General features: G+C 60.7%; 57 protein-coding genes and 2 pseudogenes (1 of these 59 running past the window's edge). 37 read left to right on the top strand and 22 right to left on the bottom strand.

The window, feature by feature from the left end; genetic code table 11:
* Positions 1-109, bottom strand: partial view of a dermonecrotic toxin domain-containing protein gene (locus AC2CGW_RS06130; RefSeq protein WP_484573698.1) — the start only. 3,350 nt of this gene lie to the left of the window's left edge; the window shows 109 of its 3,459 coding nt (coding positions 1-109); the start codon lies at positions 107-109; its stop codon lies beyond the left edge, outside the window.
* A 70-nt stretch (positions 110-179) separates the two neighbouring features.
* Positions 180-1,148: a LysR family transcriptional regulator gene (locus AC2CGW_RS06125; protein WP_484573697.1), complete on the bottom strand. Its 969-nt coding sequence runs from the start codon at positions 1,146-1,148 to the stop codon at positions 180-182.
* 246 nt (positions 1,149-1,394) lie between these two features.
* On the opposite strand from AC2CGW_RS06125, the gene argH reads away from it, so the two are divergent.
* From argH to AC2CGW_RS06100, 5 genes are all read left to right on the top strand, one after another.
* Positions 1,395-2,822, top strand: a complete 1,428-nt coding sequence (gene argH, locus AC2CGW_RS06120; RefSeq protein WP_484573696.1) for an argininosuccinate lyase — start codon at positions 1,395-1,397, stop codon at positions 2,820-2,822.
* Positions 2,823-2,910: 88 nt separating this feature from the next.
* Entirely contained in the window at positions 2,911-3,789 is an 879-nt protein-coding gene (locus tag AC2CGW_RS06115; RefSeq protein ID WP_288375024.1) for an amino acid ABC transporter permease, read from the top strand.
* 23 nt (positions 3,790-3,812) lie between these two features.
* The gene (locus tag AC2CGW_RS06110) at positions 3,813-4,577 is read left to right on the top strand and encodes an amino acid ABC transporter ATP-binding protein (RefSeq protein ID WP_186665400.1); all 765 of its coding nucleotides are present in this window, start codon (positions 3,813-3,815) and stop codon (positions 4,575-4,577) included.
* 33 nt (positions 4,578-4,610) lie between these two features.
* The gene (locus AC2CGW_RS06105; RefSeq protein WP_186707796.1) at positions 4,611-5,435 is read left to right on the top strand and encodes an ABC transporter substrate-binding protein; all 825 of its coding nucleotides are present in this window, start codon (positions 4,611-4,613) and stop codon (positions 5,433-5,435) included.
* 88 nt (positions 5,436-5,523) lie between these two features.
* Entirely contained in the window at positions 5,524-6,720 is a 1,197-nt protein-coding gene (locus tag AC2CGW_RS06100; RefSeq protein WP_288375025.1) for an MFS transporter, read from the top strand.
* A 1-nt stretch (position 6,721) separates the two neighbouring features.
* Here AC2CGW_RS06100 and metC read toward each other — a convergent pair whose 3' ends face one another.
* From metC to AC2CGW_RS06070, 6 genes are all read right to left on the bottom strand, one after another.
* Complete coding sequence (gene metC, locus AC2CGW_RS06095) at positions 6,722-9,421, bottom strand: cystathionine beta-lyase (protein WP_186720571.1); 2,700 nt, start codon at positions 9,419-9,421, stop codon at positions 6,722-6,724.
* A gap of 131 nt (positions 9,422-9,552) precedes the next feature.
* Positions 9,553-10,143 (bottom strand): cysteine dioxygenase family protein, encoded by a 591-nt coding sequence (locus AC2CGW_RS06090; RefSeq protein WP_186720573.1) that lies wholly within the window; start codon positions 10,141-10,143, stop codon positions 9,553-9,555.
* Positions 10,144-10,172: 29 nt separating this feature from the next.
* On the bottom strand, positions 10,173-10,991 hold the full coding sequence (locus AC2CGW_RS06085) for an amino acid ABC transporter ATP-binding protein (RefSeq protein WP_186720575.1): 819 nt from the start codon (positions 10,989-10,991) through the stop codon (positions 10,173-10,175).
* Complete coding sequence (locus tag AC2CGW_RS06080; protein WP_288375029.1) at positions 10,981-11,661, bottom strand: amino acid ABC transporter permease; 681 nt, start codon at positions 11,659-11,661, stop codon at positions 10,981-10,983. The genes AC2CGW_RS06085 and AC2CGW_RS06080 overlap by 11 nt, the downstream gene beginning before the upstream one ends.
* Positions 11,651-12,385 carry an amino acid ABC transporter permease gene (locus AC2CGW_RS06075; RefSeq protein WP_288375031.1) on the bottom strand — a complete coding sequence of 245 codons (735 nt, stop codon included), beginning with the start codon at positions 12,383-12,385 and terminating at the stop codon, positions 11,651-11,653. Before AC2CGW_RS06075 ends, AC2CGW_RS06080 begins: the two co-directional genes overlap by 11 nt.
* The gene (locus AC2CGW_RS06070; RefSeq protein WP_186707807.1) at positions 12,385-13,224 is read right to left on the bottom strand and encodes a transporter substrate-binding domain-containing protein; all 840 of its coding nucleotides are present in this window, start codon (positions 13,222-13,224) and stop codon (positions 12,385-12,387) included. Before AC2CGW_RS06070 ends, AC2CGW_RS06075 begins: the two co-directional genes overlap by 1 nt.
* Before the next feature lie 273 nt (positions 13,225-13,497).
* Here AC2CGW_RS06070 and AC2CGW_RS06065 point away from each other — a divergent pair, with 273 nt between their 5' ends.
* The 7 genes from AC2CGW_RS06065 (at position 13,498) to AC2CGW_RS06035 (ending at position 20,821) form a co-directional block, all read left to right on the top strand.
* A complete protein-coding gene (locus tag AC2CGW_RS06065; protein WP_186664022.1) occupies positions 13,498-14,355 on the top strand; it encodes a LysR substrate-binding domain-containing protein in 858 nt (285 codons plus the stop codon).
* A gap of 65 nt (positions 14,356-14,420) precedes the next feature.
* Positions 14,421-14,789 (top strand): glyoxalase superfamily protein, encoded by a 369-nt coding sequence (locus tag AC2CGW_RS06060; RefSeq protein ID WP_288375036.1) that lies wholly within the window; start codon positions 14,421-14,423, stop codon positions 14,787-14,789.
* Between the two features lie 205 nt (positions 14,790-14,994).
* Positions 14,995-15,387 (top strand): hypothetical protein, encoded by a 393-nt coding sequence (locus AC2CGW_RS06055; RefSeq protein ID WP_288375038.1) that lies wholly within the window; start codon positions 14,995-14,997, stop codon positions 15,385-15,387.
* A gap of 482 nt (positions 15,388-15,869) precedes the next feature.
* Entirely contained in the window at positions 15,870-17,450 is a 1,581-nt protein-coding gene (locus tag AC2CGW_RS06050) for an ATP-binding cassette domain-containing protein (RefSeq protein ID WP_288375040.1), read from the top strand.
* 127 nt (positions 17,451-17,577) lie between these two features.
* On the top strand, positions 17,578-18,594 hold the full coding sequence (locus AC2CGW_RS06045) for a branched-chain amino acid aminotransferase (RefSeq protein WP_054891515.1): 1,017 nt from the start codon (positions 17,578-17,580) through the stop codon (positions 18,592-18,594).
* Positions 18,595-18,783: 189 nt separating this feature from the next.
* Complete coding sequence (locus AC2CGW_RS06040; RefSeq protein ID WP_186664016.1) at positions 18,784-19,464, top strand: response regulator transcription factor; 681 nt, start codon at positions 18,784-18,786, stop codon at positions 19,462-19,464.
* Complete coding sequence (locus AC2CGW_RS06035) at positions 19,442-20,821, top strand: sensor histidine kinase (protein ID WP_288375042.1); 1,380 nt, start codon at positions 19,442-19,444, stop codon at positions 20,819-20,821. The genes AC2CGW_RS06040 and AC2CGW_RS06035 overlap by 23 nt, the downstream gene beginning before the upstream one ends.
* Positions 20,822-20,905: 84 nt before the next feature.
* Here AC2CGW_RS06035 and cysS read toward each other — a convergent pair whose 3' ends face one another.
* Positions 20,906-22,288, bottom strand: coding sequence for a cysteine--tRNA ligase (gene cysS, locus AC2CGW_RS06030; RefSeq protein WP_186664012.1), 1,383 nt, complete (start codon positions 22,286-22,288; stop codon positions 20,906-20,908).
* 9 nt (positions 22,289-22,297) lie between these two features.
* Complete coding sequence (locus tag AC2CGW_RS06025; RefSeq protein WP_186664010.1) at positions 22,298-23,998, bottom strand: glutamine--tRNA ligase/YqeY domain fusion protein; 1,701 nt, start codon at positions 23,996-23,998, stop codon at positions 22,298-22,300.
* A 246-nt stretch (positions 23,999-24,244) separates the two neighbouring features.
* Between AC2CGW_RS06025 and AC2CGW_RS06020 the strand changes: the two genes are divergently transcribed.
* Together AC2CGW_RS06020 and AC2CGW_RS06015 are read left to right on the top strand one after the other, a co-directional pair.
* A complete protein-coding gene (locus AC2CGW_RS06020) occupies positions 24,245-24,745 on the top strand; it encodes a peptidylprolyl isomerase (protein ID WP_186664009.1) in 501 nt (166 codons plus the stop codon).
* Positions 24,742-25,464 carry a UDP-2,3-diacylglucosamine diphosphatase gene (locus AC2CGW_RS06015; protein ID WP_186664007.1) on the top strand — a complete coding sequence of 241 codons (723 nt, stop codon included), beginning with the start codon at positions 24,742-24,744 and terminating at the stop codon, positions 25,462-25,464. The genes AC2CGW_RS06020 and AC2CGW_RS06015 overlap by 4 nt, the downstream gene beginning before the upstream one ends.
* A 51-nt stretch (positions 25,465-25,515) precedes the next feature.
* Here the strand turns inward: AC2CGW_RS06015 and pvdQ are convergent, their stop codons facing one another.
* The gene (pvdQ, locus tag AC2CGW_RS06010; protein WP_484573695.1) at positions 25,516-27,858 is read right to left on the bottom strand and encodes a bifunctional acylase PvdQ; all 2,343 of its coding nucleotides are present in this window, start codon (positions 27,856-27,858) and stop codon (positions 25,516-25,518) included.
* A 171-nt stretch (positions 27,859-28,029) separates the two neighbouring features.
* Between pvdQ and AC2CGW_RS06005 the strand changes: the two genes are divergently transcribed.
* A complete protein-coding gene (locus AC2CGW_RS06005; RefSeq protein ID WP_186720588.1) occupies positions 28,030-28,404 on the top strand; it encodes a fe2+ zn2+ uptake regulation protein in 375 nt (124 codons plus the stop codon).
* 35 nt (positions 28,405-28,439) lie between these two features.
* On the opposite strand, the gene AC2CGW_RS06000 is transcribed toward AC2CGW_RS06005, so the two are convergent.
* On the bottom strand, positions 28,440-28,628 hold the full coding sequence (locus AC2CGW_RS06000; protein ID WP_186665399.1) for a hypothetical protein: 189 nt from the start codon (positions 28,626-28,628) through the stop codon (positions 28,440-28,442).
* A 149-nt stretch (positions 28,629-28,777) separates the two neighbouring features.
* On the opposite strand from AC2CGW_RS06000, the gene AC2CGW_RS05995 reads away from it, so the two are divergent.
* The 4 genes from AC2CGW_RS05995 to AC2CGW_RS05980 all read left to right on the top strand — a co-directional run bounded on the left by AC2CGW_RS05995 (position 28,778) and on the right by AC2CGW_RS05980 (position 31,223).
* Positions 28,778-29,239 carry a hypothetical protein gene (locus AC2CGW_RS05995; RefSeq protein WP_288375051.1) on the top strand — a complete coding sequence of 154 codons (462 nt, stop codon included), beginning with the start codon at positions 28,778-28,780 and terminating at the stop codon, positions 29,237-29,239.
* 231 nt (positions 29,240-29,470) lie between these two features.
* Positions 29,471-29,851: a Mor transcription activator family protein gene (locus tag AC2CGW_RS05990; RefSeq protein ID WP_186663999.1), complete on the top strand. Its 381-nt coding sequence runs from the start codon at positions 29,471-29,473 to the stop codon at positions 29,849-29,851.
* A 42-nt stretch (positions 29,852-29,893) separates the two neighbouring features.
* Positions 29,894-30,535, top strand: a complete 642-nt coding sequence (locus AC2CGW_RS05985) for a DUF2589 domain-containing protein (protein ID WP_186663997.1) — start codon at positions 29,894-29,896, stop codon at positions 30,533-30,535.
* 115 nt (positions 30,536-30,650) lie between these two features.
* Positions 30,651-31,223: a DUF2589 domain-containing protein gene (locus AC2CGW_RS05980; protein WP_186663995.1), complete on the top strand. Its 573-nt coding sequence runs from the start codon at positions 30,651-30,653 to the stop codon at positions 31,221-31,223.
* On the opposite strand, the gene AC2CGW_RS05975 is transcribed toward AC2CGW_RS05980, so the two are convergent.
* Genes AC2CGW_RS05975 through AC2CGW_RS05965 form a run of 3 tightly spaced genes read right to left on the bottom strand, consistent with a single transcriptional unit; the run spans position 31,205 to position 37,312 of the window.
* The gene (locus tag AC2CGW_RS05975) at positions 31,205-34,876 is read right to left on the bottom strand and encodes a translocation/assembly module TamB domain-containing protein (protein WP_288375054.1); all 3,672 of its coding nucleotides are present in this window, start codon (positions 34,874-34,876) and stop codon (positions 31,205-31,207) included. The two genes, AC2CGW_RS05980 and AC2CGW_RS05975, sit on opposite strands and share 19 nt — an antisense overlap.
* The gene (locus AC2CGW_RS05970) at positions 34,876-36,618 is read right to left on the bottom strand and encodes an autotransporter assembly complex protein TamA (RefSeq protein ID WP_186663991.1); all 1,743 of its coding nucleotides are present in this window, start codon (positions 36,616-36,618) and stop codon (positions 34,876-34,878) included. The genes AC2CGW_RS05975 and AC2CGW_RS05970 overlap by 1 nt, the downstream gene beginning before the upstream one ends.
* A gap of 52 nt (positions 36,619-36,670) precedes the next feature.
* Complete coding sequence (locus AC2CGW_RS05965) at positions 36,671-37,312, bottom strand: GNAT family N-acetyltransferase (RefSeq protein ID WP_484573694.1); 642 nt, start codon at positions 37,310-37,312, stop codon at positions 36,671-36,673.
* Between the two features lie 161 nt (positions 37,313-37,473).
* On the opposite strand from AC2CGW_RS05965, the gene xthA reads away from it, so the two are divergent.
* Positions 37,474-38,286: an exodeoxyribonuclease III gene (xthA, locus tag AC2CGW_RS05960; RefSeq protein ID WP_186663987.1), complete on the top strand. Its 813-nt coding sequence runs from the start codon at positions 37,474-37,476 to the stop codon at positions 38,284-38,286.
* Between the two features lie 6 nt (positions 38,287-38,292).
* On the opposite strand, the gene AC2CGW_RS05955 is transcribed toward xthA, so the two are convergent.
* The 4 genes from AC2CGW_RS05955 to AC2CGW_RS05940 all read right to left on the bottom strand — a co-directional run bounded on the left by AC2CGW_RS05955 (position 38,293) and on the right by AC2CGW_RS05940 (position 40,482).
* Positions 38,293-39,165, bottom strand: a complete 873-nt coding sequence (locus tag AC2CGW_RS05955; protein WP_288375056.1) for an alpha/beta fold hydrolase — start codon at positions 39,163-39,165, stop codon at positions 38,293-38,295.
* A gap of 20 nt (positions 39,166-39,185) precedes the next feature.
* A complete protein-coding gene (locus AC2CGW_RS05950; protein ID WP_054891533.1) occupies positions 39,186-39,806 on the bottom strand; it encodes a LysE family translocator in 621 nt (206 codons plus the stop codon).
* Between the two features lie 101 nt (positions 39,807-39,907).
* Positions 39,908-40,111: a helix-turn-helix transcriptional regulator gene (locus AC2CGW_RS05945; RefSeq protein ID WP_054891534.1), complete on the bottom strand. Its 204-nt coding sequence runs from the start codon at positions 40,109-40,111 to the stop codon at positions 39,908-39,910.
* Positions 40,108-40,482 (bottom strand): hypothetical protein, encoded by a 375-nt coding sequence (locus AC2CGW_RS05940; RefSeq protein WP_153772723.1) that lies wholly within the window; start codon positions 40,480-40,482, stop codon positions 40,108-40,110. The genes AC2CGW_RS05945 and AC2CGW_RS05940 overlap by 4 nt, the downstream gene beginning before the upstream one ends.
* Before the next feature lie 132 nt (positions 40,483-40,614).
* Between AC2CGW_RS05940 and AC2CGW_RS05935 the strand changes: the two genes are divergently transcribed.
* A complete protein-coding gene (locus AC2CGW_RS05935) occupies positions 40,615-41,094 on the top strand; it encodes a GNAT family N-acetyltransferase (RefSeq protein WP_186663981.1) in 480 nt (159 codons plus the stop codon).
* Positions 41,095-41,626: 532 nt separating this feature from the next.
* On the opposite strand, the gene AC2CGW_RS05930 is transcribed toward AC2CGW_RS05935, so the two are convergent.
* Complete coding sequence (locus tag AC2CGW_RS05930) at positions 41,627-42,154, bottom strand: MgtC/SapB family protein (RefSeq protein ID WP_288375058.1); 528 nt, start codon at positions 42,152-42,154, stop codon at positions 41,627-41,629.
* 179 nt (positions 42,155-42,333) lie between these two features.
* Here AC2CGW_RS05930 and AC2CGW_RS05925 point away from each other — a divergent pair.
* The 5 genes and pseudogenes from AC2CGW_RS05925 to AC2CGW_RS05905 form a co-directional block, all read left to right on the top strand.
* Positions 42,334-42,615: pseudogene (locus tag AC2CGW_RS05925) on the top strand (hypothetical protein); the annotation flags it as partial.
* Positions 42,616-42,617: 2 nt separating this feature from the next.
* On the top strand, positions 42,618-42,839 hold the full coding sequence (locus tag AC2CGW_RS05920) for a hypothetical protein (protein ID WP_346655469.1): 222 nt from the start codon (positions 42,618-42,620) through the stop codon (positions 42,837-42,839).
* Positions 42,840-42,856: 17 nt separating this feature from the next.
* Positions 42,857-43,009 carry a hypothetical protein gene (locus tag AC2CGW_RS05915; protein WP_346655470.1) on the top strand — a complete coding sequence of 51 codons (153 nt, stop codon included), beginning with the start codon at positions 42,857-42,859 and terminating at the stop codon, positions 43,007-43,009.
* 354 nt (positions 43,010-43,363) lie between these two features.
* Entirely contained in the window at positions 43,364-43,657 is a 294-nt protein-coding gene (locus AC2CGW_RS05910; protein WP_189665166.1) for a hypothetical protein, read from the top strand.
* A gap of 341 nt (positions 43,658-43,998) precedes the next feature.
* Positions 43,999-44,364 carry a histone-like nucleoid-structuring protein, MvaT/MvaU family gene (locus AC2CGW_RS05905; protein ID WP_186663977.1) on the top strand — a complete coding sequence of 122 codons (366 nt, stop codon included), beginning with the start codon at positions 43,999-44,001 and terminating at the stop codon, positions 44,362-44,364.
* 371 nt (positions 44,365-44,735) lie between these two features.
* Here the strand turns inward: AC2CGW_RS05905 and AC2CGW_RS05900 are convergent, their stop codons facing one another.
* Both AC2CGW_RS05900 and AC2CGW_RS05895 read right to left on the bottom strand, forming a co-directional pair.
* Entirely contained in the window at positions 44,736-46,568 is a 1,833-nt protein-coding gene (locus AC2CGW_RS05900) for a CocE/NonD family hydrolase (RefSeq protein WP_288375061.1), read from the bottom strand.
* A gap of 102 nt (positions 46,569-46,670) precedes the next feature.
* Positions 46,671-47,588 (bottom strand): LysR family transcriptional regulator, encoded by a 918-nt coding sequence (locus tag AC2CGW_RS05895; protein WP_186720595.1) that lies wholly within the window; start codon positions 47,586-47,588, stop codon positions 46,671-46,673.
* Positions 47,589-48,067: 479 nt separating this feature from the next.
* Between AC2CGW_RS05895 and AC2CGW_RS05890 the strand changes: the two genes are divergently transcribed.
* The 11 genes and pseudogenes from AC2CGW_RS05890 to tnpC form a co-directional block, all read left to right on the top strand.
* On the top strand, positions 48,068-48,829 hold the full coding sequence (locus tag AC2CGW_RS05890) for an ABC transporter permease (RefSeq protein ID WP_288375062.1): 762 nt from the start codon (positions 48,068-48,070) through the stop codon (positions 48,827-48,829).
* 4 nt (positions 48,830-48,833) lie between these two features.
* A complete protein-coding gene (locus tag AC2CGW_RS05885; RefSeq protein WP_186663969.1) occupies positions 48,834-49,883 on the top strand; it encodes an ABC transporter ATP-binding protein in 1,050 nt (349 codons plus the stop codon).
* 11 nt (positions 49,884-49,894) lie between these two features.
* Complete coding sequence (locus AC2CGW_RS05880) at positions 49,895-50,758, top strand: ABC transporter permease (RefSeq protein ID WP_186663967.1); 864 nt, start codon at positions 49,895-49,897, stop codon at positions 50,756-50,758.
* Positions 50,759-50,760: 2 nt separating this feature from the next.
* Entirely contained in the window at positions 50,761-51,225 is a 465-nt protein-coding gene (locus tag AC2CGW_RS05875) for a hypothetical protein (protein WP_186663965.1), read from the top strand.
* Positions 51,226-51,262: 37 nt separating this feature from the next.
* Positions 51,263-52,312 (top strand): ABC transporter substrate-binding protein, encoded by a 1,050-nt coding sequence (locus AC2CGW_RS05870; RefSeq protein WP_186720597.1) that lies wholly within the window; start codon positions 51,263-51,265, stop codon positions 52,310-52,312.
* A 200-nt stretch (positions 52,313-52,512) separates the two neighbouring features.
* Positions 52,513-52,749 carry a transcriptional regulator gene (locus AC2CGW_RS05865; RefSeq protein ID WP_353886866.1) on the top strand — a complete coding sequence of 79 codons (237 nt, stop codon included), beginning with the start codon at positions 52,513-52,515 and terminating at the stop codon, positions 52,747-52,749.
* Positions 52,750-52,775: 26 nt separating this feature from the next.
* A complete protein-coding gene (locus AC2CGW_RS05860; RefSeq protein WP_288375064.1) occupies positions 52,776-53,489 on the top strand; it encodes an OprD family outer membrane porin in 714 nt (237 codons plus the stop codon).
* Complete coding sequence (locus AC2CGW_RS05855) at positions 53,452-53,724, top strand: OprD family outer membrane porin (RefSeq protein ID WP_272979738.1); 273 nt, start codon at positions 53,452-53,454, stop codon at positions 53,722-53,724. Before AC2CGW_RS05860 ends, AC2CGW_RS05855 begins: the two co-directional genes overlap by 38 nt.
* Positions 53,725-53,784: 60 nt before the next feature.
* Positions 53,785-53,979 (top strand): annotated as a pseudogene (locus AC2CGW_RS05850) (transposase); the annotation flags it as partial.
* 77 nt (positions 53,980-54,056) lie between these two features.
* Positions 54,057-54,416, top strand: a complete 360-nt coding sequence (gene tnpB / locus AC2CGW_RS05845; RefSeq protein ID WP_054913089.1) for an IS66 family insertion sequence element accessory protein TnpB — start codon at positions 54,057-54,059, stop codon at positions 54,414-54,416.
* Between the two features lie 18 nt (positions 54,417-54,434).
* On the top strand, positions 54,435-55,655 hold a 1,221-nt coding region (gene tnpC, locus AC2CGW_RS05840; protein ID WP_484573693.1), incomplete at its 3' end, for an IS66 family transposase.

The following is a 55,655-nucleotide window of genomic DNA, read 5'->3' as shown; positions in this document are numbered from 1 at the left end:
CCCGGTGCAGTGCGTCCAGTTGTTCGGGCGTGGCTGCACTCAACCAATTGGGCAGACGGCTGGCGATCAGTGTATCGATCGTTTCATCGGGAAGGGATCGGGTCGGCATGATGCTGCTCCATGGCATTGAAAACGCGCATGAAGCCAGCGAGTGCAGGGACGCACGTGGTAGCTATTTCTCAAGTCCCGGACAAACGCAGGTTTACCCCCATGGCCTGGGCGAAGGTTTTCACCAGTGGGCTGCGTGGGGTGTTGTGGCGCAGGATCAGGCAGAACGGTGTGTGAAAACGCACCACCTCGGCATGGATCACACGCAGGCGGCCCTGGCTGACCAGCGATTGTGCATAGTGGCACGGCAGAAAACCGATGAAGTTGCCGGTGAGCAGCAGCATCGCCACCGCCTCGACCTGGGTGGCCGACGTCTGGTTGTTCTCCTGCTCGAAGAACTGCCATTTGGCCGTGTGCATGGCATAGCGGTGGTGGACGAAGTTGTGTTCGCGCAGGCTGTCGAGGGGGATGTCGGCATCGCTTCGGGCGAACAATGGATGGCCTTCGCCGCAATACAGCGCCGAGGCTTCCTGGTACATCTCGAAATAGTCGAACTCTTCCCGGCGCTGGTACAGCGGGACAATGCCGGCAATGAACCGACCCTCGATGACGCCGCGCTCCACCTCGTCCAGTTGCGCCACGTTCAGGCGTACACGCACCTTCGAATGATCGCTGGAAATTTGCCGGATCGCGGCGATCAGGGGCGAGCTTCGGTCGGACAGGGTGTTGTCGATGGCGCCCACGCCCAGTTCGCCGATCAGCTCATTCTGGGCACTGCTGATGCGGTCGCGAAAGTTGTCGACCGAGTTGAACAGCTCGATCGAGGCCTGGTACACCACCTGCCCCTCTTCGGTCAGGCTGAAGCCTTCCCGCCCGCGGCTGCACAAACGCATGCCGATACGGATTTCCAGATCGGAAATCTGCTTGCTGATGGCTGCCAGGCCCACGTTCAATTCGTTCTGCGCGGCGCTGAAGCCTCCTGCCTCGACCACTGCCTTGAACACCTTGAGCAATTTGAAGTCCTGGCCACTCAAGGCCAGTGGCGCACGAATCCGGGTTTTTTCCGGCAGGTTTCCCGCAGTGGAAAGTGAGGTTTCCATTGTAAGTATTTACCTCGCGCTCGGCTTTCAACAGGCTGGATAGCACAACAAGAAATCAGCCGATCTCGCCATCATGACCCTATGCAACGGCATATTGCAAGACTCTCCAAACTTTCTATTTCAGTCGCAAGCGATTGATTTAATTCATTTTTATACCCTGCCCCAGCCTATGTGAAACCTGCCTTAGCAGGCGTCATGACGTCCCGAACCTGCTGACACAAGATTCTCCTTCGAGGAACGACAACAATGACTCAGCCCACCGACCGCCTCTGGGGCGCCCGCTTCGCCTCAGGCCCGGCAGCCGCCCTCGCCGCCCTGTCGCGCTCGCCACAACGCTACTTCCAGATGGCGCCCTACGACCTCGCAGGCTCCCGTGCACATGCCCGTGAGCTGCAGCGCGCAGGCCTGCTGGACAGCGACGAGACCGCGCGCATGCTGGCCGCCATCGACACCCTCGATGCCGACTTTCGTGCCGGCCGCGTGCAGCCGATCGAGGACGACGAGGACGTGCATACGTTCCTCGAGCGCGTGCTGACCGAGCGTCTCGGCGCGCTGGGCGGCAAACTGCGCGCCGGGCGCTCGCGCAATGACCAGGCGGCCAACGACCTGCGTCTGTTCCTGCGCGATCACGCACGCAAGCTCGCCGAACAGGTGCTGGCCCTGCAGGACGCCCTGGTGAGCCAGGCCGAACAGCACGTCGACACACTGTGCCCAGGCTTCACCCACCTGCAACAGGCGCAACCGATCAGCTTCGCCCATCAGTTGCTGGCCCATGCGCAAGCGATGCTGCGCGACGTGCAACGCCTGGTCGACTGGGATACGCGCACGGCCCTGTCACCCCTGGGCGCTGCGGCGATGGCCGGTTCGGCCATCGCCCGCCAACCACAGCAGTCAGCGCTGGAAATGGGCTACAGCGGCCCGTGCGAGAACTCCATCGACGCCGTGGCCAGCCGCGACCATGTCGCCGAGTTCCTGTTCATCGCCAGCATGCTCGGCATCAACCTGTCGCGCCTGTCCGAGGAATTCTGCCTGTGGTCGTCGCGCCAGTTCCGCTGGGTCGAGCTGGACGATGCCTATGCCACCGGCAGTTCGATCATGCCGCAGAAGAAGAACCCGGACATCGCCGAGCTCACCCGTGGCAAGGCCGGGCGCCTGATCGGCAACCTGACCGGCCTGCTGTCCACCCTCAAGGCCCTGCCGCTGTCGTACAACCGCGACCTGGCCGAGGACAAGAGCGAGGTGATGGACACGCTCGACACGCTAGGCCTGGTGCTCCCCGCCATGGCCGGCATGGTGCGGACCATGCAGGTGCGCGTGGACGAACTGCGCCGCCAGGCGCCGCTGGGCTTCACCCTGGCCACCGAGGTCGCCGACTGGCTGGCCATGCGCGGCGTACCGTTCAAGGAGGCCCACGAGATCACCGGAGCCTTGGTGCGCGCCTGTGAGGCGCAGGACATCGAGCTGTGGCAGGCGAGCCCTGCGATGCTCGCCGACATCGACCCGCGCCTGACACCCGAGGTGCGCGAGAGCCTCACCCTGGAAGCGGCCATCGCCATGCGCAGCGGCCACGGCGGTACTGCGCCACAACGCGTGCGCGAGCAGATCGCGCGCCTGAAAGTCGCCCTTGAAGCACAACAGGCCTGGGCTGCCCATTACCAAGGGCCGCGCACCTGAAGACCTGTGGGCAGCGGTTTCGCAAGGACCCGCTGCCCGCCACCGATCGACACGCCCAGGCGCCCTGCGCCGACTGCGGAGCCACACCATGAGTCAGATACACGCCAAACGCCTCGCCGATGAGCGCAGGCAACAGGAAAACGAGTTCGACATCAGCCGCTACGAACATGTCCCGCGCCGTTACTACGGGCGCATGTTCTTCGCCACGCTGATCGTCGTGCTGTTGCTGGGGCTGGCCAATGCCTTTGCCAACGGCAAGATCGAATGGGCCTTCGTCGGCCAGTTCCTGACCTCCGAGGCGATCCTCTGGGGCCTGGGCAATACCATCGTCATGTCGGTGATCGCCATGGCCTTGGGCATCGTCTTCGGCGTCATCACCGCAGTGATGCGCATGTCGCAGAACCCGATCCTGCAGTACGTGGCGCTGGCCTACACCTGGCTGTTCCGGGGTACGCCGCTGATCCTGCAACTGCTGCTGTGGTTCAACCTGGCGCTGATCTTCCCCACCATCGGCATTCCTGGCCTGTTCCAGTTCGACACCGTGACGCTGATGACCCCCTTCGTCGCCGCGCTGCTGGGCCTGAGCATCAACCAGGGCGCCTACACCGCCGAGGTGGTGCGTGCCGGCTTGCTGTCGGTGGACACGGGCCAGTACGAAGCGGCCAAGTCGATCGGCATGCCGCGCCTGCAGGCGCTGCGCCGGATCATCCTGCCCCAGGCCATGCGCATCATCATCCCTCCGGTGGGCAACGAGTTCATCGGCATGGTCAAGATGACCAGCCTGGCCAGCGTCATCCAGTATTCGGAGCTGCTGCACAACGCGCAGAACATCTACTACGCCAACGCGCGGGTGATGGAGCTGCTGATCGTTGCCGGCATCTGGTACCTGGCAGTGGTGACCCTGCTGTCGTTCGGCCAGAGCCGCCTGGAACGTTACTTCGCCAAGGGCGCCGGCAAGCGCTCCTGATCGGTCCTAGAGAGAACATGCCCATGAGAAGCATCGTCAAGGCCGTTGGCCTGCAGAAATACTACGGCGACTACCACGCGCTGAACGACATCAACCTGGAGATCGAGCAAGGCGAAGTGCTCTGCGTGATCGGCCCCTCGGGCTCCGGCAAGAGCACCTTCCTGCGCTGCATCAACCAGCTGGAAAAGGTCGATGGCGGCGGTCTGTGGGTCGACGGCGAGCTGGTCGGCTACCGCATGGCCGGCCACAAGCTGCACGAACTGACCGAATCGCAGATCGCCCGCCAGCGCCTGGCCACCGGCATGGTGTTCCAGCGTTTCAACCTGTTCCCCCACCTGACCGTGCTGCAGAACATCATCGAAGGGCCCTGCCAGGTGCTGCGCCGCTCGCCCAAGGAAGCCACCGAGGATGCCCTCGAACTGCTGGCCCGGGTCGGCCTGAGCGACAAGCGCGACCACTACCCCATCCAGCTTTCCGGTGGTCAGCAGCAGCGTGTCGCCATCGCCCGCGCCCTGGCCATGCGCCCGAAACTGATGCTGTTCGACGAACCCACCTCCGCGCTGGACCCCGAGCTGGTCGGCGAGGTGCTGTCGGTCATGCGTGACCTGGCCAAGTCCGGCATGACCATGGTCGTGGTCACCCACGAGCTGGGCTTTGCCCGCGAGGTGTCCAACCGAGTGGTGTTCATGGACGCCGGACAGATCGTAGAAGCAGGAAGCCCCGAAGAGGTGCTCCTGGCCCCCCAGAACCCGCGGACCCAGAACTTCATTTCCGCGGTTCGTACCTGACTGCCGCCCACAACCATAAAGAGAACCCTAGGCATGAAAAAAACCCTTCTTGCGTGCAGCGTACTGACCGCCCTGGCCTTCAACGCCCAGGCCGCCGTGGAACTTCCGGCCTCGATCAAGGCCAAGGGCGAAATCGTCGCCGCAATCGTCCCCAACTACCCACCGATGGACTTCAAGGACCCGGCCACCAACCAGCTGACCGGCGTCGATGTCGACCTGGGCAACGCCCTGGCCGCACGCCTGGGGGTGAAGATCAAGTGGCAGGAGACCGCCTTCGAGCAGATGATCAGCGCCCTGGTCACCAAGCGCGTCGACATCATCCTTTCGGGCATGACCGACACCAAGGAACGCCAGCAGGTGGTGACCTTCGTCGACTACTTCACCAGCGGCCCGCAGTTCTACACCCTGCAAAGCCGCGGCGAGATCAACGAGATGACCGACCTGTGCGGCAAGAAAGTCGGCACCAGCCGCCGCACTACCTGGCCCAACGATGTCGCCACCTGGAGCAAGGCCAACTGCGAAGCCAATGGCAAGCCGGCAGTGATCGTGCTCGGTTCCGAAGGCAGTGCCGATGCGCGCGCGCAACTGCGCCAAGGGCGCCTTGATGCCGCCGTGCAAGGCAGCGAAACGTTGCCTTATATCCAGGACCTGGAGAAAGGCACCTTCAAGATTCTGGGTACCCCGCTGACCACCCAGCTCACCGGGCTGGGCGTGGCCAAGGATAACGCTGCGCTGTCGGCTGCGATCCGCAGCGAACTGCAGGCGATGGTCGACGATGGCAGCTACCGCAAGATCCTGGAGAAATGGGGCGCAGCCGATGGCGAGCTGAACCCGATCACCATCAACGGCGGGAAGTGATTCGACAGGTTGAAATTGCGGCGTACTTTTCGCGGGTGAACCCGCGAAAAGGCCCATACCGACATTTCCCAATGCCCGAGAATGGACTGTGGCCACCTACTCCCCCGTCATCCGCCGCCTGATGCTGAGCTCGCTGACCCTGGTGATCAGCCGCTCGCTCACCAGCCCCCTGTTGGCGTTGTTCCTCACCACACAACTGGGCATGGCCCAGCATGACGTGGGGCTGCTGATCAGTGTCGCCGCACTGTCGGGCACCGTGTTCGGCCTCTACGGCGGCTACGTGATCGACCGCTTCGACAAGCGTCGCCTGCTGGGCCTGGCGATGCTTTCGACCGCGATCGGCTTCCTGCTGCTGACCTTCGCCCAGGACGCCTGGCAGGCCGCGCTGACCCTGGTGCTGACCGAGTCGGCCTCGGCACTGTTCGTCATTGGTTCCAAGGCCATGCTCGGCGAATACCTGGCGATCGAGCAGCGCGCCAAGGCCTTCTCCTTGCGCTACACCCTCACCAACATCGGCTACGCCACCGGCCCCATGCTCGGCGTGGTGCTGGTCGGGCTGCACCCGCTGGCGCCCTTCTGGACCGCCAGCGCGGTGGCCCTGCTGAGCCTGTGGGTGATGAGCGCGGTGCCCGCCAGCACGGCGAACACCACCCTTACCACGCAGCCGCCAACGCGCTTCATGGCCGTACTGGCGGCGGTGCGCAGCGACCACATCCTGCTGCTGTTCACCGCGGGCAGCTTGCTCAACGCCCTGGTGCACGGACGCTTCACCATCTACCTGTCGCAGTACCTGCTGGTGAAGTACCCACCGGCGCAGGCCATGACCACCCTCTCGGCGCTGCTGGCCTGCAACGCCCTGGTGGTGATCGTCCTGCAATTTCAGTTCGGCCGGCTGCTCAGCCGCGACAACCTGGGGCGCTGGATGAGCATCGGTGCGGTGCTGTTCATCGGCGGGCTGGCGGGGTTCCTGTATGCCGACAATCTGATCAGTTGGTGTCTGGCAATGTTCGTCTTCACCCTCGGCGAAATGATCCTGTTGCCCAGCGAGTTCCTGTTCATCGACAGCATTGCCCCTGAACACCTCAAGGGCAGCTACTACGGATTCCAGAACCTGGCGGCAGTCGGCGGCGCACTGAGCCCGGTACTGTGCGGCTACCTGCTGGGGACAGGCATGCCCGGCAGCATGTTCATCGCGCTGATGGTCACCGCCGCGTGCGGCGGCGGATTGTGTGCTGCGGCATGCCTGTGGGCGCAGCGCCGGCGTGAGGGACCGCCGATGCTCTGACTCAACGCGCCCGCCGCAGGGCCTGGTCCAGATCGCGTTGCAACGAACGCACGTCCTCCAGCCCCACGTGCAGGCGCACCAGGGGCCCGACCAGGGTTGGCGCACACTGGCGCTCGCGGGTCCCGGCCAAGGTCACCAGGCTTTCGTAGCCGCCCCAGGATGCACCGATCCCGAACAGGCGCAGGCCATTGACAAAGGACTCGGCGCTCGCCAGCGATGGGTTCGCCAGGGTGAAACTGAGCAAGCCATTGCTACCGCTGAAATCGCGCTGCCACAAGGCGTGCCCAGGGTGCTCCGGCAAGGCTGGATGGAACACCTGTTCCACCTCCTCGCGCTGCTGCAACCAGCGCGCGATGTCCAACCCCTGACGCTCGTGCACAGCCATGCGGCTGGCCAGGCTACGCGCACCACGCAACACCAGCCAGGCATCGTCGGGGCTTACGGTGCAGCCGCAGTTGTCGCTCATGCGCGAGAGCGCGGCAAAGGCTTCGCGGGTGGTACAGACACTGCCCATCATCACGTCGCTGTGTCCGCCCAGGTACTTGGTCAGGGCCATGACCGAAATGTCAGCGCCCAAGGTCAGCGGCCGGTGCAGGTAGCCCGAGCCCCAGGTGTTATCGACGGCCAACAGCACGCCGCGGGCCTTGCACAGGGCAGCCATGGCCGGCAGGTCGTTGAGCTCGTAGAGCAACGAGCTGGGGCTTTCGCTGTAGACCATGCGTGTTTCGGCGCGCAGCACCTGCTCCAGGTCACGGCCGTCGGCAGCGAAGTACTGCACCTGCACGCCGAAGGGTTCGAGCAGCTCACGCGCCAGGCGCCGCACCGGATCGTAGACACCATCGCTGATCAGCAGATGATCTCCCGGACGCAAGTAGGCCAGGAACGTCTGGGCGATTGCCTGCAGGCCGGTGGCGTACAGGCGGGTGCGATACCCCCCTTCCAGCTCGCTGACCAGGTCTTCCAGGGCAAAGGCCGTGGGGTTGCCACGGGCTCCGTAGCTGAGCACACGCTCCTGGTCGCGGCGGCTGCGGGCCTGGCGCATGTCGGCGACGCTGTCGAACAGCACCGTGCTCAGGCGGCTCACAGGCGGATTGACCCCATGCGCACCTGTACCCGGCTCGCCCCGACCACCGTGCACCAGGCGCGTGGCCACCGGGTCGACAGGGGTCAACGGACTGAAGCTTGCGGTTTCGGCCTCGTTCATCTGGGCGATCAGGCCGGTTTCCCAGGCCAGGTACTGTCGAGCCGCGTCCTTGTTGCCGCTGTGCCGGTCATGGACGAAGAACAGGAAGTCGATACAGGCTGCATCCGGCAACGACAGGTCATTCTCCACCTGCGGCCAGTCGTTCAGCGATGCACGGGGGAACAGGCGTGCGGCCTGTTGCTGAGCAGGTGTCAGCTCGGCGAGCGCCAACTGCGCCACGCGCGGATCGTCGGCGATGAACACCAGGCGCTGCCCAGCCCCGCCCACCTGCTGCGCCAGCTGCGGACGGATCGACCACCGGGCGCCTTGCAGGTGGCGCTTGCGGTAGGCGGTGCTGGAGCGCAGGTCGATCAGCAACGCGTCTGCAAGCTCATCGACGCGGGCTTCGGCGAGGGTCACCGGCAATGGTGCAGCCACGTCCAGAGCCAGGCCGCTGTCCAGGCCCCCTTCGAGCACATGGGCCTCGTGGCCCATCTGGCGCAGCCAACTGGCGACCACTGGCGCGCGCACGCCATCCGTGTCGAACAGCACCACACGGGCCTTGCGCACACCGATATACAGGTCGGTGCCCTGGATCAGCTGGCCACCAGGGCAATGCTGTGCGCCCGGCAGGCTGCCGGCGGCGAACTCTTCGGGGGTGCGCACGTCGCAGAGAAACAGGCTGCGCCCGGCGTCGGCGGCCCACTGTCGGACCTGCTCTGCATCCACCCAGGCGACCCCCGCCTGCTGGGCCAGTTGCCGCGCCCGCGCACGTTGCCTGGTCAGCGCGGCGCCGCTGTGCTCGGAGTACCCACGCTGGCTACCGTGATCCAGCGGCAGATCCACCAGGTACCAGCCTTGGGTGCCGTTCTCCAAGGCATAGACCGGGTTGTCTATGCCCAGGTTGATCAGCGTCTGCGCACCGATGATGCTGCGGGTGCGGCCGGCGCAGTTGATCACCACCGGGGTGTGCGGGTCGCTCACCAGGTCTTCCAGGCGATAGCCCAGCTCGCCATTCGGGCAGCAGGTGGCGCCGGGGATGCTCATCTTGGCGAACTCCTCCAGCGGGCGACCATCGAGCAGCACCAACGGCTTGCCCTGGCGCTGCCACTCAGCCAGCTCCTGGGCGCTGATGCGCGGGGTGTGGCAGGCATGCTCGACCAGCTCGCCGAAGGCCTTCGAAGGCAGGTGCACACCGGCGAACAGCTCGAAACCGGCGCGCTGCCAGCCCAGGCTGCCGCCCTCCAGGCAATGCACGGCGGTATAGCCCAACGCTTGCAGACGCTCGGCTCCGCGTTGGGCCAACGCACCGCTGGTCTCATCGTAGACCACCACACGCACCGCAGGATTGGGCGCCAGGCGCGGCGCTTCGAGCTCAAGGCGGCTGTAGGGCAGATTGACGGCGTAGAACAGGTGGGCCTCGCCGTATTGACCGTGCTCGCGCAGGTCGAACAGGGCAATTTCCTGGCCGTCGAACAGCCAGGTGTGCAGAAGCTCGGGGGTGATGCTGGGGATCATGGGACGCAGTCCGTGGTCGTTGGTGGGGGGCAGCGCTGGGAGATCGTGTCGTTCCTTTCGCGGGCAAGCCCGCTCCTACAGGTGCCTTAGATGTAGGAGCGGGCTTGCCCGCGAAAAGCGCGACACCGATCTCAAAGCCCGTAAGCCTCGATCGAAGGCGCCATCTGTGATTTGTTGTAGTTCACCACGCTACCGTCATCCTTGACGCCGTAGCGGTGCTCCAGAGACTCCAGCGGGCGGCCATAGAGGTGGAAGTGCAGCGTCGGGCTGTCGCCCTCGACGCGGATGCCATGCAGGTCCTCGCCAAGGAAGGCCACCGAGGTTCCCGGCTGCACCACGATCTCGCGCTCCAGCGCCAGGGTGGCACGGGCCGGATCGCTGCCGTCGTCTTCGCGGCGGTACACGCGGTTGAGCTCTTGGCCCTCGACGGCGACGATGATCGCCCAGGTCTCGTGGTTGTGCGGCAGGGTCGCCTTGCCTGGCAACAGCGAATTGACGTACAGGGTCGGCGACTCGCCGTCGTCATTCAGGCGATAGCGAAACTGGGTTTCGCCGGTGGCGGCATCCGGGGCCGGAAAACGCTCGAAGTTGAACAATTCGCGGCGCTCGGCCAGGCGCTCGAGCAGCTTGACGATCTGCTGCAGGGCTGCACGGTCGACGCCGCGCGCATGGATGGCACGCACTTGCGCAAGGAACGGCTGGATCACGGAATCACGGGACATGGTCGGTCTCTCTTGGCTGGAGGCTGAAATCACACGCTGAGGCTGTAGCGCCCCAGGTTGGTCAATACATCGGGCGCCGGGCGGCTCGGGCGCTGGCTGCCCTCGCCCAGCGCGTGCTGGAGGAAGGCCTGGGTGCGCGCATGGGTCGGGGCACGGAACACCTGCTCGGCGCTGCCGTGCTCGACGATGCGGCCATGCTCGGTGAAGTACACCTGGTCGCTGATCTCTTCGGCAAAGCGCATCTCATGGGTGACCAGCACGCAGGTCATGCCCTCCTCGGTCAACTCGCGGATCACCGCCAGCACCTCGCCGACCATCTCTGGGTCGAGCGCCGAGGTCACTTCATCGAACAGGATCAGCTTGGGCCGCATGGCCAGGGCGCGGGCAATCGCCACGCGCTGCTGCTGGCCACCGGAGAGCTCACCCGGGAACGCCGTGGCCTTGTGCCCCAGGCGAACCTTGTCGAGCAGCGCCAGGGCCTCGTCGCGCACAGCCTGGCGCGGGCGGCCGAGCACCTTGGTCGGGGCGATCAGCAGGTTGTCGAGCACACTCAGGTGGGGAAACAGGTTGTACTGCTGAAAGACGAAACCGACCTGCTTGCGCAGGGCGATCAGCCCGGCTTCGCCCTGCAACTGCTCCACCGCGGTATCCCCTATGCGGATGTTGCCGTGCTGCGGGCGCAACAGCCCGGTCATGCAGCGCAGGATGGTCGATTTGCCTGAGCCGGACGGGCCGATGATCGACACCGCCTGCCCGGCCTGCACGTCCAGGTCGATACCGCGCAGCACCGGATTGTCGCCAAAGGCCAGGTGCACATCGCGAAGCTGGATCAAAGGTTCAGAAGGCATAGCGACGCTCCAGGCGTTGGGTCAGGCGGGCAATCGGGTAGCAGTAGAAGAAGAACAGCGCCAGCACACTGAAATACACCAGCACCGTGAAACCGCTGCGGTTGACGGTGTTGGCAGCGATCTGCGCACTGTCGATCAGGTCGTGCACGCCCACCAGCGAAGCCAGCGCGGTGCCCATGGTCACCACCGCGTACAGGTTCATCCACGGCGGCAACATGCGCCGCAGGCACTGCGGCAGAATGATCGAGGAGAAAATCTGGCCACGGCTGAAGGCCAGCGAACGCGCGGCCTCCCACTGAGTGGCCGGAATCGAAGCGACCGCGCCGCGGAAGATCTCGGCTACGTTGGCGCTGGCTGGCAGTGCAAGGCCCACGGTGACCTTGAGCCAGTCGGGAAAGGCCACCCAGGCACCGGCGATCTGCACATCGAACGGGAATACATAGGAGGTAAAGTAGATCAGCACCAACCAGGGTGCATTGCGAAACACCTGCACCCACAACCGCGCCACGCCGCGCAGGGGGCGCAGCGGCGACAGCAGCAGGATCCCCACCAGCAGCCCCAGCAGCGTGCCCAGGCCAATGGCGCCGACGCTGATCTGGATATTCTGCAGCAGGCCTGACCCCAGGGTGGGCGACCACTGCCAGAGCGTGGCGAAATGCTCAATGGCCATAACCCGGCATCCTCAGGCGCGCTTCCAGGGCGCGACCGATACAGTTGACTGCAAAGCTGAGCAGTCCGAAAAAGGCCAGGATCAGCAGCATCAACTCGATGACGTTGTCGCCCTGGGTCCAGATCATGATCGACGCATAGGTAATGTCGTTGACGGCGATGGCCGAGGCCACCGCGGTCATCTTCACCAGGTCGATCAAGTTGTTGACCAGCGCCGGCAAGGCGAAACGCACGGCCAGCGGCAGTTGCACCTGCAGCAGTTGCTGGCGACGGCTGAAGGCCAGCGAGCTGGCCGCTTCGAGCGTCACCGCCGGCACGGCTTCGATCCCGGCGCGCAGGGCTTCGGCGTGAAAGGCGCCCTTGTGCAGGGAGATCACCAGCACCACCCAGGCGAACGGGGTCATGGGGTTGGCACTGCCCAGGCTCTGGTTGATCAGCATGTTCAGCACCAGGAAAGCGCAATACAGCTGCACCAGGGTCGGCGTGTTACGCGTCACCTCGATGAAGGCCCGCGCCGGCCAGGCCAGCCAGCGCTGCCCGGACGTGACCGCAGCAGCCAACAACACCCCCACCAGCAGGCTGCCGACGATGCTGAACAGGCACAGACCGAGGGTGGTCAACGCACCGCCGAGCAGCTTGCCGCTGGCATAGGCGTCGAGCAGGAACGCGTAGTTCAGGCCGAGATGGGCAAGCTGCCCCACCAGCCAGTGCAGGCTGTCGCTCATCAGGCGCCTTCGCCCTGCAGCTTGGCACGCAATTCCACCAGCGCCGGCGAGGCCGGGGTGATGTGGTTGGCCTGCTCACGCTCGATCAGCCAGCCACTGCGGTGCCACTGCTTGACGAAGGGGTCCAGGCGCTGCTGGGTATCGGTTTCGCCCAGGCGGGTCCAGATCACCGAGGGCGCGGGGTTCAGTTCCGGGGCCAGGGCACGATAGCCGCTCCACTCTCCCCCCTTGGCCAACAGCGGATTGATCAGCGTGGCGTCATGCACCGCGGCCACGCAGTTGTTGCCGCGCAGGGCCAGCAGGGATTCGGCGGAGGTCTTGAAGGCCTTGAGGTCGGCGCCCAGGTCGATCAGCGCCTGGGTGTAGCTGCTGCCCTGGGAGGTGCACACCGGCTGGCCCTTGAGGTCGGCCCAGGTCTTGACCGGGCTGTCCTTGGCCAGCGCGGCGGTGCCGCCGACCCGGTAGAACGGCGTGGGCACGTGGCCCAGCAGCTTGTCGCGCTCAGGTGTCCATTCCATGTTGGCGATCAGCAGATCGACCTTGCCCTGTTGCAGGAACTGCACGCGGTTGGCCGGCTGTACGGCGACCAGATCGACCTCGACGCCCAACTGGCGTGCCAGGTCGCGAGCCAGGTCGACGCTGAAACCGATTGGCTCGCGGGTATTCGGGTCGATGGCCCCGAAGGGGCCACCGGAAAGCACCACACCCACCGCCAGCTTGTGGCGCTGCTGGATCTTGTCCAGGGTGGCATCGGCCTGGGCAAGGCCGCTGGCGGCCAGGCCGGTGGTGGCGAGCAACGCGGCAAAAAGGCCGCGACGGGCAACGGTGGACAGCGACATGGTGGGCTCCTGATCCCGGCAGCCGGAACACCCGGCCAATGAGGGCGCATCCTAGAAACTTGGCAGGATCAGGGGAAATGCAAATATTGCCTATCGTTATAACTTTGATCGCGTGATCAGCAGCTTTATTTGGCATAAGCAGCGAAAACAAAGGGGATTTCACCCAGACATTGCAAATCCAGGCCAACAAAACATAATGTTTCTTTATCGTTTATTGATCGACAGTAATGTAAAAACAGGCGATCCGCCCCCATTCCAACCGCAGGCCCGCCCATGACCACACCCGCCCTGGACCTCGATTTGCTGCGCACCTTCGTCGCCATCGTCGATCACACAAGCTTCGCCGAAGCGGGTCGTCACCTGGCCCGCACCCAGGCCTCGGTCACTCAACACATGCAACGCCTGGAACAGCAGGTGGGCGTGGCGCTGCTGCGCAAGCAGGGCCGGCACAAAGCCCTCACCGACGCCGGCCGGCAGCTGCTGCGCCATGCCCGGCAGATGCTCGCACTCAACGACGAAGCCCTCGCCGGCCTGCGCCAGGACGGCCTGAGCGGCGTGCTGCGGATCGGTTCGCCGCACGACATCGCCGACACCATCCTGCCACCGCTGCTCGGCCATATCGCCCGTTCGGCGCCGAACCTGCGCCTGGAGATAGACGTCGGCCGTAGCCCGTTCCTGATGGACGACCTGCAGCGTGGCAAGGTCGACATGGTCATTTCCACCGTCAACGCCCCCGGCGTCGAGGGTTTCGCCTTGCGTACCTCGCCGGTGTGGTGGATCTGTGCAGCGCAGTACCAGCACATCCCCGGCGAACCGCTGCCGCTAGTGCTGGTGGACGAACCGAGCCTGTATCGCCGACTGGCCCTGGACGCCCTGGAACAGGCCGGCATCCCGTGGCGCCAGGCCTACCTGGCGTCCAACCTGATCGGCATCAAGGCTGCGGTGCGCGCAGGCTTGGGCATCACCGCGCGCAGCCAGGAAATGGTCGGCCCGGACATGCGTGTGCTCGGCCAGAGTGATGGCCTGCCGCCGTTGCCTGACGTCACCTATCACCTGTGGGTGCGGGCCAACACGGTCAACCCCCTGGTACGCCAGGCCTATGCCATGGTACGCGCCAGCGTGGGGCTGTGAGCCAATCGCCACGGCCGACCGCGATGCGCTAGAGTGGCGACCTCTCACCCGGTAAGGATGCCCCCATGCAATTCGCCCCCGCCATTCCCGTGCTGCGCATCTTCTCGGTCGACAAGGCCAAGGAGTTCTACCTCGACTTCCTGGCCTTCAGCCTCGACTGGGAACACCGCTTCGCCCCCGACCTGCCGCTGTACGCGCAAATACACCGCGACGGGCTGATCCTGCACCTGTCCGAGCACTATGGCGACGCCACGCCGGGCTCTACCGTGTTTGCCCGGGTCGAAGATCTAAAGGCGCTCGAAAGCGAACTGCAGGCCAAGCGGTACGGTTATTCACGCCCCGAAGCCGAGCGGGTGGACTGGGGGCTGCAAATGCAGATCCGTGATCCGTTCGGCAATTTGCTGCGGTTTTGTCAGCAGATTGGGGATGAATAACATTGCTGAAATCTCCCACACACTGTTTAGACACCCCTGAATAGGCTCAGCAGCGAAAGTTCTGCATTGTGCGCGCATCTGAAACAGATTCGGCACCAGTAAGGGACTTCGCTTGCAGGCTACAAGTACATATCACGTCGTCGATCATCACGGGATCACGTTCCAAATCAATGAAGTGACCGTCCAACCCTCAGATCGAAGTCGCTTGAACCAGCTTTGCTTAACTGCAGCCCGTCAAGACAACTATCGGGTTATCGACCTCATCCTCGAGGTCTACGATCGCATGCAGGCAAATGACAGACCATGCTGGCTGCGCGTAGCTATCTCCTCCCCCATTTCTCGAAGCCAGGCTGACCTGCTGAACGAGCAGCGCAACAGCGCCGGCGCTTTGTTCGGAAGCGCGGTCAGCACCCCCATCGGAACCATTACGCCAATAGGCGGCTTTGTAGTAGGGGGCCTGGTCGGCTCCTATGTCACCAGCCGCATCCCTACATTCCATTCCGGCGACAGAATCGTCAGTATTCAAGCCCAAGTCCAAGGCGGCATAGGACCCCAGCGCACCATCAAGAGCCTGATCATCAACAGCCGAGCAGCATGATGAACGATCTGATCAGCATCGCCTTCTTGTCACTGATTGCGTTCCTCACAGACAGAACCCTTCGTCGTCCAAACAGGCGCAAGTGGACGGGCATCGTTCTAATGTCATGCTCCATTGCAAGCCTTTTCTTTCTCGGACATGTGACATTGCTGGGCATCCCAGGATTTCTATGGCCTATATTTCTGGCCGCCACAGGAATCCACTTGCTTACCAATCAGACGAAATATTGTTCCGATGTAGATCCGTGATCCGTTCGGCAATTTACTGCGGTTTTGTCAGCAGATTGGGGACCACTGAACAGCACGCAGAGCAGCGATCCGGGTTGAGCCCTTTACCTGGGCTCTCCTGACCATTACCCTTGGCACCGCTACTCATTCACGAGGTGTTCGTCCAATGCGCCACTAATGCCGCCGTCCCCTTCGACGGCCAATCTTCAGCCCCTGCTTACAGGTGGGGATGTTGTGGCATGCGTGGAGTTACCCATGACGAATACGTCGATCCTGACGCTCGAGAGCGTCTCCCTGGCCTTGCCCGATGGCAGGTTGCTGTTTTCCGAACTCAATGAATCCTTCGACCAGCGGCGTACCGGGTTGGTCGGACGCAATGGCGTGGGCAAGAGCCTGCTGGGGCATATCCTTGCCGGCCTGCGCGCGCCCACTTCAGGGCGCTGTCGACGCATCGGCCGCGTCCACCATCTGGACCAGCAGAGCATCCACCGCAGCGCGACGGTTGCCGAGTTGGCCCAGGTCGCCCCGGTAGTCCAGGCCCTCGAGCGCATCGAGGCAGGCAGCACCGCCCCCAACGACTTCGACCTGGTCGCGGATCGCTGGGATGTTCGCGAGCGCTTTCGGGCATTGCTCGACCGACAAGGCTTTGCCAGCGTCGACCTGCAGCAAGCCCCAGCCACGCTCAGCGGCGGCCAGGCGATGGGCATCGCCCTGCTCGGTGCGTGGGCCAGTGATGCCGACTTCCTGATCCTTGACGAGCCCAGCAACCACCTGGACCGCTGCGCTCGCGCCAATCTCCTGGAAATGATCCAAGCTTGGGACAAAGGCCTGCTGGTGATCAGCCATGACCGCACACTACTGGCCTCCATGGAACGTATCGTGGAGCTTTCATCGCTCGGGCTGCAGGCATTCGGCGGCAACTACGCGTTCTACGCCGAGCAGAAAATGCACGCCCAAGCCCGGGCCGAGCAGGCGCTTGCGCGTGCCAAGCAGCAACAGCAACGCCAGGCCCGCGAACTGCAACGCCAGCACGAAAATCTCGTGCGGCATCAGGCGCAAGTGGGGCATCAAGCCAAGCATGCCAACCAGGCGAAGATCCTCATTGATCGCCAGCAGCAACGTAGCCAGGTGAGCGCCGGCAAGCAACGACGCGACCAGCAGGCTACACATCAAGCGCTGCACGAACAGGTCCGGGAGGCTGCGCGACAGGTCGAGCGACACACGGCGATCACCCTGCACGCGCCGACACCCGCACGTCATCGCGGGCGCGGAGTACTGCGACTAGACGCGCTGTGCCTGCCACGGGGCACAGCTACCCCGCTGAGCCTGAGCCTGTCACTTGGTGAGCGCCTGGGGCTGCTTGGGGCCAATGGCAGCGGAAAGTCCACGTTATTGAGGCTGCTGGCCGGAGAGCTACAGGCCACAGCAGGCACCCTGCAAATCAGCGGCGACGTTGTCCTGCTCGACCAGCATTGCAGTCAGTTGAAGCCTGGGCTGTCGCTGCTCGAGCACCTGCGCCAGGGCAACGCCGCCCTTTCACAGTCACAGATGCGAACCCGTCTTGCCCAACTGGGCCTGGACGCCGCCCGAATAGAGCTGCCCAGCACACTGCTCAGTGGCGGGGAGCGCATCAAGGGTGCGATGGCTGCAGTGCTGTACCGCGAACAACCGGTGGACCTGTTGCTGCTCGACGAACCCAACAACCACCTGGACCTGCCTTCGCTGCAGGCACTGGAAACCATGCTGGAGCAGTTCTCTGGCGCCCTGCTGGTCGCCTCCCACGACAGCGTATTCCTTGAATGCCTGCACCTTGATGGATGCCTCGACCTGGGCTGAACGACGAAGCATCCAGGGCAATTCATGACTGGCCGTTCCCCATCCTCTGCGGATGTATTATCGTGGCGAGGTGCGCATTTAAAAGCAGCCCGAGCGATCGGGCCTCTGCAAGACAATAGAGGGTGTCATGAGCAACGAGATCAACTGGGACAAGCTGGGCTTCGACTACATCAAGACCGACAAGCGCTACCTGTCCGTGTGGCGCAACGGCGAGTGGGACAAAGGCACCCTGACCGACGACAACGTGCTGCACATCAGCGAAGGCTCGACTGCCCTGCACTACGGCCAGCAATGCTTCGAGGGCCTGAAGGCCTACCGCTGCAAGGATGGCTCGATCAACCTGTTCCGCCCGGACCAGAACGCCGCCCGCATGCAGCGCAGCTGCGCCCGCCTGCTCATGCCGCACGTGCCGACCGATGTGTTCATCGAGGCGTGCAAGCAGGTGGTCAAGGCCAACGAGAAGTTCGTCCCGCCGCACGGCAAGGGTGCCTTGTACCTGCGCCCGTTCGTGATCGGCACCGGTGACAACATCGGCGTGCGTACCGCGCCGGAGTTCATCTTCTCGGTGTTCGCCATCCCGGTAGGCTCGTACTTCAAAGGCGGCATGAAGCCGCACAACTTCCAGATCTCCAGCTTCGACCGTGCCGCCCCTCAGGGCACCGGTGCAGCCAAGGTCGGGGGCAACTACGCCGCCAGCCTGCAACCGGGTTCCGAAGCGAAGAAAGCCAACTTCGCCGACGCCATCTACCTGGATCCGCTGACCCACACCAAGATCGAGGAGGTCGGTTCGGCCAACTTCTTCGGCATTACCGCCAACAACGAGTTCGTCACGCCAAAATCGGCCTCGGTACTGCCAGGTATCACTCGCCTGTCGCTGATGGAACTGGCGCAATCGCGCCTGGGCCTGACCGTGATCGAAGGCGATGTCGAAATCAGCAAGCTCGATCGCTTCATCGAAGCGGGCGCTTGCGGTACGGCCGCAGTGATCACCCCGATCGGTGGTATCGAGTACAACGGCAAACTGCACGTGTTCCACGACCTGGAAAAGGTCGGCCCGGTCACCCAGAAGCTCTACAACGAGCTGACCGGCATCCAGAGCGGTGACGTCGAAGCGCCGGCGGGCTGGATCATCAAGGTCGCCTGAGGCGTCGCCTTGCAATGAAAACGGGGCGTGTCAGCGATGGCACGCCCCGTTTTCATTGCTGTCAGGGCCAGTCTCTGTGCGGGAAAAGCCGATACTGGCACCATGCCCCCGATAGATGAATTTTTCTTAAATCGCCGTTTGTCTATTCTTTGGCACAATCAGTCATCCAATCGCCGCCCAGGTACTAGCATGCCCCGCGTACTGACCATCGAAGACGACGCCGTCACCGCCCAGGAAATCGTCGCCGAACTTTCCAGCCACGGGCTGGAAGTCGACTGGGCAGACAATGGCCGCGAAGGCCTGGCCAAGGCTATTGCCGGCGGCTATGACCTGATCACCGTGGACCGGATGCTCCCGGAAGTCGACGGCCTGACCATCGTCACCACCCTGCGCAGCCTGAAGATCGCCACGCCAATCCTGATGATCAGCGCCCTGTCCGATGTCGACGAACGCGTGCGCGGCCTGCGTGCCGGCGGCGACGACTACCTGACCAAACCTTTCGCCTCTGACGAAATGGCGGCCCGTGTCGAAGTGCTGCTGCGGCGCAACAGCGTGCCCATGACCCAGACCCGCCTGCAGGTCGCCGACCTGGAGCTGGACCTGATCAGCCATGAAGCCCGACGCGGCGAGAGCAGCCTGAACCTGCTGCCAACCGAATACAAACTGCTCGAATTCCTGATGCGCCACTCCGGGCAGGTCATCACTCGCATGATGATCTTCGAGGAAGTCTGGGGCTATCACTTCGATCCAGGCACCAACCTGATCGACGTCCACATCGGTCGTCTGCGCAAGAAGATCGATCCACCCGGCCAGACACCGCTGATCCGAACCGTACGGGGCTCCGGTTATGCCATTGCTGAACCCGTCTAAAGGCTGGAGCTCCTCGACCAGCCGCCTGCTGGCGCTGTACAGCTTCCTGTTCGTGGCCTGGAGCAGCATCCTCATGGGGGTGCTGTACTTCGAGGTCACCAGCTATCTGAACAAGCTGACCCGCCACTCCATGCTGCAACGCCAGCACCTCTTCGCGCACATGACCGGCAAGCAGCTGGACGATGCACTGATCGCCAGCCAGGCCTTCGAAGAACGCAGCTTCGACGCCTACGGCCTGTTCGACCCGCAACTCAACCCCATCGGCGGTCGTATCCGCTCGATCCCGGCGGAGTTGGGCCTGGATGGCAAGGTTCACGAACTCAAGCGTTGCCTGGATGCCGACGATCCGCACTTGCCGCGCGACAGCTGCGATGCCGTGGCGATCCATATCCCCGATGGCCGCTGGCTGGTGCTGGTGCGCGACAACGGCTCGTTGTTCGTGGTGACTCGGATCATTCTGCACGCACTGCTCTGGGGGATTTCACTGACGCTGATTCCCGGTTTCGCCGGCTGGTACCTGCTACGCAGGCGCCCGCTCAAGCGTATCCGCGCGGTACAGGCCAGCGCCGAGCTGATCGTCGCCGGCGATCTCACCCACCGTTTGCCGCTGTCGGCACGACGAGACGAGCTGGACATGCTGGCCGCGATCGTCAACGCCATGCTCGACCGCATCGAACGGCTGATGCACGAGGTCAAGGGTGTCTGCGACAACATTGCCCACGACCTGCGCACGCCGCTGACCCGCCTGCGGGCCCAGCTCTACCGCATTCGCCAGCAGAGTGGAGCGAACTCGCCGCAAGCCGAAGCGCTGGATCAGGCCATCAGCGAGACCGACACCCTGATGGCACGCTTCCGCGGCCTGCTGCGCATCAGCGAGCTGGAAGACCGCCAGCGCCGCGCAGGGTTCGTCGAGCTTGATCCGCACAATTTGCTGGTGGAGCTGCACGACTTCTACCTGCCGCTTGCAGAGGATGGCAGCATTCGACTGCAATTGGAGCAGCCTGCGCAACTGCCCGCGCTGCACGGCGACCGGGAGCTGCTGTTCGAGGCCTTGGCCAACCTGGTCGGCAATGCCATCAAGTTCACCCCAGAGGGGGGGCAGGTACGGATCCAGGCACGGCGGGACGACGATGGCGTGCATATCGCCATCGAGGACAGCGGGCCAGGGATTCCGGAACAGGAGCGGGCGGCGGTGCTCAAGCGCTTCTATCGCAGCGAGGAAGGCCATCGTCACCCAGGGTTCGGGCTGGGGTTGTCGATCGTCGCAGCGATCGTCGACCTGCACGGGTTCAGACTGGAAGTGGGCAGTAGCGAGCTAGGCGGGGCGAAGTTGGTACTGCACTGCTCGACTGCCTGAAAAGCATCGCGGGACAAGTCGGAGCGGCGGTTCGGCGCCCCGACATGTCCCGCTCGAGGGCTGCAGGGCAGCCCTCGAGCTGTATCAGTCAGCCAGACGCCAGGTGGTGGTGCCTTTGCTGTCTTCCAGCACCACACCCATGGCAGTCAGTTGATCGCGAATGCGATCGGACTCCGCCCAGTTTTTGTCCGTACGCGCCTGCAGACGCGCCTGGATCAAGGCTTCGACCTCGGCAGCATCGACACGGCCTTCGGCACCGGCACGCAAAAAGTCGTCGGCATCCAGTTGCAGCACACCCAGCACATCACCCAGCTCACGCAGGCGACCGGCAAGACCTGCCGCTGCATCAGCGTCGCTGTCGCGCAGGCGGTTGATCTCTCGCACCAGGTCGAACAGCACGGCACAGGCTTCGGGGGTGCCGAAGTCATCGTTCATCGCCACACTGAACCGCTCGACGAACGCCTCGCCACCCTTGGCAGCTACGCGCGGCAGGCCACGCAGTGCGTGATAGAAACGCTCCAGGGCGCCCTTGGCATCGCGCAAGCTGTCTTCGGAGTAATTGATGGCGCTGCGGTAGTGGCTCGCCACCAGCAGATAACGCACCACCTCCGGGTGGTACTTCTCGAGCACGTCGCGAATGGTGAAGAAGTTGTTCAGCGACTTCGACATCTTCTCGCCATTGATGCGAATCATGCCGCAGTGCATCCAGGCCGCCGCATAAGGCTTGCCGGTGGCCGCCTCGCTCTGGGCGATCTCGTTCTCGTGGTGCGGGAACTCGAGATCGCTGCCACCACCGTGGATGTCGAAGCTCTCGCCCAGGCAGCAGGTGGACATCACCGAGCACTCGATGTGCCAGCCCGGACGGCCCGGGCCCCAGGGCGAATCCCAGCTCGGCTCGCCCGGCTTGGCGCCCTTCCACAGGACGAAGTCCAGCGGATCCTGCTTGGCCTCGTCGACCTCGATGCGAGCGCCGATGCGCAGGTCTTCGATCTTGCGTCGCGACAGCTTGCCGTAGCCGACGAACTTGCCGACGCGGTAGTACACGTCGCCATTGCCCGGTGCGTAGGCATAGCCCTTGTCGATCAGGGTCTGGATCATCGCGTGCATGCCAGGAATGTGATCGGTGGCACGCGGCTCCAGGTCCGGCTTGAGGATGTTCAGGCGCCGCTCATCCTCGTGCATGGCATCGATCATGCGCGCAGTCAGCTCATCGAAGCGCTCGCCGTTTTCGTTGGCGCGGTTGATGATCTTGTCGTCGATGTCGGTGATGTTGCGTACGTACGTGAGCTCATAGCCGCTCTTGCGCAGCCAACGGGTAATCAGGTCGAACGCCACCATGCTGCGACCATGGCCCAGGTGGCAGTAGTCGTACACGGTCATGCCGCAGACGTACATGCGCACCTTGTTGCCATCCAGGGGTTTGAAAACTTCCTTGGTCTTGCTCAGGGTGTTGTAGATGTTAAGCACGAGGATTCCTTAGCTGCCCCACGAATCGCGCAGGGTCACGGTGCGGTTGAACACCGGGCGACCCGGCTGGCTGTCTTTCAGGTCGGCGCAGAAGTAGCCTTCGCGCTCGAACTGGAAGCGATCTTCTGGCTGGGCCTGGCCCAGCGAAGGCTCGGCACGACACCCCGTCAGCACCTGCAGCGATTGCGGATTGATGTTTTCAAGGAAGCTGCCGCCCTCATCGGTTTTCTCCGGGTTGGGCGAGCGGAACAGGCGGTCGTACAGGCGCACCTCGCATTCGACGCTGGCGGCGGCCGGCACCCAGTGGATCACGCCCTTGACCTTGCGGCCCTCGGGGTTCTTGCCCAGGGTGTCCGGATCGTACGAGCAGCGCAACTCGACGATATTGCCCTCGGCATCCTTGATCGCCTCGTCGGCACGAATCACGTAGCTGCCGCGCAGGCGCACCTCGCCGGCTGGCTCCAGGCGCTTGTACCCCTTGGGCGGCTCTTCCATGAAGTCATCACGGTCGATGTACAGCTCACGGGCGAACGGCAGGACGCGCACGCCCATGTCTTCCTTCGGGTGGCGCGGCAATTCGAGTTGCTCGACCTGGCCTTCTGGATAGTTGGTGATCACCACCTTCAGCGGACGCAGTACGCACATGGCGCGCGGCGCGGTGCGGTCGAGGTCGTCACGGATGCTGAACTCGAGCATCGACATGTCGACCACGCCATCGGAGCGGTTGGTGCCGACCATGTCGCAGAAGTTGCGGATCGAGGCCGGGGTGTAGCCACGACGGCGGTAGCCCGAGAGCGTGGACATGCGCGGATCGTCCCAGCCCTCGACGTGCTGCTCGTCCACCAGTTGCTTGAGCTTGCGCTTGGAGGTGATGGTGTAGTTCAGGTTCAGGCGGCTGAACTCGTACTGGCGTGGATGCGCCGGTACCGGCAGGTTGTCGAGGAACCAGTCGTACAGCGGACGATGGCCTTCGAACTCCAGGGTGCAGATCGAGTGGGTGATGCCCTCGATGGCGTCCGACTGGCCGTGGGTGAAGTCGTAGTTGGGGTAGATGCACCACTTGTCACCGGTCTGGTGGTGGTGGGCATGGCGGATGCGGTAAAGAATCGGGTCGCGCAGGTTCATGTTCGGCGAGGCCATGTCGATTTTGGCACGCAGCACACGCTCGCCGTCCTTGAACTCGCCGGCCTTCATGCGTGCGAACAGGTCGAGGTTCTCCTCGACGCTGCGCTCGCGGAACGGGCTGTTCTTCCCGGGCTGGGTCAGGGTGCCGCGATACTCCTTGGCCTGCTCGGGGGTGAGGTCGCACACGTAGGCCTTGCCGCGCTTGATCAGCTCGACCGCCCAGTCGTGCAACTGGTCGAAATAGTCGGAAGCGAAGCGCACCGGACCTGTCCACTCGAAGCCCAGCCACTTGACATCACGCTGGATGGCGTCGATGTACTCCTGGTCCTCCTTGGCCGGGTTGGTGTCGTCGAAACGCAAGTGGCAGGCGCCACCGAACTCCTGGGCCAGACCGAAGTTGACGCAGATCGACTTGGCGTGGCCGATGTGCAGATAACCGTTCGGTTCCGGCGGGAAGCGGGTGACGATACTGCTGTGCTTGCCCGAGTCCAGGTCAGCCTGGACGATCGGTCGCAGGAAGTTCGCAGGGACGGCGGGGGCGCCTTTGGCAGCGGCGTTGGTCGCGTTGTCGGTGGGCTTGCTCATAGGATCCTTGAATGCAGATGTCCGGTCCGGGTAGGCCGATTGAATCAAAGGGCCTATCATAGCCGAAGCAGTCAAGCTGCTGACAGCCGGGCACCGACAAACTGGCGCGATTTCTCGCAGCGTTTTGTCGCCAGCTGGCAAAATGGCCGCCGCGCGCCTTGTGTCGCCGCCGCCAGATCCTGCGTCAGGTACAGTACGCGACCTGTGCACCCTATTCTCGAATGCCTTGAAAGAGCGAATTTCAGCATGTCCAAAGTCAAACTGAGCACCAACCACGGCGACATCGTTCTGCAACTGAACGCCGAAAAAGCCCCGAAAACCGTCGAGAACTTCGTTCAGTACGTCAAGGACGGCCACTTCGACGGCACCGTCTTCCACCGTGTGATCAAGGGTTTCATGATCCAGGGCGGCGGCTTCGAGCCTGGCATGAACCAGAAGAAAACCCGCGCCAGCATCGAAAACGAAGCCGACAACGGCCTGAAGAACACCAAGTACAGCATCGCCATGGCCCGCACCATGGAGCCGCACTCGGCCTCGGCGCAGTTCTTCATCAACGCTTCCGACAACGACTTCCTCAACCACAGCGGCAAGAACGTGCAGGGCTGGGGCTACGCGGTATTCGGCGAAGTGACCGAAGGCCGTGAAGTGGTCGATGCCATCGAGAAAGTCGCCACCGGTTCCAAGGCTGGCCACCAGGACGTGCCGAAGGACGACGTGATCATCGAGAAAGCCGAGATCATTGAGTGATCCTGCTGATCTCCGATCTGCACCTGCAAGAAGAACGCCCGGACATTACCCGGGCGTTTCTAGATCTGCTCGATGGGCGGGCGCGGCACGCCAAGGCGCTGTACATCCTTGGCGACTTCTTCGAAGCCTGGATCGGCGACGATGCCATGACGCCCTTCCAGCAATCGATCTGCCAGGCACTGCGCACGCTGTCAGACAGCGGCACAGCCATCTACCTGATGCACGGCAACCGCGACTTTCTCATCGGGCAGGACTTCTGCAAGGCCGCTGGCTGCACCCTGCTGGCCGACCCCAGCGTGGTTGAGCTGGGCGGTGAGCCGGTACTGCTGATGCATGGCGACACCTTGTGCACCCGCGACGTCGCCTACATGAAGCTGCGCCGCTACCTGCGCAACCCGCTGAGCCTCTGGATCCTGCGTCACTTGCCGCTGTCCACGCGCCAGAAGCTGGCACGCAAGCTGCGCAGTGAAAGCCAGGCGCAGACGCGGATGAAGAACACCGAAATCGTCGATGTCACCCCCGACGAAGTGCCCAAGGTGATGAGCGAGCACAATGTGCGTACGCTGATCCACGGCCATACCCACCGCCCTGCCCTGCACAAGCTGGTGGTCGAAGGCCAGCCGGCGCGACGCATCGTACTGGGAGACTGGGATCGCCGAGGCTGGGCGCTGCAGGTGGACGACCAGGGCATGCACCTGGCGCCATTCGAATTTTCCTGATGTGCAGCGGCCCTGAGGTGGTTTGCGCCACCGCAGGGCCACTGATTCCGCCTATTTTCCCGTGCTGACCAACGCCTGCTCATCCCGTTCGCGCACGACATACTGGCGATACTGAGGATCGGACGTGATCTGCGCCTCGGTAAACGGAATCGGCGCCAATTGCCCGGCAGCAAAGGCACGCGTCTGGTCGAAGGCATGCACCGAGGCCGACTCGCTCGACAGTGAAAACGCCAGCAGCCCCTGAGCCTGAGGCCCCTGTTCGGTGAAGCTGACCAGTTGCAGGTAGCTGGTACCACTGACCACCAGACGCTTCCCTGCCCCATGAGGCACACTGACCATGGCGTTATAGATCCCCAGCTCCTGCGGGCCACCAGGCACCGGCGTGCCGTCCAGCGCCTGCTGGACCTGCCCCCACTGCTGTTCTTGCACCATGCCGCCTTCCTGAACCTGCGCCAACGAAGCCAGCGCCGCCTCGCGGAGCAGCTTGCGCACTGCCGCTTGCTCTACCGCAAGACCGCGCGGCGTGTGCTGCGGATCGGCCGGATCGAACGCCACACGCCAGATGTGTGGTTGGCCGCCCAGCGTCTCCATGATGTTGGCAAAATGCACAAGCCCCATGCCGCTATCAGTGCCGGCCTTGCCGTTCCAGGCCTTGAGGCTCGCGCACAGCGTCTGCAGCTCGCTTTCGGCACCTTTGCACCAGTCCAGCAGCTCTGGCAGCACCTGACTGGCCAGATACACCTCGTCGTCCATCACCATTCGCTGCAGCTCCGGCACACCGAGCTTGTCGCGGCCTTGCAGGCGCTGCAAGGCAAAGCGGGTGCGCATGCCCAAGGGCTGGTCTTCACGGCTGACCAGCGGCGAGAAGCCGGTCAGTGGCTGGGCCGGGTTGACCTGCCAGGCCGAGTCGTTGGAGTTCTGCACGAAGTCCCCGCGCTCAAGGCTTGGTTGCATGCGCGCCGGAAAGATTCCAGGTTGTGCGGCGTCGGCGTCGATCTTCCACTGGCATGCGCTGCGCGAACCATCCAGGACCACCAACGGCCCCGCCAGCGACGGGTCGCTGCACTGGGCAAGCAGGGCCTTGTCGACATACGGCACCACCGACTGATTCAGGTACAGCGCACGGCCACCGGCATCCACTGCCAGGGTATTGACCCAGGGAATACCCTGCAGCTTGGCCACCGAGGCCTTGAGGCCATCGATGTCCTTGGCGCGGTTGATCCCGTACCACTGCTCGAGCACTCGCGTGTTATCGAGATTGGCATCGCGCAGGCTGTAGGCATAGTGGCTATCCCAGTCCAGGCGCCCCGGCCACTGCACCACAGGTCCGAACTTCGAGACATGGACCTGGCGCTGCACCTGACTGAGCGTTCCATCTACCCCCCTCACCGCAACAGTGATGGTCTGCTGTTCGAGCGGCAGCGACTGGCCATCAAGCAGGTAGCGGGTGGGATCCTTCGGATCGAGCTGCAGGCGGTAGAGGGTGAAGTGCTTGGAGGTGTCGACCGTGTGGGTCCAGGCCAGGTCGCGGTTGAAGCCGATATTGATCACGGGCAACCCCGGCAGCGCCGCCCCCATGACATCGAGTTGCCCAGGAATGGTCAACTGCATCTGGTAGAACCGCAGGCCTCCCACCCAAGGGAAGTGCGGGTTGGCAAGCAACAAGCCGCGCCCATTGGCCGAACGCTGTGCACCGACGGCCACGGCGTTGCTGCCGCGCTCGCTGGCGAACGCCTGCTGGCGCGCCAGGGCCACGCTGTAGTCGGCCTTGGGCCTGTGCATGGCAAGGCTCGGCGGCGTCGCCGCGACCACCGCTTCGGCGAACTGGCCGATGCCCCCTTCAGCCAGCAGTCGGCGGGTCAGCTTCACCAGGTCCAGGCTGGTGATTGGCCTGACCCAGTCGCCCGCCCCGCATTCCACCGGCAGCCCCTGGGCCTTGCGCTCGGCAAGCGCTCGGTTGTAGCCGGCAGCGTAGCCCTCCAGACGATCGCGAATTGACGCCGACTGCGCCTGGAGGAATCCGTTGACCGCCACATTGTCGTTCAGCCAGGTGAAGAACAGGTCACTGTCGAGGTTGTCGCGCTGCTCGACCGTCTTGCCTTCGACACCGAAATACTTCGACCGCTCACCATTGACCGTAAGCACTTCGCCAGCCAGCAGGCACAGGTTGTCCTGGGCGTAGGCGTAGCCGATGCCATAACCCAGGCCACGCTCGTCGCTGGCCAGGATGTGCGGCACACCGAAGCTGGTGCGACGGATCTGCGCCGAAGCATCGCCGGCAACTTCCCGCGCCTGCACGCCGGCGGCAGCGGTGGCGAGCACGATGGCCAGGCCAAGGCAGGACAAGGGACGCGATAGTGTGATCACGGGCACTCCTGGGGAATGAGAGGTCATCCCGATCAGACGAGCGGCCGGATGAAAATTTTACGTATTGCGCTGCGCGAGAACGTCTTGAAAAGGACGTGGCAGTTTTTTTTCAGCAAGAACTGCAGTTTTCCCGCGCTCATTCGTCCTAGTAGTTAGGTACTCATGATTTCGGGACAGTCCACGAAAAGGAGCATTCACATGTACAACCCGCAACTGCAGCCGCAGCGCCAGCGCACCGCTGACCGTGCAACGCCGCAAGACAGCGCTGGCGCACAGGAACGGATCGGCAACGAACAGATCCGCGAGCTGCTGCGCGCCTACGGTCTGCGCACCAGCCTGATCCGCCTGAAGGTCATCGATGCGCTGCATTCGGCCGATCGCAGCGGGCGCAGCATCGGCGTGCGCGGGGTGCATGCGCAGTTGGAGCAACTGGATATCCCGCTGTCATTCCTCAGTGTGCGCGAAGTGCTCAAGCGACTCTGCACCGAGGGCGTCATCAGCCTGGGCGATGACAAGTGCTACAGCCTCCAGCCCGCAGCCCGCGCCGTGCTGGAACAGAACGCCTTGCGCTGAATCCCGGGCCGGCCAGGACGGCCGGCTCGCCTGTCTCAGGACTTGACCTTGCGCCGCATGATGCCGTTGATCACCACGACGACCACGGCGATACCAATGGCCAAATACTGGAAGGTCTGCTCGCTGATCGTGCCCTGTTTCTGCAGATAGCTGAGGCCGAACATCACCCCCATCATCACCGCGATGATGAGAATCGAATATTTGAAACGCTGCATGTGTGTCATCGGCAATTCCTTGGAACATCGGGGACAAAAAAGCTCGTCACGAGCCGGCCACATGATACATGGCCAAATCCAGGTGCGATGCATTTCCTGCTGAGCTTCACCGCTCAAGATTGAAAACATGGACGCCCGGCTCATGCCCTGGAGCACCCATGACAAGACCCTTCCTGCTTTGCCCCCTGATATTTGTCCCGCTCACCTTCGCCCACGCCATTGACACCAGCACCCTGCCCCGCGAACAGCTGCTCGAACTCGGCGCACGCCTCGAAGCCACCAGCAGTAACAACCAGTGGCAGCAACTGTGGCAGCAAGTGCGTGGCAGCGGCTTGCTGCAGGCGCAGCCAAGCCAGTTGCACTTCGTCCTCCAACCCTCGGAACTGCCGGTCCTGGCCAGGTTGACCCTGGCACAGGCGCAGCAGGTGGAGGCGTTCGCCAGCACCCATGCGCGCTACCGCCGGGTATTCAGCCCGCAAGTCATCGGCTATCGCGGCGGCCAGGCGCTCGAAGCGCTGTGCGTGGACGTGGACTGGCGCGCACTCCCCGCCGGCGCGGTAGACAACCCTCAGCACTATCTGGGCGTGGTAAGCCTGCGTAAAGCCTATCCCTGTGAATGAAATGGGTGGGCACACCCTTGGAGCACAACCAAAAACTCGATCGAGATAGATCAAGACCTACAGCGAAATCATGGATCAACTTCCTACGTAAAAGCTCGCCTCTGCCTGCAAGAGACGCGCTACTGAAACTACAAAGCATGGGCCACTTGGCGCCTAGGAATGACTGGGAGGGGTGGCTGAGAATCTCTGCACACCAACCGTGCAGGCTTCAAAGACAAAAGGAAATCGCATATGGAACTGCCAGATCTGACTGCAATCGATGTCACTCTATTACCCCATTCGCTGCAATCACTGATCGAGTGCGTCGGCCTTGAAAATGCTTACCGGCTGACGTGCGCCTACGGTGGCCGCCCCAAGTACATCCCCAAACATCGGGACCGTACACGGCTGGCCGAGCTGTTGCCGGCAGAAGCACTGGACGCACTGATCAAGCGCTACGCTGGTGTCGCACTGGAGATTCCCAAGGCCGATCACTTCCAGCGCCAGTTGCGCAATCTGCAAATTCAGAAAGAAAGCGCCAGCGGGCTGTCGCGCAGCCTGCTCGCAGACAAGTACGGACTGAGCCTGCGTCAGATTGGCAACATCCGGCGCCAAGACAATCACCCCCACTGAAAACAGACCTGAACGGTCACCACCCACCAAGGAGTAATGCCTATGTCCATTGACAGCAGCCTGATCGGCTCCGTCATCAACTCTCTGCCCATGGACCGAATGATCGCCGGCCCCTTGCAGGCCATGGTCCAGGCGCAGGTCACCGCGAGCAAGTCATACGCCGACTTCCTCATGAATGTCTGCATCCAGGACGGCAAGGCAGTCGCCATCCAGTTCGACTACGACGAAACCGTCGTCGGTGAGGATGGCGAGTACAAAGGCGTCGTTGCCAAGAGCATGAAGGTGCCGCTGCTGGCGGCCATCACCCACCCGAACATTGCCATCGACGAGGGCAAGATCGAGTTCGAGATGACCATCAACCAGATGGCCGAGGATCGATCCGCCAAGGATATGGAAGGCAGCATGGAGGCCTCGCTCGGTTGGGGACCTTTCAAGCTGAATGTGAAAGGCAGTGTAAGCCACAAGTCGGAACAAACCCGCAAGACCGATACCCGAGCGCGCTATGCCTTCAACACCACCGTGCGCCGCCAGGAACCACCGGAAGCCCTCATGCGCGTGATGGAATTCCTCACCGATGCCGCAACCAAACCTACCGTGCTCGCCAGCGCAGAACTGCGCAGTACCGACAACATCTCCAGCGAAGACACCCTGCCCGGCGCAGAGAAACCCTCCGCAACGCCATGATGCCCAGCGCCGTGCCCCGTCCCCACCTGCCGCAGGTCTCCGCCCGGACACCTGCGGCATCAGCACTGGAGACCGATGATTGGATCAGCCCTGCGAACACCCTCAACCGACGCCCATGACTTCCACCGACCTGCGCGACATCACGCGCGGACTCCAGGAAGCCGCCGCGGCAACCAATACTCTGATTGCCCAACAGTACCTCAGACTCTTCGATCAGTTCTTCGACGTGGACGCCGAGCAGCCCGGCATGCCGATGCGTGCCAAGATGGTCGAAGTGGCGATGGACGACACGCACACCCTGCGCATCCCACTGATTGCCCTGGTGTCTGCCAAGGGCCTGGCCCTGGAGCGCATGCAGGTCGACCTGTCGGTTCACGTGAAGAACGCACAGGCCCGCCAGGAAGTGCTGCAGCAGGCGAACGAGACCACTTCGTGCTCGCACTTCAAAGTCACCGTGGGCGCCCAGGCGCGCCGTGGCGAAGGACGCGACCCCGACGAAGTACAGATCCGCATGCAGTTCCAGGCCTGCGAGCCGCCCGAAGCGATCAACCGGCTGATCGAGGAGTACACCAACCTGATCCTGCCTCTGCGCACACCGCCCAAACCCACCCCGGAGCCGGGCGCGGACAGCAACCAGTTCATAGAAGCCGCCACTGTCCGCCGAGCGGGTCAGAAGTCGCGTTTGTAGAAGATGTCCAGCGAGCTCGCCAGCCCGCTGGCGGCCTCCAGATAGACCTTCTTGCTCAGTTTGTACCGCAGTGCAATGGTGTTGGCCGGCTCGAACACACCGACCCCATAACGCAGGCTGAGGCGCTCGGTCAGGTTGCCGCTGGCCACCACGTTGGTCTTGTTGCCCGAACCTTCGGTATCGAGTTGGAAATCATCGATCCCCAGGCTCGAGGCCAGGCTGCCGGTAATCCCGGCGCTCCCGGCAAGGCCCAGGCCCAAGGCCGCTTCAGCCAGCATGTTGTTATCCTCGCCCGAGTTGCCCAGGGGACGTCCCAGCACGAGATACGACAACGCCTGCTCCTGGCTCATGGCCGGCTCCGAGAACACTTGGGTGGTCGGCTGCTCGGCACTGCCGCTCAGGCGAATACCCGCGATGACGTCGTCGACCTTGCGAATCGCTTCGATGTCCAGGTATGGCTGATCGAGGGGGCCTGCGAACAGCAGGCGCGCACGGCGAATGGTCAGGCGCTGGCCATAGGCCCGATAGCGACCGTCGGCCAGGCTCAGCTCACCACGCGTATCCAGGTTGTCACCGATGTGCACATGGCCCAGCAGATTGGCGGTCAGGCCGAAGCCGCTGAACGACAACTTGTCACGACCGACTTCGACATCGATGTCCATCGCGACCGCCATCGGCGGCGTGCCCTCTTCGGTCTGGTGGCCGACAATTACCGTGTCGTCGGAGACCTTCACCGTCGAAGGCGGCAGCTCGCGGACGGTGATCTTGCCCTTGGGTACCTGCACCTTGCCGGTCACTGCCAGCTTGTCGCCGGACAGACGAATGTTGAGATCCGGCGCAACCTCCAGAGCGGCATAGGGTTCAACGTTGACCGGAAGTTGCTGGCCCTGCAAACGCAAGTCGACAGCCAACGCCTGCCCCCAGGCCAACTCGCCGGTCAATTGCCCGCGACCGACCTCGCCACTTCGCCAATCACCGCTGATCCGTACCTGCTCCCCGGCGACGAGCGCACGCAGCGACAGGTCTTCCAGGCTGACCGGCAACTCGGCGCCACTGACATGCCCGCCGCTAAGCACCAGGTTGCCGTTGATCTGTGGCGCCAGCAAGGTACCTGACAAGCGCCCGTCTCCGTTGAGTTGCCCAGCCAGGCGCTCGACCATTGGCACGAAAGGCCGGGCGATCGACAGATCCAGCCCGGAAAGGCGAAACTCGCCAGAAAGCGGTTTGTCCCGGCCCAAGGGATCGATGCGTGTCGACAGGTTCAACTCACCCAACCGGTCGCCACGAAACGCCAGCGACGTGTCAACCCGCCGCGGAGCCAAGGTACTGTCCAGGCGGAGCGTCTGGTAGGGGAAGTCGATCCAGCGCCCGTTATCGCGAACCCGCAGCGTGCCGCCGCTGGCGTCGATGCGCACCGTGCCTTTGGGGCCGCTGGCCGGCATATCCAGGTTGATGTCGGCATTGAGCATGCCTTGCCAGGCGAAATCCTTCGGCAGCCACTGGGCCAGACTGTCGATGGGGAACTGCTTGAGGTGGTAGCGCAAACGTGGATCCGGCGCCAGACGCTGATCCTCGCCACACAGGCTGGCAGCGCCGGAGCGCCAGCAATGTGCACCGAAGTCGAGCTGGCCGTTGGCCAGGCGTTGCAGGCGTGCGGGGGCTTGCAATTGCCAGTCCTGACCGCCCGCCTGGATACGCCCGCTGGCCAGGCGGCCACGCCAATCACCTTTACCGAGCGTGCCATCCAGTGCAAGGTCGAGCTTGAGCTGGGGTCCATTCAGCGCCACTGTCAGCGCCTGCTGACGGATATCACCTTTGCCCGTGGCATCAAGATTGCCCAAGGCCGTTTCGCCCAGGCGGATATTGCCGGCCTTGAGGGTGATCAGTCCACGCTGGGCGCTGTCCAGGCGTGCGTCGAGATCCAGGCGCTGTATGCGGTTGTCGGCCTGGGACAGCTGTTGCCCCTGAAGACTAAAGACACCCTGCGGCGCGGCCAGCGTGCCAGCAAGGTCGAGGCGGCCTTTGACCTGCCCCTGCAAACGCGGCCAGAGCTGGCCGAGGCGCGGCAGGTCGAGGTCGATGCGACCGGCCAGGCGCTGCTGCAGGCTGCCACTGCCGTTGATCCGGTTGTCGCCCAACTGGATCGCCAGCGCACCGAGCGTCCACGCCTCACCTGCACCTTTGGCATCAGCCTTGAGCACCGCCGGCTGGCCACGCAGGCGCCCCTTGAGGTCAAGTTGGGCCTCGAGCTGCAGACGCTCGCTCTTCAATTCGCCCTTGCTGCGCAAGGGACCTGCCAAAGTGCCCGGCAGCTCCGCCAGCCAATAGGCTGGGTCGAGCGCCGACAATTGCAGATCGACATCCCAGGTAATCGCGTCGGCAAAGCCCAGCGTCACGGCTCCCGACGCCTTGCCCTGGCCAGCAAGCAGTGCCAGCTGTGGCAGGCGCACCTGGGTCAGGTCGCCAGCGAACGGACTGGCCAGGCTGAACGCACCGGCCGGGCCATCGAGATCTCCCTTGAAATCACCGTTGTAGGTGCCGTCACGATAGTGCACCTGGGCATTGAAACGCTTGAGCGTAACTTGCGGTGCTTCGTCCATCGGGTACAGGCGCAGCCAGGGAAAGTCGAGCCAGTCGATCCTGGCATCGGCCGTCAGCCCTTGCTGCCAGTCGGCACTGGCCTGCAGCGCGAGTCGCTGTGTCTCACTGGCCGTGAGATCCAGTGTCTCGAGCCGGGCACCCTTGGCATCGACCTTGCCATTCAGGGCCAGGGCAATTGGCCCCTGCTCGGCCGGAAGGCTGGCGGTGCCCTTGAGCAGGTATCCCTTGAGCAGGTCACCCTTGGCCTGAAGGTTGACCTGGTTCAGTTGTAGCGGATCAGGTAACGAGGCAGATGGACGGAACGCTTGCGCGCGGATCTGCAGTGTCGCGGGCAGGTGATCGGCCAGCGCCTGCAGCTCACCCTCGAGCTGAGCCTCAAGGTAACCCGTGCTGGTGCCCTCGAGGGTCAAGGTCTTCTGCAGGTCGCCTTTGGCATTGAGCACCAATTGCCAGGCCTGACCATCCACTGCCGGCAACTGCAGCGTGGCATCGGCCTGAAGCGGCCAATCTCCCTGGGGCAGGAGGCTGCCCTGCAGGCTCAGGTGCAGGTCGTCACGCTGCAATTGCAGGGCGTCGATACGCAGGCCTTCGGTCGTCCAGTGGGCGGCCAGTTGCAGGTCGCCGAGCAGGTCGCTGCCATCCAGGCGTAATTGACCGACCTTGACCTCACCCAGCTCGATGGCGATCGGCAAACGCAACTCAGGCAGTTGCAACGGCCCGGTGTCCGGCTGCGACTCACTCGCAGCGAACGCCATGTCGATACGTTCGGCCTGCAACCGCTGCACGCACAGCGTGGCGCGCAACAGGCACGACGGCGACCATTGCAGTTGCGGTGCCTGCAGCTCGACCCGACTGCCATCCTGGGCCCAGACCAGGTGAGCAGCCTGCCATTGGCCTCCCAGTCGGCCCTGGAAGTCCTCGACCTCAAGCCCCGGTACCAGGCCCAGAACCCAGCGGCTGCCCGCTTGCGTTCCCAGTACCAGCGTTGCGCAAAGCCCCACCAGCAGCAACAAGCCCAATACGATCGACAACGCAGGTTTGAGCAGACGCATCACAGTTCAGGCCCCATGGAGAAATGCAGCCGGATACCACCGTCATCATCCAGCGCGCGCGCCAGGTCCAGGCGCAGCGGCCCGACCGGCGAAACCCAGCGCACGCCAATGCCGACGCCGGTCTTGAGGCTGGGCAGTTCCAGCGAATTGAACGAGTTGCCCTGGTCGATGAAGGTCGCCACGCGCCATTTCTCCGTGAGCGAATACTGGTACTCGGCACTGCCGGCCACCAGGTAGCGGCCACCGATACGGTCGCCCTTGTTGTTCTTCGGCGACAGCGTCTGGTAGTCATAGCCCCTTACGCTCTGGTCGCCACCGGCGAAGAAGCGTAGTGAGGGCGGGACGTTCTGCTGGTAGCCGTTGGTAGCGCTGCCACCGAACTGCACGCGCCCGAGGAAGCGATGGTTTTGCCCCAGGGTGGTGAGGCCCTTGAGCAGGACATTGCCATGCACCAGGTTGGTGTCCGAGCCCAGCCCTTCCTTGGCTGCCTGCAGGTCGAACTGCAGGCGATAGCCATTGTGCGGGTCGATGCGATTGTCACTGCGCAAGTAGGAAAAACTCACGCCAGGCATCAGCAGGTTGCTCAGCCCGGAATCGTCACCCAGGCGGTACTCCTCGCGCTGGTACTTCAGCGAGATCACCCGCTGCCAGCCGCTGGGCAATTTGCTGTGCCATTCGGGGCCGACGGTCAGCAGTTTGCTGAGGGTGTCGGTGCCCGAGATCTCTTCGTTCTGGTAACCACCGGCAAAACGCAGCTTGTCGGTCAGCGGAGGGTCCAGGGGGATGTCATACCACAGGCCGACGTTCTGCCGAGGCGCCGAGAGCTCGGTCTCCCAACCATAACTGTGGCCCTGGGGGTTGACCCAGTGCCGCGTCCAGTTGGCCTTGCCCCGTGGCCCCACGTCGGTCGAGAAGCCCAGGCCCAGCCCCAGCGTTCGCGGCTTGCGGGTGTCCAGGCGCACGTCCACTGGCACGACGTCATCGACCGCCGCGGTCGGCGCCGCATCGACCCGTACCCCGTCGAAATAGCCGCTGGACTGCAGGTCGTTGTTCAGCTCGGCCACCAGCTCGGAGTCGTAGGGCGTTCCTGGCTTGAAGCCGACCATGCGTTGCAGCAGGTCGTCGTCCAGTGGTGCGTCGCCGCCGAAGGTCACCTTGCCCAGGCGATAACGCGGACCACTCTGGTACACCAGTTCGATATCCGCGACGCCCGCTTGCGGGTCTACCGCCAGGCGCTGACGGGAAAAACGCCCGTCGAAAAAGCCATAGCGCGAAGCCTGGTTCTGGATCAGCCGCTTGGCGTCCTCGTAGACACCATGGTTGAGCTGTTCGCCCTGGCGCAATGCCTTGCTGTCGGGAATGCGAAAGGCCTTCATCTCGCTCGCCGGGCCTTCGATGCGCACGGTCACATTGCGCAGGCGCACCGGCTCGCCCGGGTCGACGCGAATGATCAGTTGTACGGGTTGATCGGCCTTGCTCGGCGGCTTGACCTGCGTGTCGATCTGCGCCTGGTAGTAGCCCAGCGCCTGGGCCGCCTTGCGCGCCTGCTCCTCGGCGCCCCGGCTGAACCGCAGCAAGGCCTCCTCGTCGCGATCGCCCAGGCTGCCGATGTAGCCTTCGATATTGGCCTGCAGCGCCTTGTTGGACGGTTTGACCCGTACCAGCAGTTCGCTCTGGCCCCATGCTGTGCAGCTGGCGGCGAGCAACAGCACGCCCCAACCGAGTCTTCCTGAATACGTCATGCGGGGCATGCTACCAGAGCGAAGCGGCAGCGTAAGCTGCGGGTAGTTGCGATCAAGCAATTGCTGGATTGGAGGACAGCGGATTCGGATGAAAGAATACCCTCTCGCGGATTGGTCCGATCGCGACCTCGCCAATCTCCTGATAGCCCTGGCGCTCGTAAAACGCTAGGTAATGGACATTGCCAGTGTCCAGTATCACGCCCTGGGTATCCGGATCGTCGGCGCACCAGTCGTGTACTGCCTGTAACAATTGCTCACCATAATGCCGCCCCTGGAACTGCGGGTGCACCCCCAGCAGAGGCAGCACGTGGACCTGCTGGCTCGGCATGCACGCGGCCAGTGCCGCTTGGTACTCGAGGTAACGACGCGTGCAGCGCCTGCCCGCGCCCAACAGCATGCGCAGGCGCCAGGCCCAACTGTCGGCCACCCCCAGGCGACGTTGCGGCGGCACGATCAGCGCCTCACCGACCAGGCGATCATCGACCAGCACACCGATTGCCGGCAACTGCAGGTAGAAATGCTGGCGCACCCATTCGCGCACCATCACTCGCAAGCGTCGCTCATAACCCCTGCGCTGTGCATCGAACAGGTAGGCAAAGGTCGGCTCGTGGCGATAGGCATGGTAGAGCAGCGAACGCACTTCGCGGCTGTAGCCATCGTCGAGCAGGCTGATATGCGCCGGGGCGTCGGACATTGCGATGATCCTCCTGGAATGTACGTATCAGAGCCTTGGAGGTGTCCTGTCGCACATCGTTCCCCCACCAGCACGTTAGCAGCGCGCCCCCCACGCTGCCACGCTGGTGATGACGGCCGATGTCAGCTAGCATCCGAAGCTTTTACCAGGATCGGCTTTCCATGAAGATCGTCTCGTTCAACATCAATGGCCTGCGCGCCCGCCCGCACCAGCTGGCTGCGCTGATCGAGAAGCACCAGCCAGACGTTATCGGCCTGCAGGAAACCAAGGTCAGTGACGATCAGTTCCCGCTGGCCGAAGTACAGGCCTTGGGCTATCACGTACATTTCCATGGCCAGAAGGGTCACTACGGGGTTGCCCTGCTCTCGCGCCAGGCGCCACTGTCGCTGGTCAAGGGCTTCAGTACCGATGAAGAGGACGCCCAACGCCGCTTCATCTGGGGCACCTTCGCCGATGCCGACGGCACCCCGATCACCATCATGAACGGCTACTTTCCCCAGGGCGAAAGCCGCGACCACCCTACCAAGTTCCCGGCCAAGCAACGCTTCTACAGCGACCTGCAGGCCCTGCTCGAAGACCAGTTCCGCAATGACCAGCCATTGGTGGTGATGGGCGATGTGAACATCTCGCCCCAGGATTGCGACATCGGCATCGGTGCCGACAACGCCAAGCGCTGGCTCAAGACCGGCAAGTGCAGCTTCCTGCCCGAAGAGCGTGAGTGGATGGAACGCCTCAAGGGCTGGGGCCTGGTGGACAGCTTCCGTCACCTGCACCCGGAAGTGGCAGACCGTTTCAGCTGGTTCGACTACCGCAGCCGCGGTTTCGAGGACGAACCCAAGCGCGGCCTGCGCATCGACCTGATCATGGCGTCGCAGGCACTGCTTCCACGCCTGAAGGCGGCAGGCGTGGACTACGAACTGCGGGCGATGGAGAAACCTTCGGACCACGCCCCCATCTGGCTGGAACTGGCCTGACCAGGCTCAACCGCGCAGGAACGCCTCGACCGCCTGCGCGGCGCTCACCGGGTCTTCCTGCATGAAGCAATGCCCACCCGCCACCTGCCGCTCGCTGACATTGGCATTGAGCCCCACCAGGCGCCGCACCGAATGCGGCACGAACGGGTAGGTGGTTTCACCATGCAGGATCAGCGTCGGGGTGGTGATGCGCTGCAGGCTTGGCCACATCCGCGCCGGGAACGAGCTGAAGATCTCCACCTCGCGGCTGGGCCGGCACTTGAGCACCACACCTTCGCCGCAATCGCCGATGGCATGGCCGATATATGCGTGAAGCGCCGCATCACTCCACCCCTTGAAGATGCCCCGCCCCTGCAGCGACGCCAGCGCCGCCTCGCGGTCCGGCCAATGGCTGCGCCGGGTTGCGGCCTTGCGCGCCAGGGCATGGCGCTGGTGCAGGCCCACCAGTGCCGCTGCGCCCATCACCCCGATCATGCGGCGACTGAACAACACCGGGTCGAGCAGTACTGCACGCTCGAACAACCCAGGCCTGCTGGCGAGAATCAGCCCGGTCAGCACCCCACCAAAACTGTGTCCGAGCGCATGGCGCGGCACATCGCCAAACACCTGGCGTCCCGCCTCGAATGCTTCCAGGACCAACTCCGCAGTGCGGTTCCAGCCACGAAAGGCGCCGCCGTGATCGCTGTCGCCGTGCCCCTGGACGTCGCACAACCACAGGTCGAAGTGCTCCCCCAGGCGCATCAGCATGGGCTCGTACGCCAGGCAGCAGAAACCGTTGCCGTGCAAGAAATGCAGCAACGGCTTGCCGCTCGGCTCGGAATGCCAGCCGCGTAGCGTGAAACCTTCCGAGCAATCATGGGACCAGGGAATCAGCTGCATCGTGTACCGCACTCATCGAACTAGGAAAACGACGATTCTACAAACAGCAGCGGATACAACGAAATCACCAGCAGCAAGGCCATCAGGACATTGAACAGCATCAGCCAGCGAGGATTTTGCAGAAGGTTGCGCAAGGCGCTGCCAAACATGACCCAGATCCCCACGCTCGGCAGGTTGACCAGGGCGAACAGCGCGGCGATGACGATGACGTTGAGCACATAGCCCTGGGCCGGGGTGTAGGTCGTGATCGCACCGACCGCCATGACCCAGGCCTTCGGGTTGACCCACTGGAAAGCAGCCGCTCCCCAGAAGCTCAGGGGCTTGCGCGTCCCTGCGGCATCCCCGGAGATCGGCCCGGAAGTGGCGATCTTCCACGCCAGGTACAGCAGGTAGGCAGCCCCTACATAACGCAGGATGCTGTACAGCGGCGGCCAGGCCTTGAACAGTTCGCCCAGCCCGAACCCCACGCCCAGCACCATCAGCATGAAGCCGATGCTGATGCCCATCGCATGGGGGATCGAACGGCGCACACCGAAGTTGACGCCGGACGCCAGCAACATGGTGTTATTCGGCCCTGGGGTGATCGAAGAAACGAAGGCAAACAGGATGAATGCGGTGAGCAGATCGTATGAGCCGAGCATGGCAGGGACTTCCGTCAGGTACTGATTATCGTGTCATGCCACACTAGCGGAACCCCTCTCGCGCAGACCGGTACAGTTACCTTAAATTACACCTATACACATCACTGTACCGCCGCAGAGGGATCGAAGATCTCTTCGATACTCAACTCGAAAACGCCGGCAATGCTGAAGGCCAGCGGCAGGCTGGGATCGTAGCGGCCGGTCTCTATGGCATTGACGGTCTGGCGCGAAACACCGAGTCGCTCGGCCAGTTCGGCCTGCGACCAGCCACGCCCACTTCGCAATTCTCGGATGCGGTTGTTCAACGGTAACGCCTCACCCCGATGAAGGTCCCCAGCGCCCACAACGGCCCCATCAGGCTCCAGACCATGAACATCGACAAACGTGGGAAGCCTGCGGTCTCCAGAAAACCGTAGCTGAAGGTCAACAGCGCCGTCGCGACGAATGCCAGCCCCAACGCCTCCAGTTGGATGCGCCGGACCATTTCATCGAGGCTGCGCAGTTGCTGCACCACAGCCCAGGCCATACCGATCATGGCCGGCACCGGCACCAGCGCCACCAGGGTCTTGGCAACCCCTGGCGCCATGGACGCGAGGAAATGGCTGCTGACCAGCACACAGGCCATATAGGCGACGAGGAACAGGACGAATGAAATCACATGACGTTTGTGCAGCATGCCAACAGCCTCGGATGTAAAGTGTGTTTTACATTGAGGGCGAGGCCGCGCACAATGTCAAGCTTGCTTTACATCTCGGCAAGCCGGCCCAGGCCCATTACCATGGTGCCCGCCAACCACAAGGAAGCCTTCATGAGTCTGACCATTCGCCCTGCCCGCCGCACCGACGCCGCCCAGATCCTCGCCTTCATCACCGAGCTTGCCGACTACGAGCGCGCCCGCCACGAAGTGGTAGCGACCCTGGCTGATATCGAGCACAGCCTGTTCGATGAAGGCAGCACCGTGCACAGCCTGATGTGCGAGCGCGACGGCACGGCCATCGGCTTTGCCGTGTACTTCTATAGCTACTCAACCTGGCTGGGCCGCAACGGCATTTACCTCGAAGACCTGTACATCACCCCCGAACAACGCGGCGGCGGTGCTGGTCGCCAGGTACTGCGGCACATCGCTCGCGAGGCCGTAGCCAGAGGGTGCGGGCGCCTGGAATGGAGCGTACTGGACTGGAATGAACCGGCTATCGGTTTTTACCAGGCGCTGGGCGCAGAAGCGCAAGATGAATGGGTACGTTATCGCCTGGATGGCGAGCGCCTGAAGGCATTCGCACAGGGGTAAGCCGCGCCCGACCACACGACTGTGTCAAAAGTGTTACCCGGCCCCGTCCACCCAGCAAAAAGTCGGGTAACACGGAAACAATTCGAGAGATTTTCAGGTCGTGAAAAATCGCCTCAAATCTCTAAGCCATTGATTTTAATGGATATTGAAAAGTTGGCACGGCATCTGCTTTATCTCTGGCACAACAAAAATAAAAAAACGTGACACCCCAATAAAAACAACATGCACCGGCTCTGACATAACAAGAACAACACGGCAGAGGCGCAGCAAGCAGATTTTTTTGGAGTAGACACGCGTTCCAGGGGTTCGTCCCCGCGACCTGACGCAGAACAACAAAACTACCTTGAGGTAGCGACTGTCAGGATCGGATCAGCAATGATGAAGGCAGGTCAGCGCCCAAAAAAATACGTTTGCTCTTGGCCCCGGATAGGGGCCCGGTTACACCGAAACAGGCTGACAAAAACAACAACAGGCCGGTTTTCAATAATAAAAAGAGCAGGCAACAACGCTTTGAGGGGAGCTTCGGCTCCCCTCAGTGCTTTGTGTTTTCCTCATTATTCGCCTCACCACCCTCCCCCTCGACCTTCTCCACCAGCACCGGCATGCTGCTCAACACCAGCAACGCCAGCACCGTGCTGACCAACGCCGTCGCCTCGCGCCCCATGCCCGCCGCCGTGCCGATCGCCGCCGTCATCCACAGGCCTGCCGCCGTCGTCAGCCCTTTAACGTGATTGGTGTCCTGGCCATGGCCCTTGAGAATGGTGCCCGCGCCGAGAAAACCGATCCCGGCGACGATCCCCTGTATCACCCGGCTCAGCGCCTGTGCATCGGCACCGGCCATGCTCGGTGCCAGCACGAACAGGGCTGCCCCCATGGACACCAGCATGTGTGTCCGCACCCCGGCCGACTTGCCCTTGTGCTCGCGCTCGAAACCCAACACCGCGCCAAGCACCGCCGCCATCAGCAGACGCACGAGAATCCGCGTCACCTCGCCTTCATCGGTGATGTCGGTGAACTCTACCCGTATCGCTTGCCAGACATTCTGCCACCAGGAATCCATGGGCTTCTCCACACCAGCGCCTCGTGGCGTATTGAAAGGTGGACCGCGACAGTTGCCCGGAGTGCGGCAGCATCCGCCCGGCGGAACGATGCAGCAACCCGAAGCACGCTGTGGTCACACTCGTAACCACCTGCGGAGGGTAACGTCATGCCGGTAGAAATCGACGAAAGCAACCAACGCTGCTGGTAGCCCAAGATGAGAGCTTGGTTGTGCAGGAAGTCCAAACTGTCACTCCATCCTGGATGAACAAGGATGGCAGTTGGAAGATGGAGAAGCTCACGTCGCTTTCGATGGGACACAACCAGGCTGGTGTGGCCGTCTGTGTTCTGGAAGTAGAGGGTGGTGCTGTGTACATCGATACGCATGAGCAGGGTCTCGGTGTCGACTCGCTAAACGGGGTCAAAGAGCTCTATCGACGCGGTATGGCTCAGGCCAACGCTGGAGAGCCTCGGAGGGCTTAGGGATGTCAGAGGTCAACACGGTGAAGGTGGACTACCTCGTGAAGCGCTATTCGGACTTCGACCTGTTGCGTATTGCTCGAGCTGTAGGCCAAGAGTACGAGGACGAGGTCACCGCGTCTCTGGTGAATGTCCACATTCATCGACTCAGTGCCGTTGGCGTCGTCTTCGGGCATGTGCGGCAAGGGCCTCATAGCCGATTCGCCGATTCTCCGATGGGCATCTGATCCAGACATCCGACATCGTGAATATTAAGAAAGAAGGCAAGTTCTGGGTGATCACGACCATGAACTCCAAGTACGTCGTGGCTACCTTTCGCCGTGATGGTGGGCGCCATAGCTTGAGGGACTTTTGCCGCCTGGTGGGTGACCACTTCCCCAATACTCAACTGCACTGATTTAGATCGAGCCTGAGCACGCCAAGGTGTGCCCAAGGCCTTCCCCTGCCTGAAATTTGGGCCAGAGCAAGGAGCTGTAAGTGTTTATAAAGTTTGAATACCTAAAATTTGCTGGCTGCCTAGAGGATATTCGAGTTTTCGACCATCTCTCGGGTTTCGTGCAAGCCATCATGAAAATTGATGGGGTGTTAGCCCCCCAATGTCAAAGTTCCGATTCAGATTTATGAAGAGTTAGAGCAAGGATCTCATGTTGAGTTCTATGCTCTTGTGCAGAACTCAAAAAACAAGGTTAAAAATACTGCAATTGTTCTTGCAGCCAAGACTGCCAGTGGCAGGCTCCTACGCGTGCCAAGCATGCGCTACAAAGTGCAGTTGCATTTTTGGGTAATTGCTACGATCTGGGCTGCTGTGGCATTTGTTTTGAGCTGGATTGCCCTGGTCTTCGGATCGGATTTTTTGATGGGCAGCCGCTCGATGTCGCTGCAATGGGCTTTTATCAGCTCGGGCGCCTCAGTCATAGGACTGCTGACAGGGGGATTCTTTGTGGGTTGCGGTATTTACCTGTTTCACAACACTTCAGGCCTTGACACGTGGAATTCAATTGCACCCTCGTTGCTTGTAGAGCGTTTCAGCAAACTGCACCGCTGATCCTTGGGCGGGCCGCATTCGCGGACGGCTGTCGTGAACCAGGCCTCACGTTCGTGCTGCCCGGCCCTGCGGGCTTCCATCCTCACGCCTTCAGCCTTCCTAACTTGCGCGCTCCGCTTGCGATTTGGTCGCAAACCCAATGGTTATGGGGCTTGTAACGTGGTTTTGGGAATGCAACGTTGGCGCTGTTACATTCCAGAATTAGCGTTACAACCCTAGTCACTGAAGGGCGGGCCGCTCTGCCGGATCATGGGGCTTGGCCGATCTGAGAATGCTATGACTTTCTTCAGCCGATTCTGTAATCTTGATAGATCATTAGCCTCCTAAAGGAAACCGTCCCCATGTCTCGTCTCGTAGAATTCCGTCGTTTGGAGCAACAACTCGCTCAGCAATTGGCAGAACTCGAAGCCATGAAGGGTGACTCGGGCATCAAGGCGGAGATGGAGTTTGAAGAGAAACTGCGAGCCTTGCTCGGTGAGTATGGATACAGCCTGCGCGAGGTGATCAATATCCTTGATCCCAAGGCTTCGGCACGTGCTCCCGCCCTTGCCGCCCAAGAGAAGACCAGCCGTAAGCCTCGCGAAGTAAAGGTCTATAAAAACCCGCACCACGGCGAAGTTGTTCAGACCAAGGGCGGGAATCATGCGGTTCTGAAGGCCTGGAAAGCTGAGCACGGCGCTGAAACCGTCGAGTCCTGGCGCCAGTGAATATTGCGCCTTGACGCAATGAGTATACGAAAGTTAGCCTGATTGTGTATGTATCCGACACCAAACCCTCTTAGAGGAAGTGACCTCTTTAACGGCACCTTAAACCCAGCCGTGGAGAGTCGGAGACTCCGAGCAAGATTTTAAAGAACCGCCATTTCTGGCGGTTTTTTTTCGTCTTAAAGGGTACTGCGCGGAGGTTTATTACGTGTAATACGTATGCTGCCCAGAATAGTTCCACACTTGCTGCGAGGCCTCACCACATGCCAGACCTCGCATTTTTGTGACCTACTTTATTGTGGTTCAAGCCATACTGGATGCTGAAGAACCCTCAAGCTCCAACTCATAGCTGGTACATCTGTATTGGCCACACCTCACCGTGATGGAACGATGATCTTCGATGGATGCGAACCGCCACGCAGAATTTTCAATCGTGGTGGGCGACCGTGAGGAATTTGGCCACAGTGATCGCTATCTGCTCCTGCGAACGACACCCGAATCTTGCTGCCAGGCTTGAACGCCCAAGCCGTTGGAGTTAGTGCAAGGCGAATATGCTCCGCTGTTCCCGGATGCATTACTTGCGCGTCTTTCCGCGCAAGGCTCTGATATGGCCAGGTGGTGCGGTAGGTCGCTGGTGGCGTCGTTTCCTTGCGCAGAAGTGCTCGCAGCAGCCCCTCAGTGACATAGCGCTCTGTTCCGTCTGACTCGATCTCGCTGACGTAGACGAACAGTGCGGCATCAGGCTGATTGGATTCGACCCAGAAGTCCGCAACGATATGGCCGCAGATATCCAGGCCATCAGGTAGCGATGCTGTTGTGTAGCTCAATAGATCCTTTGTTCGCCCTTGCCAGTCAGCATAGTAAATACGGCTGTCTACGCCAGCAATTCGCTCGTACCGAGTACCGTTACCGCTGCCATGACGGAAGTCGACTTGATACTCGTCTTTGGCACCTTCCTGGGGCGGCTCGGCGGACAGCTTTTGGTTGTTGCCCAAGAACAGCACCGAATCAATCTCGGTCGGTGGCCACTGCTCAGCAGCACACCATTGTTCGTCGTGCATGCTGAAATAGTGAATTGGTGCTTCTTGGTCGAGACCGGTTGGGCGCTGCTGCAGGTAATGATCGAAAAAGCGCAGCAACTCGGGCATCAAACCGAACTGAGCAGTTTCCTCGAGACGCCACGGGGACACATTGATACGTGCCCCATGATCCCAGGGGCCTAGCAGCAGGTGCTTCGGGTTTTCACTCAGAGTGAGGAACCGCGAGATTGCTCCGTTCATGTACCCGGTGCCATCCATCCAGCCAGACACCGAGTAGATGGCGAGGTCACTGCGGGTGCCTGCACAGTAATAGTGGGGGCTGAAAGTCGCGGGCGTGAAGTTTTTATCGTAGGGCAGGCAGTCATCGCTGAACTTGAATTCAGCCATGAAGTCAGTCTGCCTGAAGTTGGCCAAGTGCTCTTGAATAGCAGCGGCACACATCTCGCCGTTGTGATCTTCGTCGACCGGCTGTGGGCCTTGGAAGTCTGGATGATTAAAGTACGCGAACTGCCTCAAGACGTCGCGGCGGTCATGATCTAAGCCAATCATGATGTCGTCGTACAGGCGAGTTAGTGACTTAACCTGGATACCCCCAGGGTAATAATTGTCACGGTAGGTATCCCATACCGAAAACAGAGGTGCGATGGCCTTGACCGCAGGGTGGCCGGTACTTGCGAGGAAGTCAGATGAGGCGCCGAGGTACGAAACGCCTGTGGCACCAACGCGCCCGTTCGACCATGACTGGGCGATGATCCAATCCACAACTTGGACAGTATCAGCTCGCTCAGCTGGAGAGCGGAAGCTATCACGGCTACCGAAGCTTGCGCCTGTACCACGGACATCGACCACTACCACTGCGTAACCGTAGGGCACGAACTGGTCACGGTACTTGAAGGTGTTGGGACTGCATTCTTGCTTCGAACCTTCTGCAACCTTGAAACGACGATAGTAGGGCGTGAAGACGACGATTGCTGGGAATTGCCGATCAGCGTGAGCATCGATTTCCGTCTGAGGGAGAAAAACGTCAATCGCGATCTTGCAGCCATCTCGCATAGCGATGTACTGGGACGCGGGGGCCGAAGGAACGGTGAAGTCGCGTTCCCGCCTAGCCAGGTATTCACTCGGGGGCAGCCGCCAAGCTACACTGCCAATATCTGCATCTGACATCAAATCTCTCCACCGCAAATCAAGGTTGACGGCAGCAGATTGCGACTTCTTGCAACGTGCGTAAAGTTCGTAAATTTAATGATTATGTGCGTTTAACGCATATTAAGCATAGCGTTGCTGATCCCGGATTGCTGATATTCGCTTCTCCGCATGCTCCTTGATCAAATTGGCCAGTTCGTTCACCACTCCACTGCGCTCCTGCCAGGCTGGGAAAATGAAACCGTAGTCCAAAGTGATAGCTGGCTGAAACGGTCGAAGCACAAGAGGCACCTCGCTTGAGGTTGCGATGAAAGGATCCGAGATTGCGATACCCAATCCTCGAGCAGCAAGCTGGCACGCGAGGATGCCATTAGTCGTTTCGAACCTGATGTTTGGCTGAGGTTGCAGGGACTCCGTGACTAGACTCAATGACTGACGAATCAAGGAGCGAGGATGGAGAGCAATCAGCGACTCCCCCGAAAGGTCGTCTACGGTAATGACTGGTTTGGATGCAAAAGGGTGGTCGGCACTCATGGCAGCTACCACCTCTACGCTGATGAATGGCTCAACCTCTAACAGGGGGTTCTCTAGGGGGAGTACGGTCACGCCGAGATCGAAGTTTTCCTGACCAACCCATGTCTCAATATCGAGCCTCACCCGTGAATCGATGCTTGCGGAAAATCGCGCTGAGCGTTCGGCCATTATGGCTAGCGCATCGTTCACGATGGCGTTGCTGAGATGAGGGGCAGTCAGTACTCGAACGTGGTTATTTTGTCTGGCTTTTAGACGGCCAGCGAGCTTTTGAAGAGACTCCTGGCTAGCCAAATGGCGTTCAACCTGACGATAAAAGCTCCATCCATCTGGAGTAAGACTGAGTCGTTTTTTGGTGCGTTGGAACAGCGCAAATCCGACCTCTTCCTCAAGATTGGATAGCAGCCTACCCACTTGCGGTTGCGTGCGGTTCAGGCGTACCGAAGCCTGAGTCACTGAACCTGTTTCGACAAAAGCGCGGAGGGCCTCAAGGCCTTTCGTCGTCAACATAGCCTGCTCCAAACATGCATTTTTCGCATGTATAGCAAAAATTTTCGCACTTTACACAGGTTTTGTGACGGATCATTCTCGACCTACAACAATTCGGGAAGAAATCCCGTTGCCCTGATCAAGGGCTTCATCTTCTTAACGAAGATTGCTTACTCGTATGCTGCCACTAATCACAAAAACCAGGCTTCCGAGAGGAGTACGTCAATGAGTTTTCCTTCCTATCACCCTCATCGTAGTGACGTTCATCGCCAGCCATCAGAAGGCTTGGGCAATGAGTGCTATCCCTATCCAGAGAAAAGCTAAAAGCGCATTTGCTTGAGTTGTTCTCGTTGCTCATCGCAAGGATGCGCCCAAGTTTTTTCTATGTGAGGGACATCGTCATGTCCAGCGTTGCCGCTTCAAATATCTCAGCAGCTACGGCACCCAAGGTTAGGCGGCGAGTGAGATGGTCATCTTTGCTACACCGGGTATTCGTTTGCATGATGTACTTCTTCATGCTCAGCCCGCTCATTTTCGTTGTATGGATGAGCTTCTTTGTCGATGCCATCCCGCATTTCCCACCATCTGGCTACACGCTGAAGTGGTACGAAAGCGCCTGGCAGAACTCGTCATTCATGAATGGCTTGGTGCTTAGCTTTCAGGTAGCTGCTGTAGCCTCGATCACTGGGGTCATTCTCGGAGTAGCCGCTGCGCTCGGGATCGTTCGGAATGGTTTCCTGGGGAGCAAGTTCGTCAACACTCTCCTACTATCTCCACTCCTTATCCCAGGCATCGTGGCAGGCATCGCGATTTACCTGTTCTACATGCGAGCTGAAAATGTATTAGATACGGACATCGTAGGCACATTCGGTGGGCTGGTAATCGCTCACGTATGCCTGACCATCCCGTGGACGGTGCGCTTGGTTTCCACCGGTATGGCAGGCCTAGACCCTTCGATTGAAGAAGCTGCACGTAACCTCGGAGCGTCCAGCTGGGCGGCATTTCGCCGAGTCACGCTGCCCATGCTTCGGCCTTCAATCGTTGCAGCTTCGCTGTTCTCCTTCATTGTTTCTTTCGAGAACCTGGAGCTGTCGTTGGCCCTAGCTGGCCCCGGTAAGACGACGCTTCCAATTGCAATTATGCAGTACCTCGAATTCAACCTCGACCCCACCATCGCTGCAGTCTCTGCCGTTCAGATTCTGTTGCTAGGAATCGTGATGTTGGTGACCGACCGTTTCGTCAAACTCAGCCAAGTGGTGTAGCGCTATGTCCAAAGTATCTATCAACAAGTTGAAAAAACAGTTTGGCGATGCGGTAGCGCTCGAAGACTTTTCGCTGGAGATCGCAGACGGCGAGTTGGTCGCATTCCTAGGCCCAAGCGGCTGCGGTAAAACGACCACGCTTCGGATGATCGCAGGGTTCATTGAACCGACAGCGGGAAGCATCCATATCGGCGAAACTGACGTCACAAACCTGCCAGTTCATAAGCGTAACACTGGTATGGTCTTCCAGCGTTACGCCCTGTTCCCACATATGACGGTGGCCCAGAACGTCTCATTCGGCTTGGAGATGCATAACGTTTCCGGCAAAGAGCGTGATAGTCGAATCGCCACGGCCTTGGATATGGTGCGGATGACCTCATTCCGTGATCGCTACCCTCGCCAATTGTCTGGAGGCCAGCAGCAGCGCGTAGCGATTGCCCGAGCATTGGCCATTCAGCCCAAAGTGTTCCTGCTCGACGAGCCACTCTCCAACCTGGATGCCAAGCTTCGCGTGGAGGTGCGTGAAGAGATTCGCTCGCTGCAACAGAATCTCGGTCTTACCACTGTCTTCGTAACGCATGACCAAGAAGAAGCCCTTGCCATTTCTGACCGCATGGCAATTATGTACAACGGCAGAGTTCAGCAGATTGGTTCACCAAAGGAACTGTACGATTCTCCGAGCAACCACTTTGTAGCTGACTTCCTTGGACGGATGAGCTTCTTCAAAGGAAACCTCGTGGCGAATGGGCGTTTTGTGAGCGAAGCCGGCACCAACATCCAAGTCGCCAGCGGTCAGAAGGTTGGACGAATTGGTATCCGTCCGGAGCGTATCAATGTGGGAGCCCATCCGGAGTCCGACAACGTATTTGATGGCTGGGTCGAATCGGCTGCTTACCTTGGTTCCCTCATCGACATCCGCCTGCGCCTGCAGGGTGGGGACATCTTAAATCTGCACGTACCCAATAATGCTTCCTCAGCAAACACAGCCATCGCCCCTGGATCGCCACTTGTTGCTTCGTTCCGCTCCAGTGATTGCGTTCTGTTTGCAGAGTAAAAGGTGAAAGTATGAGCGGCTCTTCTCAAGTTACAGGTGCAAGCATTGCGTTTCCAGCATCTGTCGTAGTTTTAGGCATCATAGTCGTACCACTGTTTCTCATGATGGGTTACAGCTTTAACCATTTTGATCCAATGGACTTGATGGTGGAAACTTTCACACTAGAGAACTATGTAAAGTTTTTTAGCGATGAGTATTACCGTAAGGTCTTTATTTCCACCCTCGGCGTTGCCGCCCTGTGTACGGTTTTTGCTCTTGTACTGGGCTTCCCTGTCGCGTACTTTTTGGCAAAAACCCAGAGTCGCTACAAGAGCCTGTTCATTGTGCTGCTCGTGTTTCCACTCATGGTAGGGAACGTTGTTCGTGCGGCTGGTTGGATGGTGATCCTGGGTAATGTCGGTGTGGTCAACGCAACGCTGATGTGGCTGGGTATCACCGATGAACCTATCAAGTTCATGTACACACCCTTTGCAGTGATCGTTGGCACTACTGCAGTAGTCATGCCCTACATGATTCTTACTCTTCAAAGCGTTCTAGAGGGCATCGACTTCTCGGTTGAGGAAGCGGCCCAGAATTTGGGGGCTACATTCGCTACCACCTTCCGTCGCGTCGTGCTACCCATTGCAGCTCCTGGCGTAGCAGCGGGAACCATGCTTGTGTTCATTCTCTGCATGAACGCATATGCGACCCCGGTTTTGCTGGGCGGTACTGGTTTAACCATGATGGCTCCTTCGCTGTATGACCAGATCGCAAAAGCATCAAACTGGCCATTCGGCGCCGCCATGGCGTTGGTACTCATCGTCACAACATTGCTCCTCGCAACACTGTCCAACTGGTTGATTCACCGCAATTACGTCAAAACCATGGGAGCCTGACGATGGTCGTTCAAAACGTCAGTTTCATGAAGGCTCTGGGTGACCTAGATGAAAGGCTCGCTCAGCAAGTAGGTCATAAATACATGACGGTACTGCTTTACGATAGCGGTGCCGATGAGGCAGAGCGCGTTTATAGCAGCAACCCTCAGGTTTTCCCTGATCGAGGACGGAAACCAATGGATCAAGGGCCAAAAATGGCGTTCGTTCGCGATACAGGCCTAGCCTATGTTGCAATTGATCGGTTTGAAATTGAACGTGATTACCCAGACCACCAAAAAGTTTTCGCTATGGGATGCGCCTCTCTGTTGAACGTTCCAATCAAATCGCCTGAAGGCGTAATTGGTCAAGTCAACCTCATGCACGATGAGTATTACTATGATCACGGAAAAGTGAAGTTGGCGCTTCAACTTGTGTCATCATTTTTCAATGAGTCCCCCTCCGTTAGATCGCAAGGGTCAGCGGTATAATGAGATATAAATCTCATCCTTAAACCTGGAGTTCGCTATGTTTGATATTACTCGGCGTAAGTTTTTGGGTGGTGCTGCCGTCACTACTGCCACTGCTGCTGCCGCACTTTTTTTACCCCGATTCTCTTTCGGTGCATCTGATACGCCCTTGGTGGTAGGAACTTGGGGCGGAGACTTTGGCGATTTGCTTCGTTCGAGTGTAGACGTGCTTTTGAAGCCGCAAGGCATCGAGGTTATTCAAAGCATTGGCTCACCAACGGAGCGCCGTACCAAGGTGCTAGCTGAGAGACTTTCCCGACGCAGTTCGATGGACATATGTTGTCTGGCTGACTTTGATATGCAGGCCGTAGCACAGCGTGATGCATTGGAAGCAATCACCGCTGATCAGGTGCCGAACCTCGAAAATGTACTTCCCTTCCTAAGGCAGGAATTTTCGATACCGACTATCTACTCGGCACATGTCATTGTCTATAACACTGACCGTATCAAAATTCCGCCGAAATCCTTTGCCGACCTTTGGGATCCCAAATATCAAGGGCGAATCGGACTGTCTGACTTCCTCTTCAATACAAATATCGCGGTAGCTGCCTTAGCGGGTGGCGGATCAATGACTGATTTTACCCCCGCCCAGGCCAAGCTAGCAGAGCTTCGCGCTCTTGGTGTGAAAATTCTTCCCTCCACCGAGGCCGTGGCTGCTGCCTTGAAGTCGGAAGATATTTGGATCACAGTCATCTCGAAGGCTCGGGGATACATGTGGAAAAAAGCCGGGATGCCGTTGGCATCTGTCGTACCCACAGAAGGTGGGTATCCCAACGTTTACGGTGCGGGAATTCCTAAAAAATCTAGAAGGAAGCCAGAGGCCTCCCAATACCTCAATGCCATGCTTGATCCACGGGCACAAATCGCGTTCGCTCAAAAAATGGGTTACGTCCCAACAGTCTCTAATGCCTCATTGCCAGCAGAGCTGGACAAGCAGATCAACTTCACCCAAGCAGAGAAAGATCGAATGATGAAACCTGATTATGCATACATCATTGCAAATCAATCCAGCATGCTGGAAATGTGGAATAAAACTTTCAAAGGATAGATTAGCTGTTTCACTGGTACGTTTACTACTGGGCGAAAAAGGCCTGCTATTGATTTGTGGATTATTTGCTAGAGCACGTGCTCATATTTAGTGTTAATTAACTGGGCATTTTTTTGATGGCCGGAGCGGCACTGCCGTAGCTGGCGTTAGCAACTGGGAGATCTGTTCTGTCGCAATGCCCAGGATAAGTGGAGGTTCCGATGTCGCATACCACCTTGGGCGTTAAGGTTGACACAATAACAAAGCAAAGACTTAAGTCAGCTGCCGAAAGGATAGATCGTTCCCCGCATTGGCTTCTTAAACATGCTGTTCTGGAATGGATATCTAGAGTAGAAAGCGGGGCTGACATACCTGATTTGTTGAATGCGAGCGTGCTTGAGCTGGATCGACAGCGTAACAGCTTAATGCTCCGCAAGAAAAAGACTGACTGCCTATAACTAAAACTATTTCCCGGGAGCAGCTCATGTGTGTAGTACGTTACTTTTTTGTATCAGCGGCTGCAGTTATGGTCGCGCAAACCAATGCCACTAATTTCATCCAAGACAGCAAAGCAGTAGTTAGCTCGCGAACACTTTACCTCAACAACAACAATCGAGAAACAGACGGGCAGGATCAACGCCAAACAGCACAGGGCTTTAAAGTAGACTTCTCTTCTGGCTATACATCTGGAATTGTGGGATTCGGTCTTGATATTCAAGCAATAGCTGGATTTAACATTGATGGCGGCATTGATCACCCTACGCAGGCAACTTCCAATTCAATGACTCCTGTCGACAGCGATGGTACTCCTGTCTCCAGTTGGTCTCGGGGAGGTGGGAATCTCAAAGCTAAGGTTTCCGAGTCCGAACTTGTCGTGGGGAATGCACTTTCATCTACCCTGCCAATCTTGGTTATTAATGATGGCCGGCTGTTTCCACAGACGTTCGGTGGAGCAATGCTCACGGTCAAGGAGATCCCTGGACTGACACTAGCAGCTGGTAAGCTGACTCAAACTGCTAGCCGGGCATCCAGCAACTACTCGGGGCTCGCTGTCGCAGGGGGGGCTAAGGGTAGCAATGACCTCCAGTATAGGGGTGGAGATTGGCGACCGCGAAATGATCTGTTGCTGCAGTATTATCACGCTACTCTGAAAGATTACTATGATCAGGATTTTCTTTGGCTTAGCAAGAACTTTTAAAATTGACGAAAGACAATCACTACAAGCCGAGCTTAGATATTTCAATAACAGATCTAATGGTCGAGCGGGGCAATCTGACTACTTTTTTAGCAACATGGGTGGCTATGCTGCAAAACCTGGTAAAGTGAAGAATAATACTTGGTCAACGACCATAACTTATACCGTTAGTGGTCACACAGTTTTGATTGGTCACCAACGAGTAAGCGATGATGGCTCCATGGTTTCTGTAAACTGAATCGCCCCTGGTTTCCTAGACACCTCCAAGCCTCATAATGAGGCCCAAATAGGAGGTGCCATGAGTCGTCAGCGTTACCCTGAAGAATTCAAGATCGAAGCGGTCAAGCAAGTGACCGAGAAAGGCAAGCCTGTCGCTGATATTGCCCAGCGCTTGGGCATGTCTGTTCACAGCCTCTACGCCTGGATCAAGCTCTACATCAAACCCCAAGAGCAGCGTCAGCAAGACGATGACCAGCAAGCCGAACGTAAGCGCTCCATGAACCCCACATTCAAAGCGCTTACCTGATCCCCGATGCTGTGCTCCCGATTTCTTTCTGGAGTCCGCCGACCATGATGCGACCCGACGCCAAAGTCGAAAAAGTGTACCTCTACCCCAAGCCCGTCGACTTCCGAAAGTCCATCGATGGCCTGGCTGCGCTGGTCGAACTCGATATCAAAGTGGCGGTGTTCGACCCGGTGCTTTTCGTCTTTCTCAACAAGCCGCGCAACCGCGTGAAGATCTTGTACTGGGAACGCAACGGCTTCTGCCTCTGGCTCAAACGCCTGGACTCCGAACGGTTCAAAACCTCACCCGATCCGACTGACGTGGCCATCGTACTGACCGTTCAGGAACTGAACTGGCTACTCGACGGCTTCGACCTCTGGCGCAACCGTCCGCATCAGGTTTTGACGCCTCGATACGTCGCCTGATTCGGTATAATCCGCGGCATGATTTCCATGCCCGAAGACCTCCCTGACGATCCTGTTCTGCTCAAGCAACTGCTTGAGCAGATGATCAACGAGCGCGCGTCCGACAAGGGCAAGATCGTTCATCTCGAAGAGGAAGTTGCGCTGTTGCGCCAGCGCCTGTTCGGGCGCAAGACCGAGCAGACAAGCGATGCGGCGACGCCACAGTTGCCGCTCTTCGACGAAGCGGAAAGCCTGGCAGAACCCTTGGATGAGGCTGGCGATGAAGAAGTCGTTGCGCCGACCAAGCGCCGTGGTAAACGCAAACCACTGCCGGCTGATTTGCCGCGTATCGAGGTTGTCCACGAACTGCCCGAGCATGAGCTGACGTGCGCTTGTGGCTGCCGCAAACATGCCATTGGTGAAGAGGTCAGCGAACAGCTTGAAATCGTCCCGATGCAGATTCGCGTCATCAAACATGTTCGCAAGGTGTATGGCTGCCGCAACTGCGAGTCAGCGCCCGTAACGGCGGACAAGCCTGCCCAGGTGATCGAGAAGAGCATGGCTAGCCCGAGTGTGCTGGCCATGCTGCTCACCACCAAATACGTAGACGGCTTGCCGCTTCATCGCTTCGAAAAAGTGTTGGGGCGCCACGGTGTCGATATCCCGCGCCAAACCTTGGCACGCTGGGTGATCCAATGCAGCGAGCATTTCCAACCGCTGCTGAATCTGATGCGCGAAAGCCTGTTGAGCAGTCGGATCATCCACTGTGACGAAACACGTGTGCAGGTGTTGAAAGAGCCGGGTCGTGGGCCCAGCAGCCAATCCTGGATGTGGGTACAAACCGGCGGCCCACCTGATCGCCCGGTGATCCTTTTCGACTACGCCACCAGCCGAGCGCAGGAGGTGCCGACGCGCCTGTTGGATGGCTATCGCGGCTATGTCATGACCGACGACTACGCCGGTTACAACGCGTTGGCCGCGCAGGACGGCGTGGAGCGATTGGGCTGTTGGGCGCACGCACGCCGCAAGTTCGTCGAAGCGCAGAAAGTGCAGCCCAAGGGTAAAACCGGGCGCGCAGACATCGCCCTGAATTTGATCAACAAGCTGTATGGCATCGAGCGCGACCTTAAGGGCGGCAGCGATGAAGATCGTAAGGCTGCCCGCATGGAGCGCAGCCTGCCATTGCTGGCTCAACTGAAAAGCTGGGTAGAGAAAACGCAACCTCAGGTCACGACGCAGAATGCCTTGGGCAAGGGCATC

This window comes from Pseudomonas sp. SYWMCR5, assembly GCF_057197165.1.
This window is presented reverse-complemented; position numbering and strand designations above follow the sequence as displayed.

What these genes read in the sequence shown, in the direction of transcription:
- AC2CGW_RS06125 (WP_484573697.1), bottom strand. Translation starts at nt 1,148, where the DNA reads ATGGAAACCTCACTTTCCACTGCGGGAAACCTGCCGGAAAAAACCCGG.
- argH (WP_484573696.1), top strand. Translation starts at nt 1,395, where the DNA reads ATGACTCAGCCCACCGACCGCCTCTGGGGCGCCCGCTTCGCCTCAGGC.
- AC2CGW_RS06115 (WP_288375024.1), top strand. Translation starts at nt 2,911, where the DNA reads ATGAGTCAGATACACGCCAAACGCCTCGCCGATGAGCGCAGGCAACAG.
- AC2CGW_RS06110 (WP_186665400.1), top strand. Translation starts at nt 3,813, where the DNA reads ATGAGAAGCATCGTCAAGGCCGTTGGCCTGCAGAAATACTACGGCGAC.
- AC2CGW_RS06105 (WP_186707796.1), top strand. Translation starts at nt 4,611, where the DNA reads ATGAAAAAAACCCTTCTTGCGTGCAGCGTACTGACCGCCCTGGCCTTC.
- metC (WP_186720571.1), bottom strand. Translation starts at nt 9,421, where the DNA reads ATGATCCCCAGCATCACCCCCGAGCTTCTGCACACCTGGCTGTTCGAC.
- AC2CGW_RS06090 (WP_186720573.1), bottom strand. Translation starts at nt 10,143, where the DNA reads ATGTCCCGTGATTCCGTGATCCAGCCGTTCCTTGCGCAAGTGCGTGCC.
- AC2CGW_RS06085 (WP_186720575.1), bottom strand. Translation starts at nt 10,991, where the DNA reads ATGCCTTCTGAACCTTTGATCCAGCTTCGCGATGTGCACCTGGCCTTT.
- AC2CGW_RS06080 (WP_288375029.1), bottom strand. Translation starts at nt 11,661, where the DNA reads ATGGCCATTGAGCATTTCGCCACGCTCTGGCAGTGGTCGCCCACCCTG.
- AC2CGW_RS06075 (WP_288375031.1), bottom strand. Translation starts at nt 12,385, where the DNA reads ATGAGCGACAGCCTGCACTGGCTGGTGGGGCAGCTTGCCCATCTCGGC.
- AC2CGW_RS06070 (WP_186707807.1), bottom strand. Translation starts at nt 13,224, where the DNA reads ATGTCGCTGTCCACCGTTGCCCGTCGCGGCCTTTTTGCCGCGTTGCTC.
- AC2CGW_RS06065 (WP_186664022.1), top strand. Translation starts at nt 13,498, where the DNA reads ATGACCACACCCGCCCTGGACCTCGATTTGCTGCGCACCTTCGTCGCC.
- AC2CGW_RS06060 (WP_288375036.1), top strand. Translation starts at nt 14,421, where the DNA reads ATGCAATTCGCCCCCGCCATTCCCGTGCTGCGCATCTTCTCGGTCGAC.
- AC2CGW_RS06050 (WP_288375040.1), top strand. Translation starts at nt 15,870, where the DNA reads ATGACGAATACGTCGATCCTGACGCTCGAGAGCGTCTCCCTGGCCTTG.
- AC2CGW_RS06045 (WP_054891515.1), top strand. Translation starts at nt 17,578, where the DNA reads ATGAGCAACGAGATCAACTGGGACAAGCTGGGCTTCGACTACATCAAG.
- AC2CGW_RS06040 (WP_186664016.1), top strand. Translation starts at nt 18,784, where the DNA reads ATGCCCCGCGTACTGACCATCGAAGACGACGCCGTCACCGCCCAGGAA.
- AC2CGW_RS06035 (WP_288375042.1), top strand. Translation starts at nt 19,442, where the DNA reads ATGCCATTGCTGAACCCGTCTAAAGGCTGGAGCTCCTCGACCAGCCGC.
- AC2CGW_RS06025 (WP_186664010.1), bottom strand. Translation starts at nt 23,998, where the DNA reads ATGAGCAAGCCCACCGACAACGCGACCAACGCCGCTGCCAAAGGCGCC.
- AC2CGW_RS06020 (WP_186664009.1), top strand. Translation starts at nt 24,245, where the DNA reads ATGTCCAAAGTCAAACTGAGCACCAACCACGGCGACATCGTTCTGCAA.
- pvdQ (WP_484573695.1), bottom strand. Translation starts at nt 27,858, where the DNA reads ATGACCTCTCATTCCCCAGGAGTGCCCGTGATCACACTATCGCGTCCC.
- AC2CGW_RS06005 (WP_186720588.1), top strand. Translation starts at nt 28,030, where the DNA reads ATGTACAACCCGCAACTGCAGCCGCAGCGCCAGCGCACCGCTGACCGT.
- AC2CGW_RS06000 (WP_186665399.1), bottom strand. Translation starts at nt 28,628, where the DNA reads ATGACACACATGCAGCGTTTCAAATATTCGATTCTCATCATCGCGGTG.
- AC2CGW_RS05995 (WP_288375051.1), top strand. Translation starts at nt 28,778, where the DNA reads ATGACAAGACCCTTCCTGCTTTGCCCCCTGATATTTGTCCCGCTCACC.
- AC2CGW_RS05990 (WP_186663999.1), top strand. Translation starts at nt 29,471, where the DNA reads ATGGAACTGCCAGATCTGACTGCAATCGATGTCACTCTATTACCCCAT.
- AC2CGW_RS05985 (WP_186663997.1), top strand. Translation starts at nt 29,894, where the DNA reads ATGTCCATTGACAGCAGCCTGATCGGCTCCGTCATCAACTCTCTGCCC.
- AC2CGW_RS05980 (WP_186663995.1), top strand. Translation starts at nt 30,651, where the DNA reads ATGACTTCCACCGACCTGCGCGACATCACGCGCGGACTCCAGGAAGCC.
- AC2CGW_RS05975 (WP_288375054.1), bottom strand. Translation starts at nt 34,876, where the DNA reads ATGCGTCTGCTCAAACCTGCGTTGTCGATCGTATTGGGCTTGTTGCTG.
- AC2CGW_RS05970 (WP_186663991.1), bottom strand. Translation starts at nt 36,618, where the DNA reads ATGACGTATTCAGGAAGACTCGGTTGGGGCGTGCTGTTGCTCGCCGCC.
- AC2CGW_RS05965 (WP_484573694.1), bottom strand. Translation starts at nt 37,312, where the DNA reads ATGTCCGACGCCCCGGCGCATATCAGCCTGCTCGACGATGGCTACAGC.
- xthA (WP_186663987.1), top strand. Translation starts at nt 37,474, where the DNA reads ATGAAGATCGTCTCGTTCAACATCAATGGCCTGCGCGCCCGCCCGCAC.
- AC2CGW_RS05955 (WP_288375056.1), bottom strand. Translation starts at nt 39,165, where the DNA reads ATGCAGCTGATTCCCTGGTCCCATGATTGCTCGGAAGGTTTCACGCTA.
- AC2CGW_RS05950 (WP_054891533.1), bottom strand. Translation starts at nt 39,806, where the DNA reads ATGCTCGGCTCATACGATCTGCTCACCGCATTCATCCTGTTTGCCTTC.
- AC2CGW_RS05940 (WP_153772723.1), bottom strand. Translation starts at nt 40,482, where the DNA reads ATGCTGCACAAACGTCATGTGATTTCATTCGTCCTGTTCCTCGTCGCC.
- AC2CGW_RS05935 (WP_186663981.1), top strand. Translation starts at nt 40,615, where the DNA reads ATGAGTCTGACCATTCGCCCTGCCCGCCGCACCGACGCCGCCCAGATC.
- AC2CGW_RS05930 (WP_288375058.1), bottom strand. Translation starts at nt 42,154, where the DNA reads ATGGATTCCTGGTGGCAGAATGTCTGGCAAGCGATACGGGTAGAGTTC.
- AC2CGW_RS05920 (WP_346655469.1), top strand. Translation starts at nt 42,618, where the DNA reads ATGTCAGAGGTCAACACGGTGAAGGTGGACTACCTCGTGAAGCGCTAT.
- AC2CGW_RS05910 (WP_189665166.1), top strand. Translation starts at nt 43,364, where the DNA reads ATGCGCTACAAAGTGCAGTTGCATTTTTGGGTAATTGCTACGATCTGG.
- AC2CGW_RS05905 (WP_186663977.1), top strand. Translation starts at nt 43,999, where the DNA reads ATGTCTCGTCTCGTAGAATTCCGTCGTTTGGAGCAACAACTCGCTCAG.
- AC2CGW_RS05900 (WP_288375061.1), bottom strand. Translation starts at nt 46,568, where the DNA reads ATGTCAGATGCAGATATTGGCAGTGTAGCTTGGCGGCTGCCCCCGAGT.
- AC2CGW_RS05895 (WP_186720595.1), bottom strand. Translation starts at nt 47,588, where the DNA reads ATGTTGACGACGAAAGGCCTTGAGGCCCTCCGCGCTTTTGTCGAAACA.
- AC2CGW_RS05890 (WP_288375062.1), top strand. Translation starts at nt 48,068, where the DNA reads ATGATGTACTTCTTCATGCTCAGCCCGCTCATTTTCGTTGTATGGATG.
- AC2CGW_RS05885 (WP_186663969.1), top strand. Translation starts at nt 48,834, where the DNA reads ATGTCCAAAGTATCTATCAACAAGTTGAAAAAACAGTTTGGCGATGCG.
- AC2CGW_RS05880 (WP_186663967.1), top strand. Translation starts at nt 49,895, where the DNA reads ATGAGCGGCTCTTCTCAAGTTACAGGTGCAAGCATTGCGTTTCCAGCA.
- AC2CGW_RS05875 (WP_186663965.1), top strand. Translation starts at nt 50,761, where the DNA reads ATGGTCGTTCAAAACGTCAGTTTCATGAAGGCTCTGGGTGACCTAGAT.
- AC2CGW_RS05870 (WP_186720597.1), top strand. Translation starts at nt 51,263, where the DNA reads ATGTTTGATATTACTCGGCGTAAGTTTTTGGGTGGTGCTGCCGTCACT.
- AC2CGW_RS05865 (WP_353886866.1), top strand. Translation starts at nt 52,513, where the DNA reads ATGTCGCATACCACCTTGGGCGTTAAGGTTGACACAATAACAAAGCAA.
- AC2CGW_RS05860 (WP_288375064.1), top strand. Translation starts at nt 52,776, where the DNA reads ATGTGTGTAGTACGTTACTTTTTTGTATCAGCGGCTGCAGTTATGGTC.
- AC2CGW_RS05855 (WP_272979738.1), top strand. Translation starts at nt 53,452, where the DNA reads ATGATCAGGATTTTCTTTGGCTTAGCAAGAACTTTTAAAATTGACGAA.
- tnpB (WP_054913089.1), top strand. Translation starts at nt 54,057, where the DNA reads ATGATGCGACCCGACGCCAAAGTCGAAAAAGTGTACCTCTACCCCAAG.